We start from the raw sequence: 54,952 nt of genomic DNA, 5'->3' as shown, positions 1-54,952 counted from the left end.
GTCGATCGACGCGATGGCGAGGAGCGTGATGAGCGAGATCGCACACGTTCCCGCGGCGAGGCCGTCGATCCCGTCGGTGAGGTTGACCGCGTTCGAAGTGCCCGCGATGACGAGGAAGAGGAACGGGTAGTACGCCCAGCCGAGGTCGATGTTGACGTCGACGAGCGGGAAGTAGATCTCGGTGTCCATGTAGCCGATCTGCGTGGTCGCCCAGGCGACTCCGGCCGTGATGGCCACGAGGCCGAGCATCTTCCAGCGTCCGTTGAGCCCGAGCGACCGGCGCTTGCGTACCTTGAGGAAGTCGTCCGCGAAGCCGATCAGGCCGCAGCCGAGGGTGGCGAGGAGAATCGTCACGCCGGGGATCGTGTAGAGCGAGACGATCAGCGCCGGCACGAACGCGGCGACGAGGATCAAGAGCCCGCCCATCGTCGGTGTCCCCTGCTTGACGGCGTGCCGCGCCGGCCCCTCCTCGCGGATCTGCTGGCCGATCGACTGCCGTCGCAGCCACTCGATGAACTGGGGGCCCACCGCGACGGCGATCACCATCGCGACGAGCCCCGCGATCAGGACTCTCACCATGCCTGGGAGAGTTTCTCGATCAGGATGGGGATGCCTTCGAGACCGACCGCCCGCGACCCCTTGACGAGGATCGCGTCGCCGGGCTCGAGCAGCGGCGCGATCTCGTCGAACGCGGACGCGTCCGTGACAGTGACGCCGTCGCCTCCTGCGAGGTAGGCGGGCGCCTCGTCACCGACCGCCACGACGACCTCGATCCCGAGCTCGTCGAGCAGCGAGGCGATCTCGGCGTGGTAGCGGGCGCTCTCGTCCCCCAGCTCGGCCATCCGGCCGAGGATCGCCACACGCCGCCGGCCGTCCGCCCGTTCCGAGAGATCGAGCAGCGCGGCCCGCATCGAGGTGGGGTTGGCGTTGTAGGCGTCGTTGACGACGAGGCCGCCGCCCGGCAGTTCGCGCACCTCGCCGCGCCAGGCGGAGAGCCGGATACGACGGGCGCCCTCGTGGGCGCGCTCGAGCGGGAGGCCGAGCGCGTGGTAGCCGGTCAGCGCGGCGAGGACGTTCTCCGCCAGGTGCCGTTGCGTGAACGGCAGCGCGAGCCGCAGCTCTTCCCCGCCGACGCGGAAGCACCAGCTGTCGCCGTCCCGCTCGACCGAGCCTCGGTCGAACCGCCTGACGTCGACGTCTGCCCGGAGGAAGGGCTCGAGCAGCGGCTCCCCGGCGGGGACCACGGCGATCCCGCCGGTCGGCAGCGCGTCGATCGCCTCGGCGTTCGCGCGCGCCACGTCCTCGAGCGAGCCGACGAGCTCGAGATGCTCGGGGCCGATCGACGTGACGAGCGCGACCGTCGGCCGGGCGATCTCGCAGAGCTCGGCGATCTGTCCGAGCCCGCGCATCCCCATCTCCGTGACCAGCACGCGCGTGTCCTCCTCGAGGCGCAGCACGGTGAGCGGCAGGCCGAGCTCGTTGTTCTTGCTCGCCGCCGCGGCGACCGTGGGCGCCACCGCCGCGCAGAGCGCCCCCAGCACGTCCTTCGTCGTGGTCTTGCCCGTGGACCCCACCACCGCGACGACCTCGGCGCTCGAGCGGTCGCGGACGGGCCGCGCGAGGGCGGCGAGCGCAGCCTCCTGGTCGTGGGGGACGAGTGTCGCGGCACCGTGCTCCAGCGCCTCCGAGACGAACCGAACGCCGGTGTTGAGAGCGACGAAGAGATCGCCCGGACGTGCGTCGCGCGAGTCGTCGTGCACCCGGCGTATGACGCCGCCCGCCGGCCGGCCGCGGAGCTCTCCGAGGCGGAGCGCCTCGATCTCCTCCCAGGCGAGCGGGATCATCCGGCGCCTCGTCTCCGCCGCAGCGCCTCCCGGGCGACCTCGCGGTCGTCGAACGGGTGGACGACGCCGTCGACCTCCTGTCCCTGCTCGTGGCCTTTCCCCGCGATCACGACCACGTCCCCCGGGCCCGCAGCCGCGATCGCGCCCTCGATCGCCGAGCGCCGGTCGGGGTCGACCTCGACGTCCGTCCCGGCACCGGTGATGATTGCCTCGACGATCGCGAGCGGGTCCTCCGAGCGCGGGTTGTCGCTCGTCACGACCACGGCGTCGGCGAGGCGCCGCGCGACCTCACCCATCCGCGGGCGCTTGTCGCGGTCGCGGTCGCCGCCGGCACCGAACACGACGGTCAGGCGACCGTCGCCGAGCGGTCGCGCGGCCTCGAGCACGGTCTCCAGCGCACCCGGGGTGTGGGCGTAGTCGACGACGACCGCGAAGTCCTGGCCTTCGTCGACGCCCTCGAAGCGGCCCGGGACGCCCGACACCGTCCGGATCCCCTCGACGATGGCGTCCTCGTCGACCTCGAGCAGCAGCGCGGCGGCGACCGCGCCGAGGACGTTCTCGACGTTGAAGACGCCGAGCAGCGGCGTCACGATCGGGATTCCGGCCGCGCTGAAACGCGATCCGCGCGGGCCGAGGTCGAGCCCGTCCGCCCGCACCTCCGCCTCGGGCCGCAGGCCGTAGGTCACGAGGGGCGCCCGGTGGGTGGACGCGAGCTCCTCCGCGAGCCGCCGGCCGTACGGGTCGCCGACGTTGACGGCCGCGGGCGGCGGCGCGATACCCGTGAAGAGGCCTCGCTTGGCCAGGAAGTACCCCTCCATGTCGCCGTGGAGGTCGAGGTGGTCTTGCGACAGGTTGGTGAAGACAAGGGCGTCGAAGCGCACGCGGTCGAGGCGGCGATAGTGCGATCCGTGCGAGGACGCCTCGAGTGCCACGGCCTCGTCGCCCGCGTCGAGCATCTCGCGGAACAGCCGTTGGAGGTCGATCGCCTCCGGCGTGGTGTGAGGAGCCGGCCGCGGCGAGCCGCCGACGATCCATTCGACGGTGCCCACGAGCCCTGTCGCTCTTCCGTCCGCCTCGAGGATCGAGCGCAGGAGGTGGGTTGTCGTCGTCTTGCCGTTCGTGCCCGTGACGCCCCCGACCGCGAGCCGCTCCGTCGGCATGCCGAAGAACACGTCAGCCGCGACTGCCATCGACGCCCGCGTCGACTCGACGACGAGCTGCGTGACCGCCACGTCGACCGGCCGCTCCACGACGAGCGCGGACGCGCCGGCGGCCACGGCGTCGGCCGCGAGTTCGTGCCCGTCGACCCGCGCGCCCGGGACGCAGAAGAAGAGAGTGCCGTCGCGCACGCGACGCGTGTCGAAGGCGAGATCGAGGATCTCGACGGGTCGCCGCCCGATCACGTCACCCGGCGCGAGCGCGCCGATGAGCGCGTCGAGGTCCATCGAAGGCAGTCTAGGTATGCGGTCTCTCGGGTCGACCGGTGTAGCTTCAGCAGTCGACATAGAGGGTCGCCCCATACGAGCGGGCGACGTCCTCGGCACGATCCTTCGTTCGCCACTCGAGACCGCGAACCGGCGCCGAGTGGTCGTCGCGGAGCGCGACGAAGACGGCAGGATCGGCGGGGCGACAGTCCACGTCGGTCACGGTGCCGTACGGCGCGAGGTTCGCCACGGCGTGGCTCCGAATCGCGACCTCGAACCGCTCCGGGTCCACGTCGGCGCCCGCACTGCATCCGGCGAGGCAAACCGCCGCGATGGCTCCGAGAGCAGCGGCATGGGCGTACGAGCGCTGCGGCACGCGCCGTCAGGCTACGGGAGGGCGGCGGCGACGAGGCTCGACGAGCGCTTCGACTCCGGGGCGTCGGGCGGCACCTCGAGGTACTGGAGCGCAAAGCGCGCGAGGTCGCGGAAGATCGGCGCCGCGACGACGCCGCCCCAGATCTGTCCGTGCGGCTCGTCGACCATCACGAGGATCGCGAGCCGTGGGTTTCGCGCGGGTACGAGCCCGACGAACGAGGCGACGTACTTCGAGACGTAGCGCCCGTTCTCGGCCTTGTTCGCGGTCCCGGTCTTGCCGGCGACCGTGTACCCGGGGATCGCCGCCTCGGTGCCCGTTCCCTCGAGGACGACGTCGCGGAACATCGCGGTCATGCGGTCGGCGGTGTGCTCCGAGACGATCCGGCGGCCCTTTCCGTGCCTCACCTTCTTGCCGCCGATCTTCGCGACGACGTGCGCGGGCGGCATCACGCCTCCGTTCCCGATCGCCGCGTATGCGCTGACCATCTGGAGCGGCGTCACGGCGATGCCCTGCCCGATCGGCACGGTGCCGATCGTCGAGCCCGACCACCGGTCGTAGGGCAGCACCATGCCGGCGCTCTCGCCGGGGAGCTCGGAGCCGGTCGTCCGGCCGAAACCGAAACGCGAGACCCATCGGGCGAGCTCCGGGCCGCCGAGCTTGTCCTTGGCGATGGTGATCGTGCCGACGTTCGACGACTCGGCGAGGATCTGGCGCACGGTCATGCGCTCGGTTCCTCTGACGTGCGCCTCGCGGATCGTCCGGTCGGCGACCTTGATCGTCGGCGCAAGCACGAACGACGACTCGGGCGTCACGACGTTGTCCTCGAGCGCGCCCGCGATCGTGACGATCTTGAACGTCGACCCGGGCTCGTAGAGGTCGGTCACCGCGCGGTTGCGGCGCTCGTCGGGCGGCGCGGAGGTGAACCGGTTGGCGTCGAAGGTCGGTGCGTTCGCCATCGCCAGGATCCCCCCGGTCCTCGGATCCATCACGATCGCCGTCGCGCCCTTCGCGTTCCAGCGGGCGACGGCCGACGAGAGGAGCTGCTCGGCGGTCGCCTGGAGCTGATGGTCGATCGTGAGGACGACGTTCTTCCCCGGCCGTTCCTTCCGCGAGGTGACGACGTCGATCGCCTGGCCCGCGGGGTCGCGCACGACGATCTCATAGCCCGAGCGACCCGCCAGATTCTTGTCGAGCGAGCCCTCGAGCCCGTCGAGGCCACGGTTGTCGGTTCCGGCGAAGCCGAGCAGCTGCGACGCGACGCGTCCCTGCGGGTAGGTGCGGAGCTCCTCGGGGTAGAAGCCGATCCCGGCCACGCCCAGGCGCTCTAGCTCCTTCGCCTTCACGGGATCGGCCTTCCGCTCGATGAAGACGAACCGCTTCGTGGGGTCCTTGAGGCTCGGGTAGAGATCGTCTGGGTTCAGGCCCAGTGCCTGGGCGGCCTTCACGGCGGCCTTCTTCGGCGCGACGACGTTGCGGGGGTCCGCGTAGACGGTCGTCGCCTGCTCGCCGATCGCGAGCGGCTCGCCCGTCCGGTCGTAGATCGTCCCGCGCCCTGCGGGGATCTCGATGGTCTGGCGCTGTTGCTTCGAGGCCATCGCCGCGTACCCCGCGCCGTCGACGACCTGGATCCACGCGGCACGGCCGAGCGCGATCGCGAAGATGCCGGCGAAGGCGAGCACGAGCAGCCGGATCCGCGAGTTCGCGCGTCTGTCGGTCACGGATCGAGCCGGAGGAACGTCGTCTGGTTGGGGTCGTGCCTGACGAGGCCGAGCTTCGACGCAGCCTCGGTCTCGATACGCGCGTTCGCGGAGGCGCTCGACAGCTGTGCGCGCGCGGTGGCGATCTCCGCCTTCAGCTCCGCGCGGTCGCGCCGCAGGTCGTCGAGCTGCACGTTGAGTCGCAGGACGAGGACGTTGACGGCGACGACGCCCGCGAGCAGGACGGCGATGACGAGGATCCAGAAGACGCCGCCGGTGAACGTGCCGCGACCGACGCGGGCCCGCCGGAGAGCCGGTTGAGCGATCGTCGACATCAGGCTCTCACCGCCGCGCGCAGCCGGGCGGAGGCGGCGCGCGGGTTCGCATCGATCTCCCGCGCGCCCGGCCGCATCGGCTTGCGCGTCAGAAGCCGGAGCGTCGGCTCCTTCCCGCACACGCAGACCGGGAACTCCGGCGGGCACGTACACCCCTTCGCCTGGTCGGCGAAGAACCGCTTGACGATCCGGTCCTCGAGCGAGTGGAACGAGATCACCGCGAGCCGCCCGCCGGTACGGAGCATCGCGAGCGCCGCGGGCAGCGCGGCTTCGAGCTGCCCCAGCTCGTCGTTCACCGCGATGCGGAGCGCCTGGAAGACCCGCTTTGCCGGGTGACCCTCCCCGAAGCGCGCCGGGGTCGGGATCGCGAGCTTGATCACGTCGACGAGGTCGCCCGTCCGCGTGAACGGCCGCTCCGCTCGCCTCCGCACGATCGCGCGGGCGATCGGTGTGGCGAACCGCTCCTCGCCGTAGCGGCGGAAAACCGTCGCGAGCTCCTTCTCGTCCCACGTGTTGACGATCGCGGCCGCCGTCTGCTCGGACGACGGGTCCATCCGCATGTCGAGCGGCGCATCCGTCGCATACGAGAAGCCGCGCTCGGGCCGGTCGACCTGCATCGACGAGATGCCGAGGTCGAGCAGGATCGCGTCGGCCTTCACGTCGTTGGCCGCAAGCTGCGAGAGGACGACGGCGAAGTCCCCGCGGAGGAAGCGCACGTCGACGCCCGCGCCGGCCTTGAAGCGGTCGAAGTACGCCTTCGCGCCGGGGTCGCGGTCGACCGCGACGAGCTTCCCGCGGCCCTGGAGATCCTGCGCGAGCAGTCGGGCGTGGCCTCCGGCACCGAACGTCGCGTCGACGACGGTCTCCCCCGGCTGCACGGCGAGGAGCTCGCGCACCTCGGCGGCGAGAACCGGGACGTGATCAGCTTCCGTGCGCGGCAAGACGTTCGGCAGCATGTTCGGCGCTCCCTTCGACGGCATGCAGGTGACGCTCCCAGGCCTCCGGGCTCCAGAGCTGGAGGTGGTCGTAGTTCCCGGCGACGACGACCTCCCGCTCGAGGCCTGCGTGGCGCGTGAGGACGGCCGGGACGAGAACTCGACCCTGTGTGTCGAGATCCGCCTCGGCCGCCCCCGAGAAGAAGAACGTGCGCAGGTCTCTTGCCTCCCGCGAGAGCGGATCGAGCGCCGAGATCCGGTCCTCGACGCTCACCTTCCAGGTCTCCCGCGGATACACCGCGACGTTGCGGTCGAGCCCGCGCGTGAGCACGACACCGGCACCGAGCGCGTCGCGGAAGCGGCGCGGCAGCGTGAGCCGGCTCTTCTCGTCGATCGTGTGCTCGTAGGTGCCGATGAACATCGCCCGCGGGTGTGGCCGATCCCCTTCGTGATCTCCACGATTCCCCACTTTACGCCACATTACCCCACTGTCAAGTGCATCGCGGCCGACGACGGGTCGCGCGGACCACCGGCACCGGCAGCTCGGGCGCGCCGAATGACGATCAACCTCGAGGTCGGTCGCCCGGATGCGATCGGAGCCCGGTGCGGGACGGGCTCACGACCAACCCCCGAACGGGACGACCCCGACCTGCCCCAATCGGCTTCCGCAGCGCGCCTGCCGCGACCGTCAGGCGCCGAGGGCGACGGCGCGCGGCGCGACGCCCCGTCCGGTCAACGCGGCGGCGCCGCAACGGGCGGCGAAGGCGAGCGAGTCGTTTCCGTCGAGGCCTGCCGCGAGCGCGTACGTGAGCCCGGCCGCGAAGCTGTCTCCAGCCCCGTAGGCGTCGACGACCTCGCCCGGCGGGTCGGCTGCGGTGTAGGGCCCGCCGGGCCGCGCCCAGCCGCCGAGGCCGCCGGAGGTCGTGACGACCAGCCTCGGCGGCGGATCGAGCTCGCCGGGCCGGTAGCGCTCCGCCTCGTCCTCCCCGCTGCCGATCAGCGCGTCGAGCTCGACACCGCCTCGGCGAAGCACCTCGAGCTCCCGCGACGTTGCGGTCACGATTCGCGCGCGCCGCGCGTGTACGAGTGCGTCGACATCTCCCGCCACGAAGAAGACCGCGTCCATCGACGCCAACTCGTGCCAGGGAAGCGCGTCGTCGTGTCCTCTGGGTCGGAGCTTCGGGCCGACCGTGGTGATCGTACGCTCGTGACGGTCGTCCACCTGCGTGAACGCCCAGCGTTGCGCGCGCTCGTCCACCGAGGCGTGGACGATCACGCCGCGGGACTCGAGCTCCTCGCGCGAGCGCCGGCCCAGCTCGTCGTTCCCGAGCGCGGTGAAGAGGTGCGTCTCGTCGGCGAGCAGTGAGAGCTGCACCGCCGCGACGGCCCCGCCTCCCCCCGCCTCCTCCCAGTCCTCGAAGGAATGCGCTATCTCGCCGGCCGCCGGGACACGATCGACCCGCGCGAAACGGATCCACTCCACGTGCCCGACGACGGCGGCGCGCATGCCGCCAGTGTGCACCGTTGTTCGTTCGGCAGCGCAATCTCACGCGCGGCGCCGGTCACGCGTTTCACACCATGATGGCGAGGATGGCGTCGGTCCCCCCGTTCGAGACCTTCTATGCCGAGCACGCCGGCGACGTGCTGCGGCTCCTGCGGCGCCGGCTCGGTCGCGAGCGTGCCGACGACGCGTTCCAGGAGACCTTCCTGCGCGCTCTCCAGGCGTACGACCGGCTCGGCCACGCAGAGCACCTGCGGTCGTGGGTCCTGACGATCGCGACGCGCGTCGCCATCGACGCCCACCGCCGAGCCGGCGAGCGCACCGACGAGCTTCCCGACGTCCCGCACACCGACGGACGGCCGGCATACGAGGAGCTGGCCTTTCTCACAGACACCCTTCCGCCGAAGGAACGCGCCGCTGTCGTGCTGCGCTACGGCTACGACCTCGACTACGACCAGATCGCGGCCGCCCTCGATTCGACCGAGGAGGCAGCCCGCCAGGCCGCCTCGTCCGGCGTCCGGCGTCTGCGAAGGAGGATCACATGACTGTTCCCACCGAGCTCGACCTGCGCTTTCGCGAGACGGCCGCCCGTTCCGGCCTGCTCGACGCCGCCTACGACGTGATCGAAAGCGAGCTCGGGCCCCTGCTCGCCGCTGTGACCGACCACGGGCTAGCCCGCATCTCGTTCGATCCCGAGCCCGAACGTGAGCTGGAGGCCCTCGCCCGCCTCGCCGGGCCGCGGGTGCTTCGGACGCCCCGGGCGCTCGACGGGACGCGGCGAGAGCTCGACGACTACTTCGCGGGCCGGAGGACGAGCTTCGACCTCGAGCTCGACCTCCGCGGGCTCACGGAGTTCACGCTCCGCGTCCTCGGCGAGCTGGCGAAGGTGCCGTATGGTCAGACGGAGACCTACGCCGAGCTCGCGGCCCGTTCGGGCAATGCCCGTGCCTCGCGCGCGGTCGGCATGGTGATGAACCGGAACCCGATTCCGATCGTGCTTCCCTGCCACCGCATCGTCGGCTCGTCGGGATCGCTTGTCGGCTACGGCGGCGGCCTGGAGCGGAAGGAGCGGCTGCTACGCCTCGAGGGAGCGATGCTGTAGCCGCGGCCCGCCCGGCCCCTTGTCAGGAGAGGAGGCGATACCCCACCCCCCAGTCGTTGACGACGACGTCGCCGGCGCCTGCCGCCTCGAGCTTGCGACGGAGCCGCGACGCATGCGAGTCGACGGTCCGCGTTCGGATGCCGGCCGCACGGATCCCCCAGACGTCGCGCAGGAGCTCCGTCTTCGTGAAGACCCGCCTGGGGTCGCTCGCCAGCTTCGCCGCCAGCTCGAACTCGCGCCCGGAGAGACGCACGGGCCGGTCTCCGACCCGCACCTGACGGGCACGGTGGTCGACGACCAGCAGCCCCGCCTCGACGACCTCCGACTGCCCGAGCAGCGCGCGCCGGAGCAGCGCCCGCACGCGCGCGAGGAGCTCGAGGTAGACGTCGCGCGGCACGACGTCATCCGCGCCGCTCTCGAAGGCGCGGACGCGCGTGACCGGATCCGCGTCGGGCTCGGTCAGCACGATCACGGGGACATTGCGATTCCACGTGCGCCCCGGCTCGCCCGCGCGAAGGCGGCGGCAGAGATCCGTCTCGCCGGCGATCACGACGTCGGGTGAGAGGCGCTCGGCGAGATCGAGCGCCCGCGCCGTCCAGCCGGCCTCGAACACCGTGAAGCCGTCGTCTCGCAGCTGGCGCTCGAGGTACTCGCGCGTGCCGGGCTCGCGCTCGGCCAGGAGGACCGCGTTCGTGCTCATGGCCGACGACGCTAGAGGACCGCCGGGCGCGCGACCAGATGTCCTTTGTGGCGTCTCTGTGCCGATTCACCCACACGCGTCCGCGACGGCCACGTGCCGCAGGTCGGCCGTCACTGCAGCTTGACGACGAACGACACCTGGCCGAGCAGCTTGCCGTAGCGCGGGTCTCGTCGGGTGCCGAACGCGGGCCAGACGTACAGGCGGTACGGCCCGTTCGCGAGCGCATGTCGCTGCCCCTTGAACGTCCAGCGCTCTTTCAGCGCGAGGCTCGGGTGCCTGACCCACGTGGTCAGGAGCTTCAGGTTCCCGCGCCAGAGCTGGAGGTTGTAGAAGCTTGCCTTCGCGACCGGCGACCACTGGACGAGCGGAGCCTTGCCGACGACCGCCCCCTCGGCCGGCGCGTAGATGCCCACGGACGGCCTGAGCCCGATCGTCTTGGTCGCCTCGTTCCCGGCCTGGTCGAGAAGAATGACCTCGTACCAGTACCGGGTGCCGGCGCGGAGCTTCCTGTCGACGAGCTTGTGGGCGGCCTTGCCCTCGTAGACGACGCCGGGCTTCGTCCCCTTGAGCCCCGGTGCGCGGATCACCTTCGCCTGCACGACGTCCTTGCCCTGCGTCCACGACAGTGAGATCGACTCTCCACGGTGTACCCACGCGACGTTCGGACGCGCCGGCGGCGTCGCGTCGTAGCGAAGCTCGACGGTCGCCGGCTCGCTCAGGTGCCCCGCCGCGTCGCGGCACTGGCCGACGACCTTCGCGGGGCTCGCATCCGGCCCCTTGTAGCCGACGGTCGGCGAGCACTCCGTGACCCCGGATCCCTTGTCCGTGCCGGTGAACGCCACGTCGACCGGGTGGTTGTACCAACCGTTGGCGTCGGGCTTCCGCGCGGGGGTGCCCGTGACCGTCGGGGCCGTCGCGTCGTATTTGATCTTCAGCGACGTCGAGCCGGTGTTGCCCGCGTTGTCGGTGCACGAGCCGGAGACGCTGATGTCGCCGCCGTCGGGCCCGCTGTACGTCCCGGATGTGCACGAGGCGACGCCGGAGGCGCCGTCGTCGCCGGTGAAGCTGAACGAAACGGGGCTCGTGTACCAGCCGTTGGTGTCCGGGTCACGGGAGGCGGACGCCGTGACGCCCGGCGGGGACGAGTCTTTCCTCACGGTGACGGTCCTCCCGTACGACGTGCCGTCCGAGTAGTAGACCGTGCACGTGAAGCTCGCGCCGCTCGTGTCGTCGGAGACCGTGGAGGAGCCGCAGCCGGTCGCGCTGGTCGCGCCCGCGCTGCTGTACGACCACGAGACGGTCACGTTCGACCGGAACCAGCCGCCGCAGCCGCCGCCGTTGCAGCTCGCGCCCGGGGGATCGACCGCCGCCGCGGCGCCGGGCAGCACGGCGACCACCGCGCCGAGGACGACGACGAGGACGAGTAGGCGGGTCGCTCTCATGCGTGCCTCGCCGAGCTGCGCGCCGCGAGCCCGAGCAGAAGACTGCCGCCTGCGGCGGCTGCGAGCAGCAGCGCCGCCGCGACGAGTAGCTCACCGTTCAGCTCCGCGTCGCTCGGTCGTGCGCCGAGCACGGCCGCCGGCAGACCGAGCCGCACCGCGTCGCGGGGAACGCCCACCGGCCGGGAGACCGCCTGCTTCGCAGGAGCTACGCGAGGATGGGGCTTCGGTTTCGCCTTCGGACTCGTCTTCGGCTTGGGCTTCGGCTTCGCGGCTGCGCGGGAGATCGTCGTGGTCGTCGGTGCCGGTTTCGGCGCAGCCCGCGTGAGGACGGGCGCCGTGGCGACGCGCGGCGCCGTGCGCTGGACGACGTCGGGAGTCGGCGCCGCGACGCTTGGGGTGATGGATGTCCGCGGCGCGGCGACCGGCGCAGCGACGAGCGGAGCGTCCGGCACCGGGACTGCCGACTCTGCCGTCCGCTTCGTCGACGTCTTCGCCGTCTGCGAGCCACTGGAGCTCGTCGTCTTCGTGCTCGCCGGCCTCAGCGTCGACGGAGGGTCGTCCGGTCCGGGCATCGGCGTCCCGCCCGCGGCGAGCGCCGCCGGAGTGGTGACGAGCGCGATCGCGCATACCCCCACCGCGATCGATTGTCGCCTGTGCCGCAGAGAAGACGTCCGCCCGGACAACTGCTCCCTCCCTGTTGAACCCCACGGTACGTCGGCCGACGCACTCGTGTCAATCCGCGCTTGGGGAGCGGCCGCCGGACGTTCCGGCGGCCGCTCGCTTGCGATCTCAGCGCTTGCTGTGCTTCTTCTTCCCTCCTTGGATCGCGCGGCTCCAGGCGCCTCCGCGCTGGTCGTCCCACGAGCCCTGGCCGCCGACCTGCAGGGCATCCGAGCCCTTGCCCGTCTGCTCCTGCATCAGCCTCTGGCAGGTCTCGTTGAGGTTGAGCGCCACGGCGAGCGCCGTGACGTCGTTCGACTGATCGACCGAGCCGCCGCCGCCCGGGCTACCGACCCGGATCGGCTTGTTCTCGTTCGATGCACCGAACTGGAGCGCCGTCGCGCCTGCGTCGGCGTCCTGCTTGCTCCACGCGCCCTGACCGGCCACCTGCAGGTACGAGCCGTGGCCCGAACCGGCCTGTGACTGGTCGATCGACTGATCCGTCTTGTTGAGGTTCAGCGCCGCCGCCACCGCGGTGGTGCTGTTCGACTGCGAGACGTCACCGTCGTTGCCCGGGCTGAGCACGCGGATCGACTCGTTCGTGTTCGACGGCTTCAACTGGACGGCCGTCGCGTGTGCGTCGGCGTCCTGGTGGTTCGAGGCCTCCTGCCCTGCGATCTGCGTGTAGTCCGAGCCGTAGCCGGACTTGTCGTACCCGGACTTCTCGCCGGGGTACTCGCAGCGGACGCAGGAGGGCTCGTACGAGCCGCCCTGGCTCTGGTCGATCGACTGATCCGTCCAGTTGCCGTTCGCAGCGATCCCGACGGCGGTCGCCGAGTTCGACTGCGAGACGTCACCGTCGTTGCCCGGGCTCAGCACCCGGATCGACGACGCCGTGTTGGACGGCTTCACCTGAACCGCCGTCGCGTCGGCGTCCGCGGTCTGGCTGTTCGTCGCCTTCTGGCCGGCGATCTGCGTGGAGTCCGAGCCCTTGCCCGGATCCTTGTAACCGGTCTTCTCGCCCAGCATCGACGGCGCCGAAGCACCGCCCTGCGACTGGTCGATGGACTGATCCGTCTTGTTGCCGTTCAGCCCCGCCGCCACCGCGGTGGTGCTGTTCGACTGCGAGACGTCCCCCCCGTTGCCGGGTGAGAGCACGCGGATCGACGATGCCGTGTTCGACGGCTTCAGCTGGACCGCCGTCGCGTCTGCGTCGGCGTTCTGGTGATTCGAGGCCTCCTGGCCGGCGACCTGTGTTGCATCCGAGCCGTGACCGGACCCGCCCTGCGACTGGTCCGTCGTCTGGTCGGTCTTGTTCAGGTTCGCGGCGATGCCGATGGCGGTCGCCGAGTTGGACTGCGAGACGTCACCGTCGTTCCCCGGGCTCAGCACCCGGATCGACGACGCGCTGTTCGACGGCTTCACCTGGAACGCGGTCGCGTCCGCGTCCGCGGTCTGGTCGTTCGACGCCGCCTGCCCGGCGACCTGACTCTGGTCGGAGCCGTACCCGGCACCGCCCTGCGACTGGTCGACCGTCTGGTCCGTCTCGTTGCCGTTCAGGGCGGCCGCGCCGGCGGTCGCCGAGTTCGACTGGTTCACGTCGCCGCCGTTACCGGGGCTGAGAACGCGGATCGCCTGCGCGTCGTTCTTCGGTGCGATCTGCACCGCGGTCGCGTCCGCATTGGCGTCCTGCTCGTTCTTCGCCGCCTGACCGGCGATCTGGCTCTGGTCGGAGCCGTAACCGCCCAGCTGCGACTGGGTCGTGTCCTGGCTCGTCTTGTTGCCGTTGGCCGCGAGAGCGCCTGCCGTCGTCGAGTTCGACTGCGTGACGGCCCCGTCGTTCCCAGGGCTGAGCACGCGGATCGAGCCCGCGTTGTTCGACGCTCCCGACTGGTATGCGGTGCCCATCCCGTCGGCCGTCTGCCCGCTCGGGGCGGCCTGGCCGGCGGTCTGCGAGGCACTGCTTCCTCCGTCGGCGGCTGCCTGCCCCGCGCCGAACCACAGCGCGAGGACGAGCGCCCCGAGGAGTGTCGTCATCCGTTTCATCGAATGTCTGCTCCTTCCGTGGACTCGCGTGGAGCCGGCGCCCCACGCACTTCGTCGGGACGGAGGAGCGCTACCCGGGGTCGTCGGGCATGCGGCTGCGATGCCCGGAAGGCGTCGCCACACGTTCGAGTGCGACGCGCCTGGCCAGGTCGAGCACCGCGACCACGAAGGGAAGTGCGAGGAAGAGAGGAAGGCCGCCGCCCGAGGAGCCGCCGGCCCCCGCGGCAGCGGCGCTCGTCCCAGACGGCGCCTGTGCAGGGGTCGGGGTGGCCGGGGGAGGCATGCGCCATTGCGGGGCCGGCTTGTGTCGTGCCTTGCCCGACAGCTTCGCGGTGCGACCCGCGACGTCGGCCGCCGGGAGGGCGGACGACGCCGTGCCGTTCCACACGCCCGACGTGGGCGGCGAAGGCTCAGGAGCGGCGCTCCATCCCGGTCGGAACGCCGGCAGACGCGGCACGCGGCTCAAGAGCATCGACACGTCGCCGGGCCCGAGGGCCGGAGGCGTCACGAGGGTGAGCCCGTCCACGTCGCCGAGGGGCGGCGCGACCTCCGTCGTGACGAGTGCCGCGACCCCGGTCTCCGTGGACGGCTGCGGGAACGACGTAACAACCGGTGAGAGGACGGCAGGAAGCCCGGGGATCGCTGCAACGCCCGGTATCGCCGGCAGCGAGACAACCGGCACGGGCACGGGGAAAGGCAGGGTCGCGGGAGGATCGGACGTGGCGGGTGTCGAGGCACCGTGCGGCACCGAGACGCCGGCGCTCACCGCGAATGCGACGTTCGCCTGGCTGACCGGCCCGTCGTTGCCCGGGCTCGCGATCCGAATCGACACGTTGACGTTGCTGGGTTGATACTGGCCGACAGTCGCTCCCTGATACTGCTCCGTATTACCGCCGCAGTTCCAGATCCACGTCCAGTTTCTCGGCACAGAAGATCCATTGGATCCATCCGGCGATATCATCGATATCGCCGGCACGGAGACGCAGTCCCACTGCCATGACCACGTGTCCGGGTCCTCCTGCGCGGCGGTGGCCGGTGCAGTTGCCTGCCCCGATGTTGCCGCTGTCGCGGGGGTCGCTGCCGAGGGTGCCGCCGAGATTGCGCCCGTAGTAGCCGCTGGGGGAGTAGCTGTGGCGCCGGTGGACGCCACCGCTGCGATGTTCGTCTGGGTCACGGGCCCGTTGTCACCCGCGCTCTCGATCCGCACGCTCACGTTCACGTTCGTCGGGGCCGTCTGGACTGCCGCCGGCGACGACGGTGACGTCGGCCGGGTCGTGACGGTATCGGGCGTGGTATCGACCGAGCTCGCGATGGTATCGGCCCTAGAATCTGGCTCCACGACTGGGATCTGGGCCTCCTGCTGCGAGCTCACGGGCTCGCTCGACTGAACGGCCTGCGTCGCAGGGTCGCTCGCCGGGGCGTCCGTAGGAGCCGTCTCGGCCTCCGTCGCGTCCATGACACTCCCCAGCGCGGCGTCGACGGCTCCGGCTGCGTCGCCTCCTTCGGGGAGTGCGACCTCGACGCCTGTTCCCTGCAGTGCGGCGGCGACGACGTTCGAAGCGCCTGCTCCGTCGTCTGCCTGTGCGTTCGAGGGCAGGACCACGGCCGGCACGCTCGCAAACGCGGCGGCGACCACGCACGTGGCGACCCGCGGGCTGGCGATGGACCTCATGCATTCTCATCTATGCATTGCGCACAGTATTTTCATACATGTTTTTCTTCGATTGGCATGGACACGACCTCTGATCCGCGATATGTTCTGCTTCGGAAAGGGGCGATTCATCAGCGTGTCCGATCGGGGGAGCAGAGCCAGAGGTTCGAGGCGCGGATCGACCGCCGCACTCCTGACCGCATACCACCGGGGAGGCGATCGGGGCGCCCGGACGCGCGTCATCGAACAGAACCTGCCGCTCGTCCATGCGCTCGCCCGCCGCTTCGCCGGGCCCTCCGAGCCGTTCGACGATCTCGTCCAGGTCGGCGCCATCGGGCTGATCAAGGCCGTGGACGGGTTCCGTGAGGACCGCGGGACGGACCTCGGCGCGTACGCCGTGCCGACGATCGTCGGGGAGCTGCGCCACCACCTCCGTGCCCGCTCCATCCTCGCCTCGAGCACGAGCGGCGAGCGGCCGAGGCTCGTGTCGCTGACCGCGGAGGAGCCGGTCGACGTGCGGTCCGAGACCGAGGCGGAAGGCGAGGAGCGCGTGCTCGTTCGAACCGCGCTCCACGCTCTCGCCCCTCGCGAGCGCCGGATCGTCGCTCTCCGGTTCTACCGTGACTGGAGCCAGCAGAGGATCGCCGAGGAGGTTGGCATCTCGCAGGTGCAGGTCTCCCGTCTCCTGACGAGTTCGCTGGCAAAGATGCGGCGGGTGCTCGAGGCCGCGTGATGGGAAGACGCGCCGTTGTGCGCACCGGTCGCAGCCCGTACACTCGCCGGTGGGTGAGCGCTCAACCCGCTGCCTCAGACGTGGAAGAGGCGGGCCGCTCGAAGACGCCGTCGCCGAGTGGCCGCCTTCTGCTCCGCATGCCCCCTGACCTTCACGGCGAGCTCGCGCAGGCGGCCGAGCGCGAGGGCACGAGCTTGAACGGGTACATCATCAGCCGCCTGCAGGCGTCGCTGGGCCGACCGGCTGAACGGGGCCCGGCGTCCGAGGCGACAGGAGTACCGGCCCCATCCCTCCGGCGCTTGCTCATCGCCAACGTGATCATCGTCGGGCTCGCCTCCGTGGCGGCGATTCTGCTCCTGCTCGTCGCCTGGCTCGGGTAGATCCGCTCCGATGACGGGTACCGCGGCCCTCGTCGTCGGCGCATGGCTCATGGCATCTCCGCTCCCAGTCCCCCGCACGGAGGTCGCGGCGGCTCCGCTCCAGGGACGCATCGTCGTCGTCGGCGGCTTCCTCGCGAACGGCGGCAACTCGCGGCGCGTCGACGCCTACGACCCGCGCAGCGACTCCTGGTCGCGGCTCCCCGACCTCCCGAGATCGGTCGACCACGCCGCGGCCGCCTCCTGGCGCGGACGCGTCGTCGTCGTCGGCGGCTACGACGCCGGACGGCGGCCGCTGCGCGCGGCGTTCCTGTACGACGGTCGCCGGTGGCGCGCACTTCCACCGCCGCCCGAAGAACGGGCCGCGGCCGCTGCGGCAGCAACCGCCGACGGTCGCGTGTGGGTGCTCGGCGGGCGCACGCGCGACGGGCTCGCGACGCGGATGCTCTCGCTCGACCTCCGGACGCTCCGCTGGACCACCTTCCCCGGCCCACGCCCGCGCGAGCATCTGGCCGCGACGGCACTCGGCGGACGCGTCTATGCGATCGGCGGACGGCTCGCGGGATACGACACGAACCTCGGCACGGTCGAGGCGTACGACCCGCGCGCGAGGGCGTGGCGCCCGCTGGCCGATCTTCCCGATCCCCGCGGCGGCACCGGCGCGGCCGCGATCGCCGGACGCATCGTCTCGATCGGCGGCGAATCACCCAGCGGCACCGCGGCGAGCGTCTGGTCGCTGAGGCCCGGCGGGCGCTGGTCGCGCCTCCCCGACCTTCCCACCCCGCGCCATGGCGTCGGCGTGGTGGCGCTGGCCGGCCGCGTGTGGGCGGTCGCGGGCGGCCCCGAGCCGGGGCTGACGGTCAGCGGCGCGGTCGAGTCGCTGGCGATCCCATAGGTTCGCGGGGGTCAGTCCCCTTCGGGGACAGACCGCTAGAGGCGACCCGACCTGAAGACGCCCCAGAGCAACCAGACGCCGAACACGCCCGAGAGCACGAAGCCGACGACCGAGATCAGGTGCAACCCGAGGAGGTGCGGCCCCTTGCTCGCGAGGACGCCGATCAGCGACGAGCCCACGAGCCCGCCGAGGATCACGAGCGCGACCGCGATGCGGTTCACCGAGACGTCCATGTGGTGGGCCAGGTCGTCGATCCCCGGATTCGAGATCTTGACCTCGAGCTCGCCGTCGCGCAGCTCGTTGAGGATGTCGTGCACCTGCCGCGGCACTTCGAGCGCGATCTCCGCGAGGTCCTGCACCTCACCTCGCGCCTGGATCGCGACGCGACGCGGGGAGAAGCGCTCCGAGATCAGCTGCCGCGCGTACGGCCGGGCGACCTCGAAGACGTTGAAGTCCGGATACACCTCGGCGGCGACGGAGCCGAGCGTCGCGATCGCCTTGTCGAGGATCACGAACCGCGTCGGCAGCCGCAGGTTCATCGCGTAGATCAGCGAGAGGCCCTCGCGAATCGCCTCGATCGGGTCGATGTCGGAGAGCCGGGAGCCGTAGTAGCGGTAGTAGAGCTCCTCGAGCCGCGAGCGCAGCTCCTCCTCGCGATCGCGCGGGTACCGCACGCCGAGGTCGGCCAGACGGCGCGGGAGGGCGCCGACGTTCTCGGTCGCCGCATCGACGAAGAGGCGCGTCAGGCGCGCCATGTCCATGTCGGTCAGCCGTCCCGCCAGCCCGAAGTCGATCAGGCCGAGCCGTCCGTCCTCGAGCTGGAGGATGTTCGACGGGTGTGGATCGCCGTGGAAGAAGGCGTGGCGGAAGATCATCGTCATCCAGGCGTCCGTCAACGTGTGGGCGAGCGCACGTCGGTCCTCGTCGGGCCACGTGTCGAGCTCGAGATCCCGAATGTGCGTCCCCTCGAGGCGGTCGAGGGTCAGCAGCCGGCTCGTCGTGTAACGCCACCAGACGCGCGGGACGGCAACGCGCTCGTCGCCCGCGAAGTTGCGCCGGAAGGTCTCGGCATTGCGCGCTTCTTGCTGGTAGTCGAGCTCGAGACGGATCGACCGGCCGAACTCCTCCACGAGCTCGCCGGCGTCGATGAAGTCGAGCTGCCGTACACGCTCGCGCGCGACCCGGGCCGCGGAGGCCATCAGCCTCAGGTCGGACTCGATCTGGCGGGCGGCGTTGGGCCGTTGCACCTTGACGACGACGTGGACGTCGTTCGGAAGCGTCGCGCGGTGCACCTGGCCGATCGAGGCAGCCGCGATCGGCTGCTCCTCGAAGTCGAGGAAGGCCTGCTCGATCGTGAGCCCGAGCTCCGCGTGGACGACGCGTTCGACGTCCTGGATCGGAACCGGGGAGACGTCGTCCTGGAGCTTGCGCAGCTCGACGATGATGTCCGGCGGCACGACGTCGGGACGTGTGGAGAGGAGCTGGCCGAACTTGACGAATGTCGGCCCCAGCTCGTCGAGCATCTCGCGCAGGCGGCGACCGCGGTCCGCGTCCGGCTCCCCGTCCGAGGCACGGCGGCGGTCGAGCACGTACCCGAAGCCGTGGCGGGTGGCGACGCGACCGATCTCCGTGACGCGCGAGAGGGTCCGTTGGGCCCCGTCGTCCGCCATGACCTCAGTCTCGCAAACTCAGGCGACGCGATCGCGCTCGAGCAGGCGCAGCCGGTGCTCGAGCTGGGCGACCCGGAGGGCGAGGTCCTCGAGCTCCTCCCGTCGGGCGAGGCCCGCCCGCGCGAGCCCTCGCTCGAGCGCCTCGTCCCGGCGCTCGCCGAGACGCTCGAATTCGGCCCGCCACGAGGCGACGGTGTCGCGCACGGCGTCCCGCATCGCGTTGCGCTCGACGCCGACCCTGCGCGCCAGCTCGTCGGCGAGCTCCTCCATCGCCTCGACGCTCATGGTCGCCCAGCCGATTCCCGCAAGCAGGAGCTCGGAGACCGGCCTGGGGTCGTGGGAGCCGTTCGCGGCCATAGCCGCCATTCTAAGGACGCCGTCGCGGCGGCGAAGTCGCCGCCTCCAGGGATCTGCCCTCGCCGCAGGCGAGGGATTCAGCCGCGAGAGTCAGCTCCTGCCCAATCCTGCCTGGCGAGCGAGCTCAGCGAGGGCGGCCGTGGGGGCGTCCGCTGCGGCGCTGGCGGCGACGCTCGCGCTTTGCCGCTGCCGCCGGGGAGGTCGGCGCTTCGGGCGCCGCGACCGGCGTCACTGAAGGTGCCGACGCGGCCGCGACGACGGGCTCAGCCACGACGGGCTGCGGCTCCTGGACCGTGTCCTCGAGCAACGCGGCTCCCACTGAGCCCTCAACCGCGCCGTAGTCGTCCCGGCGTCGTGCGAACTCCGGTTCCTTCTCCTTGAAGACCGCGACCGCCGGCGCGCCGATGAAGATCGACGAGTAAGCGCCGGACCCGATCCCGACCAGGAGCGCGAAGGCGAAGTCCTTGAGCGTGTCGCCGCCGAACAGGAGCAGCGAGACGATCGGCAGGAGCGTGATGAACGTCGTCGCGAGCGACCGCGGGATCGTCTCCCAGAGCGACACGTTGCCGATCACGCGGAACGAGGCGCGCTTCATCAGCGGGATGTTCTCGCGGATGCGGTCGAAGATGATGATCGTGTCGTACATCGAGTACCCGAGCACCGTGAGCACGGCGGCGACCGTGGCGGTCGTCACCTCCCGACCCAGGAGGGCGTAGATCCCGATCGTGATGATGATGTCGTGCCCGAGCGCGATCAGGACCGGGACAGCGAACTTCCACTGGAAACGCGCCGTGATGTAGAGCACGATCAGGAGGAGCGAGACGATGATCGCGAGAATCGCGCCGCGCGCGATCTGGCGGCCGAAGCTCGCGGAGACGTTCTTCAACCCGAACGACTCCGCGTTCACCGCCCTCGTGAGGCTCGACTGGAACGCCTGCGCCTCGGTGGTCGACAGCGTCTCCGTGCGCACGGAGAAGTCGCGGTAGGCATCTCCGGCCGCGCCCGAGGACGCTCCGCGACCCTGGATCTGCGCGGCGGACTGGCCGATCTTCGCGGCCTCCGAGCGCACCGTCTCGAGCGAGACCGGCTGCGGGGTGGCGAAGGTCACTTGTGTCCCACCGCGGAAGTCGATCCCGAGGTTGAGCCCCTTGAACGCGATCGCACCGAGTGAGACGAGCAGCACGACCCCGGAGATGGCGAACCACGTGTTCCGCCGGCCGATGTAGTCGAGCTTCAGCCAGCGGGGGATGCCGCCGCCGGAGGCGCCCATCAGCCTCGGGCTCTCGAGCATCTTGAGGCCCGCGAGCACGGCGAGGAACGCGCGGGTCGCGAGGACGGCCGTCAGCATCGACATCGCCGTACCGATGAGCAGCATCAGCGCGAACCCGCGCACGCTCGCCGTGGCGACGGCGAAGAGGACGAGCGCGGTGATCGCCGTGACGACGTTCGCGTCGACGATCGTCGCGAAGCCCTTCGTGTACCCGGTATGGATCGCCGCGCGCACGGAGCGCCCGGCGCGTACTTCTTCCTTGATGCGTTCGAAGATGACGATGTTCGCGTCGGCGGCCACCCCCAGCGTCAGGACGAGGCCCGCGATGCCCGGGAGCGTCAGCGTCACGTTGAAGATCAGGATCGCCGCGTAGAGGAACGCCGCATAGACGGTCAGCCCGACGACCGCGACGAGACCCAGGAAGCGGTACACGAGGAGCAGGAAGATCGCGACCGCGAGCAGGCCGACGATCGCCGCCTTCTTCGCCTCCTGGAGCGAGTCCTTGCCGAGCGTCGCGGAGATCGCCGTCTGGTCGAGCGTCCGGAACTCCACCGGGAGCGCGCCCGTCTGCAGCACCAGAGCGAGGTTCTTGGCCTCTCCGACGCTCTGGAGGCCCGAGATCTGCGCGCCGTTCGAGCCCGTGATGCCGCCCGGGTACTCCTGGAAGTCGATCGTCGGCCACGACCTGATCTCGCGGTCGAGCACGATCGCGAAGTGCTGGAGGAACGGGCTGTGATCGCCCTGGCCGCCGCCGACCGTGTTGTAGAGGAGCTTGCCGCGCTGGGCGATGTCGCGCGTGATCTCCTCGAACTTCTTCCCGCCGCGGTCGGTGAAGTCCATCAGCACGATCGGCTCGCCGGTGCGCGTGTCGAAGTCCTGCCGCGTCCCCGAGAGCTTCAGGTCCTCACCGGTCATCTCCGGGATCTCCGGCGGCGTGTAGCGCATGAGGTACCAGGACGTCGCGGTGGGGTTCGTCTGCGCCACACCCGGACAGACGACCGCGCCGGAACCGCAGCGGACGACGACCGTCTCGGGCGGCACGGCGAAGAGCTTGTGCCCGGCCGGGATCTTGCCGCCCCATTTCGCGAGCGCCGCCCGCTTCGTCTGCACGGGACCGCGGACGAGCTGCTTCCCCTTCGTCCGGAAGACGTAGTACGTGTCGGGCGTGCCCCTCGAGGCCAGCGCCTGCTGACCGGCGAGCAGGTCGTAGAGCTTCGGCGTCGCGATGGGCTGCCGCGTGCGCGCGTCGATCGACGGCGAGACGAGGTCGCGCTCGAGGTCGAACAGCTCGAGCTGGGCGGTCTTCCCGATGATCCCTGCCGCGGCGGCCGGGTCCTTCACGCCCGGCAGCTGGATCGAGATCTGGTCGGAGCCCTGGGTCCTGATCTCCGGCTCGGCGACGCCGAGCTTGTCGACGCGCGAGCGCATGATCGAGACCGACCGGTCGAGGTCCTCCTTCGTCAGCTTGCGGTCTTGCGGCGGCACCGCCTGCAGCGTCACCTCGAGGCCGCCCTGGAGGTCAAGCCCGAGCGTCGGACGCTGCTCGAGTGGTGATCCGGGAACGGCGAGCAGCGCCACGCCGACGAGGGCCGCCGCGACGAACGCGACGACGAGGACCGCTGCACGACGGGTCACCGGTGGTCTCCCGAGGGCATCCGGTGCCTCACGCGCGGCGAAAACCGAGCAGGCCCGGGACGCAGGGGGCGTTCATACCCAAAGGTATGGACGCGAAGAAGGACGACGGAATGCGAAGTGTTTGCAGCCGCCCGGGGAGGTGCTGTATGCCCTTGGGAGACCACCGGCCGATCAGGTTAGCGGCGCTCGAGCGCCGCGGTGTCCTCCGGGACGTCCGAGTTCACGATTTCCTCGGAGTCGACAACACCATCTTCACGAACCTCGGCCTCGTCGACGTCTTCCTCGGGTTCCTCGTGCTCCACGTCCTCTTCCTCGGGCTTGACGACGCCGCCGACGGCGCGCCGCGCGATCCGCACCTGGATGCCCTCGGCGATCTCGACGATCAGGTCGTCCTCGTCGTCGATCTCGGTGACGATGCCGTAGATGCCGCCGACCGTCAGGATCTCGTCGCCCGGCTCCACCGAGGCGAGGAGCTGCTGCTGCTCCTGCTGCTTGCGCCGCTGCGGACGGATCAGGAATGCCCACAGCAAGACGAACATCGCGGCGAGCAGAATCAGGGTTGCCAAGTTTCCTCCTCCGGGCCGGCGGCGAGCGAAGCGTGCGCGTCCGCGCGATAGGCGTCGAACGCACCGCGGCTGATCGCGTCACGCGCGCCGGCGGTCAGTCGCAGTGTGAACCACAGATTATGCAGGGTGAGCAGCCGCAGGCCCGAGATCTCCTGCTGGTTGAGCAGATGCCGCACGAACGCCCGTGAGAAGCCGCCCCCGCACGCGGGGCAACCGCAACCCTCCTCGAGCGGCCGCGGATCCCGCGCAAAGCGCGCATTGCGGAGGTTGAGCCGGCCCCGCGCGGTCAAGGCCGAGCCGGTGCGCGCGGTCCGCGTCGGCAGCACGCAGTCGAACATGTCGACCCCTCGTGCGATCACCTCGAGGATCCCCTCGGCGTCGCCCAGGCCCATGAAATAGCGTGGACGGTCGTCCGGGAACGCCGGCGCGGCCCAACCGACCGTGTCGAGCATCTCCTCGCGGTTCTCCCCCACGGCGAGCCCGCCGAGCGCGAAGCCGTCGAACGGGAGCGACGCGATGCCCTCGATCGACCTGCGCCGCAGATCGGGGTCGGTGCCTCCCTGGGCGATCCCGAAACGAAGCTGGCCCTCGGCACGGGGCGCGTCGACCTGGCGCTCCGCCCAGAGCTGCGTGCGGCGCACGGCCTCTTCGTGCTCGTGACGCGAGACGTTCGCCGGCGGGCAGATGTCCAGGCACATGGCGATGTCCGAGCCGAGCCGCCGCTGGATCTCGGCGACCCCCTCGGGCGTGAGCCGCTCGAGGCTGCCGTCGTACACGGAGCGGAACGTGACGCCGTCGTCGTCGACCGCGGCGAGCGTGTCGCGGAGCGAGAACACCTGGAAGCCACCCGAGTCGGTGAGGATCGGGCCCGACCACCCCGTGAACGCGTGCAGGCCCCCGAGTGCCTCGATCACGTCCTCGCCGGGCCGGAAGTGGAGGTGGTACGTGTTCCCGAGGACGACGTCGGCCCCAAGCGCGGCGACCTCCTCCGGCAGCAGCGTCTTGACCGTCCCTTTCGTGCCGACGGGCATGAACGCCGGCGTCCGGATCTCGCCGTGCGCCGTGCGGACGATCCCGGCGCGTGCCGCGCCGTCGGTCGCCTCGACGACGAAGCTCACGGGCCGATTATCTCTGCGTCCAGTCCGTGGGCCCGCGCGAGACGCCGGTCGGTCGTCAGGAGCGGCGCGGCGAGCGCCTCGGCGAGGGAGACGAAGATCGCGTCTCCCATCGACAGTCGATCGCGCAGGCTCCACGCCCGGTCGACGAGATCCAGGTGCGGATACCGCTCGAGGTCGAGCTGTACGAGGTCGCCCACCGCACGATCGGCCGCGTGCAAGGACACGTGCCCCGCTTTGACGAGTCTGCGGAGCGCTCCGATCACCTCGACATCGAGGAGATGCGGCGCGGCTAGCGGTTCGGAATCACCGATCCGTTCTGCCACCCAGGTCGCACGCTCACCGCCGCCGGCGAGCAGGTCGACGACCGCGGACGAGTCGATGACGATCACGTCTCGTCGCGAATCGCGCGTACCGCGTCGGCGGGCTCGTCGACGAGATCGGGCCTCGGTAGTGACGCGAGCCGAGCCAGCATCTCGGAGCGAGTCGGACGCGCCGCGTCGCGCTCGACAAGGCGCAACAGGTAATCCGACAGCGTCATGTCTGCGTGAGCCGCGCGCACCTTGAGCTCACGATGCAGCGCGGGTGGCACGTTCCGAATCTGGATGTTTCCCATGCTGAGTGCATGTTAGCATGCACTGCGCATGTCCATGGCTGACATGGCCGATCAGAGCAGGAGCATCGCGTCGCCGAACGAGTAGAAGCGGTACCGCTCGCGGATTGCGAGCGCGTAGAGCTCCCGGGTTCGCTCGACCCCGGCGAAGGCCATCACGAGCGCGAGCAGCGTCGTCCGCGGCAGGTGGAAGTTCGTCAGGAGCGCGTCCACGCGCCGGAACTCGAACCCCGGCGTGATGAAGAGCTCGGCGCGACCCTCGAGCGGCGCGCCGCGCACGAGCGTCTCCAGCACGCGGGTGGTCGTCGTCCCTACCGCGAGGACGGTCCCCGCCGCCTCGATCCGTCTCCAGGCGGCCGGCTCGACGCGATAGCGCTCACCGTGGATCACGTGCTCCTCCACCGTCTCGGCCGTCAGCGGACGAAACGTGTCGAGCCCGACGTGAAGCGTGATCCTCTCGTGGTCGAGCCGGGCCAGGAGCTCCGGCGTGAAGTGGAGGCCCGCAGTCGGCGCCGCGGCCGAGCCCGGCTCGTCCGCGTAGACGGTCTGGTACCGCTCGGGGTCGGGCGGCGGCTCGTGGATGTAGGGCGGCAGCGGGAGCTGCCCGTGGGGCTCCCCTGCCACGCGGACACGCCACCGCCCGTCGCCGAGCGCTTCCAGCAGCTCGACGGACGGGTCAGGTGACTCTCTGTCGCTCGCCCGTAACCGTTCGCCGGTGCGGAGGCGGCGCGAGGGTCGGGCGAGCGCTTCCCACTCCCCGCTCCCGAGCGACTCGACCAGCAGCACCTCCACCTCTCCCCCGGTCCGGCGTCGGAGGCGCAGCCGTGCGGGGACGACTCGCGTGTCGTTGACGACGGTCAGGTGGCCGCGCACCTCGTCCGGGAGCTCGGCGAACGTCCGATGGCGGGTTTCGCCTGTCCGTCGGTCGTGGACGAGGAGCCGCGAGCCGTCCCGCCGCTCGGCGGGTCGCTGGGCGACGAGCTCGGCCGGGAGGTCATAGTCGAGCTCGGATGACCTCATCCTGCCGCGAGAGTATCCTGCGCCAATGGACGAACAGGTGCTGGAAAGAGCGCGGCGGCGTGTGGCCGAGGCTCGGACGGACGGCATCGGCCAGGCCAAGCTCGATGCGGCGCTCGAACGGGCGCGCGCCGAGGTGATGCGGCTGGCGCAGGTCGCCGACGAGCTCGAGAGCTCGCTGCCGAAGCAGGTGGGAATCGCGGTCCGTGACGGGATCGCACGGGAAGTCGTCCCGGTCAGCCGCAGCCTCGCGGAGATCCGGGGCGGGGTGAACCAGGCGTTACGGCGGCTCGAGCGGCTCGAGGAGGAGCTGCTCGCGGAGCGGAACGCGCGAATCGACGACCTCGCGATCCTCGTCGAGCTCGTGTCGGCGGGCTGGAGCGGTGTCGACCAGCGGCTCCGCCGGCTGGAGCAGGGGATCGAGGGTGCGGTCGTGCCCCTGCCGAGCGGTCGCGACGCGCAACGGCCGTCCGACCAGGCGGCGGTCGCCTAGGGCCCTCAGGTCACCGCGAGGATCACGGCGCACGCGGCCGCCCAGGCCGCCACCGTGACGAGCAGCGGCAGGTCCTCGACGAGGAGCGTCTCGGGCTCCTCGCCGAGGCCCCGTCGGTGCAACAGCAGCAGGTAGCGGAAGAGGCCGTGCACGACGAGCGGGAGCGTCGCGATCAGCCAGCGCGTGTCGTGGGCCGCGAGCGTGTATCCCGCGTACGCGGCGATGGTGGCCGCGGCCACGATCCCCAGCAGCTGGTCGACGAGCGCCGGGGTGTACCCGTCGAGGGTCGCTCTCGCCCGCACGCCCTCGAGCCCGAGCTCCGCCCGCCGCTTGGCGAGCGCGAGAAACAGCGCGAGGAGGAACGTGCAGAGCAGCAGCCACTGGGAGATGCGGACGTCGACCGCGATTGCCCCTGCCGCGGCGCGAAGCACGAACAGCCCGGCGATCGCGAGCACGTCGACGAGCTCGAGCGCCTTCAACCGGAGCGAGTAGGCCGCCTGGAGCGCCACGAACGCGACCAGGCACGCGAGCGACGCCGGGCCGAGCGCGGCCGTGAGGGCAAGCGCGAAGACCGCGAGGGTCGCCGCGAGCGCCAGCGCCGCCCGGGGGGCCAGCTCGCCGCGCGCGACCGGCCGGGAGCGCTTGACCGGATGCAAGCGGTCGGACTCGACGTCGCGGACGTCGTTGACGAGGTACGCAGCGCTCGAGGCGGCGCAGTACGCGACGAAGGCCGTCACCGCCTCGGCCCACCGGACCGCATCCCCGAGCTTCGCGGCGAAGAGGATCCCCGCGAAGAGGAGGAGGTTCTTGGTCCACTGGCGCGGCCGCAGCGCGACGAACGCGGCGACGAGCGGCGCGCGCCGCCCGGGGAGGTCGACGACCGTCGCCGGGGCCGTGGCCGGATCCGCCATCGGCCCGACTCTACGGCGTGGCCGCGTCCCCTCGCGCGGGAGAGCGGCCTAGGACCAGGTGCGCATCGGCAGGACGAGCCGGAAGCGGCTCCCGCCGCCGTCCGGCGCCTCGAGCTCGATCCGCCCGCCGAGCGCGCCGGCGAGCTCCTTCGCAATCGGAAGTCCGAGGCCCGTGCCCTGCATGTCCGACGAGACGAACGGGCTGAAGATGCGCTGCGCGTCCTCGGGCGAGATGCCTGGGCCCGTGTCCGTGACATCGACGCGGATCGTGCCGTTGGCGGCTCCGAGCGTGACGCCGATCCTGCCGCCGTCGGGCGTCCAGCGGAATGCGTTCTTGAGGAGGTTCGTGATCACCTGGAGGACCCGGTCTCCGTCCGTGATGATGGTCGGCGCCCGGTCGGCGCCTTGCAGCGCGTAGTCGATCTCGCGCCGCCGCGCCTCGTCGCCGAACGCGCCGTAGGCGTGCTCGACGAGGCGGCCCATGTCGACCTCCTCGGTCTGAACGGTGAAGCGGTGGGCGCGGAGCTTCGCGAGGTCGAGCACGTCGCCGACGAGCCGTTCGAGACGGGTCGCCTCGTGTGCGACCACCTCGAGCGACGCGGACACGAGCGCGGGGTCGTCGACGAGCCCGTCGCGAAGCGCGTCGACGTGGCCCTTGATCGCCGTGAGTGGCGTGCGCAACTCATGCGAGACCGACATCAGGAACTGACGCTCGCGCTCCTCGGTCGCCGCAAGACGTGCGGCCATCTGGTTGAACCGCTCCGAGAGGTGCGAGATCTCGTCGCCGCCGCGGCCGACGGGCACCTGGACGGCGTAGTTCCCCGAGGCGATCTCGTCCGACGCCTTCGCGAGCGCCTCGACGGGGCCGCTGATCCGCCGGGAGAGCCACGCGCCGAGGAGCCAGGCGAGCAGGCCGCCGATCGCAAACGCGGCGGCGAGCCTCGTGACGAGGGGCAGCCACTGGTCGCGAACGACGTCCTGTGACTTCGCGACGATGATCGCGCCGATCGCCGGGCCGCCCGGCTCGAGCCGGACCGGCTGAGCGGCCGCGAGGTACGTGCGGTTCTGCCCCGGGGGCCGGAACCGGAACTCGAGGGACCGCCCCGAGGCGAGCACCTCGGCGGGCACGGAGGACTCCGGCAGCCGGTCGAGGCCCGTCTCCTGCCCCGGGAACGCCGGCGCGCCCACGTAGAAGAGCTGGTCGCCGGTCGCGAGCTCGAGCGCGTCGGGCGCGAAGTCGGGTGCCGCTGCGTTCTCGTCCGTGGCGCGCAGCGCGGCGTCGCCGTACAGGCGGGCGATGCCCCTCGCCTCCCGGCCCAGCTCCTCGTACGACCGGCTGCGCGTGTAGCCGGAGAAGAGCTGCACGGCGATGAGCGCCGCCACCACGCCCGCAAGGACGATCCCGAGCAGGAAGAGGGCCGGCAGCCGGAGACGCAGCGAGCCGGGCATCATCGAGAAGGGTACGCCGCGGCTCGGAGGCTGGAGCCGGAGCGGCGGAGCGGGCACGACGGCCTGTCGAGGCTACGCGGTCGGCGCGGCGGTGCGCTCGGAGGCGACCTTGTAGCCGACGCCCCAGACGGTGACGATCGGCGACGCGTCGCCGAGCTTGCGGCGTATCTGACGGACGTGGACGTCCACCGTGCGGGTGTCGCCGGCGAACGTGTAGCCCCACACGCGCTCGAGGAGCTGATCTCGGGTGAGCACGATGCCGCGGTGGTCGAGAAGCTCCCAGAGGAGATCGAACTCCTTCGGCGCGAGCTGGATCTCGGTGTCTCCGACGAGCACCTCGCGGCGGCCGGAGTTGATGAGGAGGTCGCCGTGGCGAATCTCGTCGCCCTCGTCGATGCGCCTGTCGGAGGTCGCGCGGCGGAGCACGCTCTTCACCCGCGCGACCAGCTCTCGCGGGTTGAACGGCTTCGTCAGGTAGTCGTCGGCGCCGACCTCGAGGCCGATGATCTTGTCCACGTCCTCGTCCCTGGCGGTGAGCATGATGATCGGCACGTCGGAGCTCTTGCGGATGCGCCGGCAGATCTCGATGCCGTCCATGTCCGGCAGGTTGAGGTCGAGCACGATCAACGACGGCATCTCGGCGGCGACGGCGTTGAGCGCTCCGGCGCCCGTCCCGACCGCGCGGACCCCGTACCCGGCGTTCTTCAGGTAGAGCGAGACGAACGAGGCGATCGACTGCTCGTCCTCGACGACGAGCACGGTCTGCGGCTGGCTCACGGCACGAGGCCCTTCGTGCTGACGGGCGCCCCGATCACGAGGGGCGGCCCGAAAGGAACGGCGACGGCGGCGGGAATCGTGGCCGGTGGATCGTCGCCCACCGCGTAGGTGCCGGTCGCGCCGGTCGCGTCGGGCTTGCCGTTGAGCGCGGCGCTTCCCTGCCCGCGCGCCGAGATCGAGAAGCCGTCACCCCGCACGGTGATCTTGTAGCGGCCGCCCGGGACGTAGAAGTTGATGTCCTTGCCGCGCGTGCCGACCGTGCGCCCGCGCGGAACACCGTTGATCCGCGGGCTCCACTGGTCGAGCGGCGAGAGGTCGACGATCTGGACGTCGCCGCGGTCGAGGCGCCCGATCACGATGCCCTTGCCCTTGAGCACGACGGTTCCGCGCCCGTCCTCGATCGAGAGCGAGCCGGCCGGCTCCGTCGCAGCCAAGGCTGCCGGAACGGCGATCGCGAGCACGGCAAGGAGGAGCGGCAGAAGGCGCATGCGTGCCAGCAGTATCGGCACGGCGCGTGGGTTGGGGGTGAGACGGGCGTAAGGAAAGTGTAAGCCGAGACCGCGTCGCGGCCTGCGGCCGTCCTTCGCGGGGCCGCGTAGAGTCGTCCGACCGTGGACATCACCTTCGAGCTCGCCCTCCTCGTCGTCGGGGCGCTCCTCCTCGCCGCGGCGGCGCTCTCGGGCTGGCTGCGAGGGACGGTGCTCTCGATCTCGGTGCTGTCCGTCGGGGCGGGAATCGTCCTGGCGCAGCTCGACGTCGTCGAGGTCGACCCGGCCGCGAAGAGTGTCCTCTACGTGGTCGAGCTCGCGCTCGTCCTGACCCTGTTCGCCGACGGCCTCGTCGTCGAGAACGAGCTGCTTCGTAACCACTGGACGCCGACCGCTCTCGCCCTTGTCGTGGCGATGCCGGTGACGATGGTGCTCCTGGCGCTCGCAGGGCGGGCGCTCTTCCCCGCGCTCTCCTGGGAGGAGGCCTTCCTCCTCGGCGCGGTTCTCTCGCCCACGGACCCGGTCGTGACGTCCTCGGTCGTGACGGACGAGCGCCTGCCGCCGACCGTGCGCCACACGCTGAACCTCGAATCCGGGCTCAACGACGGCCTGGCGCTCCCCTTCGTCCTGTTCTTCCTCGCGCTGGCGACCGGAGCCGACAGCGCGGGCGGCGAGGCGGCGCGCCTCGCCGGCGAGGCGCTCGCAGGCGCCGCCGTCGGAGTCGTCCTCGCGATCGGCGGCGCCTGGCTCCTCCGGCGACTGCCCCGCGGGGTCGAGCACCGATACCTCGGGATCTACGCGCTCGCGCTCGCCTTCCTCGCGTTCGGCATCGCCGAGGAGACGGGCTGGGCGAACGGGCTCGTCGCCGTCTTCGTCGCCGGGATCGCGCTCGCCGTCGTGCGGCATTCCGTGCCGGCCGAGGTGCTCGAGTTCAACGAGAGCCTGAGCGCGCTCTTCCAGGTGATCACCTTCACCGTCTTCGGAGCGCTGATCGTCTCGGTGGGCTGGAGCGGGTCGACTCTGCGCCTCGCGCTCTTCGTGGCCTTCGCGCTCCTCGTGGCGCGGCCCGCGGCGGTCCTCCTCGCGTTCCTGCCGGTGCGGGAGGCGCTGCCGAACAGGCTCTTCATGGCGTGGTTCGGGCCGAAGGGCGTCGCGTCGATGCTGTTCGCGCTCCTCGTCCTCGGGTCGACCGACGTCAATCGCACGCTCGTGTTCGAGGTCGCCTCGTTTACGATCCTCGCCTCGATCGTCGCCCACGGGCTGACGGACACCGTGGGCGCGAACGTCCTCGCGCGGTGGCTCGGCCGCGAGGAGGCCGCCCGGGTCTACTCGTAGGAGTAGAACCCGCGGCCCGTCTTGCGGCCGAGCAGGCCGGCGTTTCGCATCGCGACCAGCCGCGGCGGCGGCGCCATCCGCGGCTCGCGCAGCTTCTCGTAGAGCGCCTCGGACGCGTGGACGTGCACGTCGATCCCGACGAGGTCGACGAGCGTGCACGGCCCCATCGGCCATCCGGCGCCGTTCGTCATCGCGGCGTCGAGCGACTCGGGAGTCACGCGCGCCTCGTCGAGCACCCGCACGCAGTCGTTGAGCAGTGGGATGAGCACGCGGTTGACGACGAAGCCTGGCGTGTCGTGGCACGAGACTGGGACCTTGCCGAGCCGCTCGACGACCTCGAGGGCCGTTTCCACGGCCTCGTCGGAGGAGAGCTCTGCGCGCACCACCTCGACGAGCGGCATCAGCGGTGCCGGGTTGAAGAAGTGCATCCCGACCACCCGCTCCGGGGACCGCGTGGCAGCGGCGATCTCGGTCACCGAGAGCGCCGACGTGTTCGTCGCGAGCACCGCGTCCGCGCGGCAGATCGCCTCGAGCTCCGAGAACAGCGCGCGCTTGGGCTCGAGCTCCTCGACGACCGCCTCGATCACGAGGTCGCAGTCGCCGAGCGTGCCGAGGTCGGTCGTCGTGCTCAGGCGGGCGAGCGCCGCATCGCGCTCCTCCGGGCTGCGCTGCCCCTTCTCGACCTTCCGCGTCAGAAAGTGCCCGATACGCTCGGTCGCGGCGCGGGCGAGGTCGTCCGCGACCTCCCGTCCCACGACGTCGAACCCGGCCTCGATCGCGACCTGCGCGATCCCCGAGCCCATCGCGCCCAGCCCTACGACGCCGATGCGCTGTGTCACCGCCACGCGCGGGAATCTATCCGCAGGGTGGCGGCAGACGCCTAAGGTCAGCCGTTGTAGTGCCGGCGCCGGTCGACGTCGTCGACCCGCGAGTCGCGCCCCCCGATGAGAGCAAGCGGCCCGACGACGAGCATGAAGATGACCAGTGCGATTTCCATGGCCTCATTGTCGCTGAGCAGGTACTATTAGGTCAAGTCGAGGTTTTCATGACTACGATCACTCAACCTGATCAATGGCTGGGCGTCGAGGTGCGCCACTTCGCCGCGCTCGACGCAGTCGCGCGCGAAGGCTCGTTCGGCCGTGCGGCCGACCGGCTCGGCTACACGCAGTCCGCCGTGAGCCAGCAGATCGCGACGCTAGAGAAGCTCGTCGGCGAGACGCTGGTCGAGCGTCCGGGAGGCCCGCGGGCTGTGTCGCTCACCGAGGCCGGCAAGCTGCTGCTGCGGCATGCGGAGGCGATCGTCGCGCGGCTCGACGCGGCCAAGGCGGACATCGCAGCGCTCCGCGCCGGCGAGACCGGCACGCTCCGGGTCGGTACCTACCAGTCGATCGGCGCGCGCGTGCTGCCCGGCGTCATGCAGCGATTCCTGCGGGACTGGCCCGGGATCGAGCTCGGGCTCTCGGAGCCGGGGACCGACCCCGAGCTCTACGGCGCGATCGAGTCGGGCGAGCTCGATCTGGCGTTCTGCAGCCCCCCGCTCCCCGACGGCCCGTTCGAGGCGCTCGAGGTCATGAGCGACCCCTACGTCCTCGTCGTCCCCGGAGACAGCCCGCTCGCGGAGCGGAAGTCGGCGTCGCTGGACGATCTCGGCGACCACGTGTTGATCGGGTCGAACACCTGCGCGAGCGGCCTCGTCGTCGAGGACGAGCTTCACGACCGGGGCTACGAGGTCGACTACGGCTTCCGCTCCGATGACAACGGCACGCTCCAGGGCCTCGTGGCCGCCGGGTTCGGCGTCGCCCTGATGCCGCTGCTGGCCGTTGCGCCGGGGGACGACCGCGTCAAGGCGATCCGGCTCGTGCCCAAGGTCCCGCGGCGCGTCGTCGCGGTCGTCTGGCACCGCGACCGGCATCGCTCCCCCGCGGCGCGGGCCTTCGTCGAGATCGCCCGCGACGTCGCCGCCGACGTCGAGCGCGAGCTCGTCGAGCCCTAGCTTCTAGAGCCGTTCGACGACGGCTGCGATCGCCTGGCCCTGCCCGATGCACATCGACGCGACGCCGTAGCGCGCATCGCGTCGCTCGAGCTCGGCGAGCAGAGTCGCGGTGATCCGGGCGCCGGTGGCGCCGAGTGGGTGCCCGAGCGAGATGCCGCTGCCGTTCGGATTGACGTCGCCCGCCTCCCACCGCTCGTGGAGCCCCGTGTCCTTCAGGAACTGGAGCACGACCGACGCGAACGCCTCGTTCACCTCGATCACGGCGATGTCGTCCCAGGTCAGGCCGGCCTTGGCGAGCGCTCGCTCGCTCGCAGGCGGGTTCCCGTGGAGCATGCGGTACGGATCGACCCCGGCGAGGCCGAACGAGACGAACCGACCGCGCGGCTCGAGACCGAGCCGTGACGCGGCCGCCTCGCTCGTGACGAGCATCGCGGCGGCTCCGTCGACGATCGCGCTCGAGTTCCCCGCGGTGATCTTGCCGCCCTCCTTGAAGGCCGGCTGGAGCGAGGCGAGCTTCTCGAGCGACGTGTCGCGCCGTGGGTTCTCGTCGACGCCGACGAGCACCGCGGCGCCGCCTGCTCCGACCTCGACCGGCACGATCTCGCGCTCGAAGCGGCCCTCGTCGATCGCGGCGATCGCCCGCCGGTGGGACTCGTACGAGTACTCGTCCAGCGCCTCGCGCGAGATGTCCCATTCGTCGGCGATCACCTCTGCGGAGATGCCCTGCGGCACGACCTCCCACCGCTCGTAGAGCTTCGGCGAGAAGCCCTCGAAGCCGTTCGCGGTCAGGTTCGAGCCCATCGGGACGCGAGACATGGACTCGACCCCGGACGCGACGACGACGTCCAGGTGGCCCGCCTGGATCGCCGCGGCAGCGTTGAACGCGGCCTGCATCGAGGAGCCGCACTGGCGGTCGACGGACGTGCCGCACACCGTCTCGGGCCATCCCGCGACGAGCGACGACATCCGCGCGACGTTCAGCGCCTGCTCCCCCACCTGGCTGACGCAGCCCATCTGGACGTCCTCGATTTCTCCGGGATCGACGTCGAGCCGCCCGACGAGGCCGTTCAGGATCTGCGCGGCGAGCTCCTCCGCGCGCACGCCCGCGAGCGCGCCGTTCCGCCTGCCGATGGGCGTCCGCACCGCGTCGACGATGAGCGCGTCGGTCATGGTCGTGAACGTAGCACCGCGCGCCGGGCGTAGAGTGGACGCATGGCCGTCACGGCGACCGAGCGCAAGCTGCTCATCGGCGGCGAATGGGTCGAGACCGGCGATTGGCTCGAGGTCGCCTCGCCCTACGACGGGGCTCTCGTCGCGCGGGTCCCGAAGGCCGGCGCCGACGAGGCACGGGCCGCGATCGACGCCGCAGAGGCGGCGATGCGCGCTCCCCTCCCCGCCCACAAGCGCGCCGAGATCCTCGTGCGGGTGGCGGGTGCGCTCGGCAAGCGGGCCGACGAGGCCGCGCGCCAGATCGCGGCCGAGGCGGGCAAGCCGCTGAAGGCCGCCCGGGTCGAGGTGGCGCGGGCGATGTCGACCTACACGATGGCGGCCGTCGAGGCAAGGAAGCTCGCCGGCGAGATGGTCCCGATGGACGCGTCGCAGGCGGGTGAGGGAAAGCTGGCGTTCACGATGCGGCTCCCGGTCGGCGTCGTCGGCGCGATCAGCCCGTTCAACTTCCCGCTCAACCTCGTCGCGCACAAGATCGCGCCCGCGCTCGCGGCCGGTTGCGCGGTCGTCCTCAAGCCCGCCTCGCAGACGCCGCTCTCGGCGCTCTTCCTGGCTGAGCTCGAGCACGACGCGGGGCTGCCTGCCGGCTGGCTGAACGTCCTCGTCGGCCCGTCCTCCGAGATCGGCGACGTCATCGTCGAGGACCCCCGCGTCGCGCTCGTCACGTTCACCGGCTCGGGCGCGGTCGGGTGGAAGCTGCGCGAGCGCGCGCCGCGAAAGCGCGTCAACCTCGAGCTCGGAAACGCGACGCCCGTCATCGTCGAGCCGGACGCCGACGTCGACGACGCCGCGGGCCGCTGCGCGGCGAACGCCTTCTCGTTCGCGGGCCAGAGCTGCATCTCGGTACAGCGGATCTTCGTCCAGGAGGACGTCTACGACGCCTTCCGCTCCGCGTTCGTACCTCGCGTCGAGGCGCTCAAGGTGGGCGATCCGTCGGACGAGGAGACCGACGTGGGCCCGCTGATCAGCCGCGAGGACCGCGATCGCGTGCTCGAGTGGATCGAGGAAGCCCGGGCGGGCGGTGCGACGATCCTCACCGGCGGAGAGCTCGTGGGCGACCTGCTCGCGCCGACCATCGTCGAGCGGCCCCCCGCCGACTCGCGGCTCGCGTGCGACGAGGCCTTCGGGCCCGTCTGCACGCTCCAGCCGTACGGGGCGCTCGAGGAGGCGATCGAGCTCGCCAACGCGACGCGCTACGGCCTCCAAGCGGGCATCTTCACGACGAACGTACGGGCGGCTCTCTCGGCCGCCCGCAGCCTCGAGTTCGGCGGCGTGACCGTCAACGAGGCGCCGACCTTCCGCGCCGACCAGATGCCCTACGGCGGCGTCAAGGAGTCGGGCAACACCCGCGAAGGGCCGGCCTGGGCGGTGCGGGAGATGACCGAGGAGCGGCTGGTCGTCCTCCAGCTCTAGTGCCTGCCGCCGGGGAGGCTAACCTCCGCCCCGTGCCCCTCTTCAACCGCCAGCCACCCGCTCCCGCGGCCGGTGACCTCCGGCGCGAGCGGCGGGCACTCTTGCTTCTACGGGAAGACCGCCTGCGCGATCTCGGCGGATTGACGCTCGAGATGTACCGCCGGGACCATTTCAACGAGGCGCTCGTCGTCGAGCGGTGCGCCGAGCTCGTCGCGATCGAGGCGCGCGTCTCGGAGATCGACGCGCACCTGAAGGGCGCCGGCCTGCGCCGTCGGCAGCGCGCGATCTGCGTCTGCGGAGCACCGATGCTCATCGGCGCGCGCTTCTGCCCGAGCTGCGGCCGCGCATTCGACGTCGAAGCCGTCGCCGCCGAGGACACCTCGGCGTGAGCGCCGAGGCCTCGGCCTGCCCCCGCTGTCGAGCACCGATCGCCGCAGGGCAGGAGTACTGCCTGGAATGCGGCCTTCGTCAACCCGGACGGAGACGGCTCGGAGCGCTCCCGCACGAGACGCGGGGCTTGCGGCTTCGGATCGCCGGCCTCGCGGCTGTGGCCTGCGCGGGCGCAGCGGTTGCGGTCGCCGTCGCGGCGGACGACACCGGCCCGGAGCGCATCCTCACGGCGACCGGCGGAAGCGTGACGGCGCGCACGCCCGAGGTCGAGCCCCGCAGCCGACTCGTCGTCTGGCCCCGCGCACGAGAGGGATGGACGATCGTGCTCGCCTCGATCCCGAAGACGAAGGGCCGCGACGAGGCCGTCGCCGTCGCGCAGCAGGCACGGACGCACGGCCTGACCCGCGTGGGAGTCCTCGACTCCTCCCGGTTCGCGAGCCTGCGGCCCGGGTACTGGATGACGTTCTCCGGCCGCTACCAGAGCGAGGCGGACGCAACGGGCTCGCTGCGGCGCGCCCGGGCGGCGGTAAAGGGTGCACGCGTGCAGCGGATCGAGCCCTGAGGCGGGCTCGCCGCAGGCCCGGCGCGAGCGCGTCGCGTACGCAATCTTGACAACGATCGTGACGAGTTTGTAACAGCGGGCGGAACAGGGTAGACTCGCCCTCGGACAGGCTCCGGCCGCCCCTCGAAGGCGAGCGGCCAGGCGAACGACGGACGGGAGACGGATCCGTATGGAAGCCAACCTCGCGCAGCTTCAGTCGTGCATGTACCAGTACTCGCGTGCGATCTATCGCTCGATCAAGGATCTGATCGATCCCTACGTGGACGACCCGACGCGCCTCGAATACCGGCGTGCCGTGCTGTGCGAGTGCGAGGAGACGATGTCTCGCCTTGCTCACGATCCGCACTACTTCGCGCGTCCCGACCGATCGCTCTTCCAGGACATCCGGCGGTACTTCCCGATCACCGCGCAGGCACACGTTGCCTGGGCGGTGAAGGAAGGCGTCACCGCGGCAGTCGGCTTCATCGAGACCCAGCTCGAGGCCGGCCTGCTCGACGGAGGAATCAGCCGCTGCAAGGCCACGACCCGCAAGGGCAAGGCGTGCCAGAGGACGCCGCTCCCCGGGCGCGACTACTGCCCGTCGCACCAGCATCTCGAGCGCACGACGCTTGCGGCCGCCGCCCGGGCCGCGTAGGCACCTCGTTCGCTCACCCGTTCCAGAGTGCCTCTGAACCGCCTCCAGAGGCACATTTCGCATCCCGCGAACTGTGCCCCGCGGTAGGCTCATTTCCATGTCGCACGACGCCGACAAGCTCATCCGGCAGCTCTCGCTCGTTGCCTTCCTGATGGCGGAGCGGCGTCCGCTCACCGCACGGGACGTCAAGGGGAACGTCGAGGGCTACTCCGAGATGTCGGACGAGGCCTTTGCGCGCCGGTTCTACTCCGACCGCGCAGAGCTGACGGCGCTCGGCGTGCCGCTCAGCTCACAGCGGGACGAATTCACGGGCGAAGAGCTCTACACCCTCCGCTCCGAGAACTACTTCCTCGACCAGCTCGACCTCGACGAGGACGAGCTCGCCGCCCTCCAGACCGCCCTCTACACGCTCGAGGGCAAGTTCGCGTACGCCGAGCCGCTGCGGCTCGCGCTCCAGAACCTCGCCCTCGGCCGACCGGGCTTCCGGCACGCGCCGACCGCGACCGCCGAGCGCGTGCGCGTCACGGCGCCGGACTACTCGCCCGAGCTCGCGGCGCGCCTCTCGAAGCTCGAGGCCGCGATCTCGAAGCAGCGCACCATTCAGTTCCGCTACTGGTCGCCCGCCCGCGACCGGGAGACGGAGCGGAAGGTCAACCCGTACGCGCTGCGGCTCGACGAGGGTGTCTGGTACGTCGTCGGCCACGACCTCGACCGCGACGCGACGAGGACCTTCCGCGTTGCGAGGATCCGCTCGGACATCCGTTTCGCGACGCGCCGCGAGCGCGACTTCCGGCTCCCGGCGGAGTTCGACGTGGAGGCCTACCGCATCGCACGGCCGTGGCAGATCGGGCCGCGGGCCGGCGTTGCGCGGATCGGGGTGCAGGGCGACACCGCCTGGTGGGTCCACCGCACGCTCGCCGACGCGGGAGCCGTCGTCGACGGCGTCTTCGAGACCTCCTACTCGACGCTGGGGCCGCTCGTGTCGTGGATCCTGCGCCAGAACGGGCGCGCCGTTCCGCTCGAGCCACCCGCGCTGCGGGATGAGGTGCGCGACGCGCTGCGTCGGCTCCGGGAGCGGCATACGGGCGCCGCGCCCGAGCACGCGCGTGAGCGGCGCGCCGAGCCCAGGCCGGTCGTCGAGCGGCCGACCGCAGGCCCGGTCGCACCGGAGCGGTTCGGTGTGCTGCAGGCGCTGCTCGCGCACCTGCTCTCGGCGTGCGGGGAGGAACGGAGCACCGACCTCGACGCGGACGAGCTCGCCGAGCGGTTCTCGCTCCCGCGCGAGGAGCTCCAGGAAACGCTCTCGCTGCTCAACCTCGTCAACTTCGGCGGAGGGTGCTACACGGTGTATGCCGAGGTCGACGACGACGCGAATCGCGTCCACGTCGACAAGGAGCTGTACGGCGACGTCTTTCGCAAGGCGCCGAAGCTCACACCGCTCGAAGCGCGAGCGATCCGGCTCGCGATCGAGTACATCGGCCCGACGATCGCCGCCGAGGCCGACACGCCGCTCGATCGCGTGCGGAAGAAGCTCGAGGAGACCTTCGGCCAGTTCGAGCTCGCACCGACAGCCGCGACGCGCGCGGCGAACGACGAGGAGGCGCTGGTGCGCACGCTCTCGGACGGGGCGGACAAGCGGCGCCTCGTCGAGCTCGACTACCTGAAGGAGGGCGAGGAGGAACCGGTCACGCGTCTCGTCGAGCCGTACACGATCGAGCGCGAGCTGCCGTACTGGCGCGTGCACACGTGGGACCGGACGGTCGACGGCCCGCGCACCTACCGCCTCGACCGGATGCGGTCCGCACGGCTCACACGCGAGCGCTTCGAGCCGCGCGACGGTTTCGACCCCAACTACCTCTCGGAGCCCGCGATCGCACGGCTCTGGCACGCACAGCCGATCGCTCGCTGGAAGCTCGAGCGCGGCGCCCGTGCCCTGACCGACAAGTCGGCGGTCGCAGACGTGACGTTCAAGACCGAGGAGTGGCTCCTCTCCGAGGTGCTCGCCGACCGGGGCGAGACCGTCGTGCTCGAGCCGGCCGGGCTTCGACGCGCCGTCGCGGCGCGCGCCCAGGCGCTGCAGTCCGAGCTTGGGCTCAGCACTCGCCGGAAGCGGACGGCAGAGACAGCCTGAAGCACGTTCCCGGCCGGGTGCCGGAAACGAGCTCGAGCGCCCCGCCGTGCGCCCCGGCGATCTCGCGGCCGAGCCAGAGCCCGAGCCCCGACGACTCGACACCGCTCGCGCCGCGGGCGAAGGGGTCGATTCCGGCAGCAATTCCCGCTCCGTCGTCGACGACGTCGACGACGACCCGGCCGTTGCGCTCGCTCACCGCGATCTCGACGCGCGTCCCGTGCCGCAGCCCGTTGGCGATCAGGTTCGCGAGCACCTGGCGCAGACGTGTCGGATCACCGTGCACGAAGGCTGCGCCGGCGACCGAGACCCGGACGCGCTCGCCCCCGAACGTCGATGCGAGCGCACCGAGGTCGACGCGCTCCCGGCGAAGCGAGACGAGCTCGCTGTCGCCCAGGATCCGCTCGACGTCGCGCGCAGCCGCAAGGGCGAGAAGGAACAGTCGCCTCCGCTCGGCCGGAGGGACCGTCGGCGCCGCCGCGGCGAGCGCGGAGAGCGCCGCAACGGGGCTCCGCAGCTCGTGGGCGACGACCTGCAGGCGCTCGCGGTGGATCCGCGGGTTCGTGGGCCGTGGCTTCAGCCTCGCCCCCCTTCCAGCCGCGACCGGTCGGCGACCGGCGCGAGCGCACGTCGCGCGGCTGCCCGCACGGCGGGCTCCGGGTCGTCGACGTAGCGCGCGGCGACCTCCGCCTCGCCCTCCCCCCCGACGTTCCCGATCGCCACGAGCGCGTTCCGCCGGAGCCAGCGAGGAGCGTTTCTCGGCACGTAGAGCCGCTCGAGCTCCGCCACGAGGTCGTCCCCTTCTCGCTCCAGCCAGTCGACGAGGGAGACGACCGGCTGTGAGCCCTCCGGCAACGGGTCGCCGCCGCGTCGCTTCTCGACGCCGCGGTTCCACGGGCACACCTCCTGGCAGATGTCGCAGCCGTAGACGCGATCCTCGAGCGCGTCCATGACGTCCTCCGGCATCTCCCCCGCGGTTTGCGTCCAGTAGGAGAGGCATCGGGTGGCGTCGAGGACGCCGGGCTCGTCCAACGCCCCGGTCGGGCAAGCGTCGATGCAGAGCGTGCAGCTCCCGCAACCCGCGTCGAGCGGCGGCGTCGAATCGAGCTCGACGTCGGTCACCAGGGCTCCGAGCACGACCCACGATCCGTGCGTCCGCGTGATGAGCATCGTGTTCTTGCCGATGAAGCCGACGCCGGACCGCTCGGCTCCCGCCCGGTCGACGTGCTGGTTCGCGTCGACGAGCACGCGGTAGGACCCACCGAGCCGCCGTCCGAGGGCGTCCAGCCGCTCGCGCAGGTCGGCGTAGTGGTCGCTCCACGCGTAGCGCGGCAGGCGACCTTCGCCGGCGGCCGGCTCGGGCGAGCCGACGTAGTAGCACAGTGCCGCGGAGACGACCGTGCGGGCGCCGTCGAGCAGCGTCTCCGGGTGACAGGAGACCTCGGGCTGCGCCATCGTGAAGCGCATCGTCCCGAAGAGGCCCCGGGCTCGCCGCTCGCCGATGTGACGCTCGGTCTCGGTGTACGGCGCGGCGGGCGCCGCGCCGACGACGTCGAGGCCGAGCTCGTCGGCAAGCCGGCGCAGGTCATCGGTCGTCATGCGAGGATCGTGCCATGCTCGCTGCACGGATCCACGAAGACGGAGGGCCCGAGGTGCTCCGGGTCGAGGAGGTCCCCGACCCGGTCGCCGCCCGCGGCCAGGTGCTCGTGAGGCTTCGTGCGGCGTCGCTCAACCACCTCGACATCTGGGTGCGCAAGGGCCTGCCCTCCGTGCCGAAGCCCAGGATCCTCGGTGCCGACGGCGCCGGGGTCGTCGAGGCGCTCGGCGAAGGCGTGGACGGGCTCGAGCCGGGACAACGGGTTGTCTTGAACCCCGGGATGGAGCACGGGGACGCGATCACGGTGATCGGCGAGCACACCGACGGGACGCATGCCGAGCTGATCGCGGTCGACGACGCACAGGTCTTTCCACTCGACGACTCCCTCACCTTCGAGGTCGCCGCGGCCTTCCCGCTCGTCTACGAGACTGCCTACCGAATGCTCGTGACACGCGCGGCCGTGCAGGCGGGCGAATGGGCGCTGATCTGGGGCATCGGCGGCGGCGTCGCGACGGCCGCTTTCGAGATCTGCCGTGCTCTCGGAGTGCGCACCATCGTCACGTCGGGCGACGACGACAAGCTCGCCCGCGCGGTCGAGTGGGGTGCCGACGTCGGGGTCAACCATGCGAAGGGCGACGTCGTCGGTGCCGTGCGCGAGACGACGGGGAAGGGGGTCGACGTCGTCGTCGAGTCGGTCGGAGAGGCGACGTGGGCCCGGTCGCTCGCGGCGGTGCGGCCGACCGGCCGTGTCGTCGTCTGCGGCGCCACGAGCGGACCGAACCCGCCGGCGCAGCTCCACCGCTTCTGGTGGAAGCAGCTGACGGTGCTCGGCTCGAGCATGGGGACGCGCGAGGACTTCCTCGGCGCGTACGACCTCGTCCGCACGGGCCGCGTGGGCGTGCACGTCGATCGGGTCTACCCGCTGTCGGAGATCCGCGCCGCGCACGAGCGGCTCGAGGCGGGCGAGCAGCTGGGGAAGATCGTCCTGGTCATGCCGGACGAGGGATCGTGATCCTCGGGGACTGGCCCCGCAGGGGCCTGTCCCCCGCGAGGCGAGGCGTCACGGGGATGCGCCCCTAGCGGGGACCGACCCCTGGGCCTGAGCTACGGTACGGCCATGATCACGAAGGACGACGTCGTCGAGGCGCTCCACGACGTTGAGGACCCGGAGCTCGGGATGGACATCGTCGAGCTCGGCCTCTACTACGACGCGGAGATCGAGGGCGAGCGGGTGAAGGTCATCCATTCGCTCACGTCGATGGGTTGCCCCGCCGGGCCGATGATCCAGGAGAACATCCACGACGCGGTGGCGGCGCTGCCGGGCGTCGAGCAGGTCGAGGTCGAGCTGACCTTCGACCCCCCGTGGACGCCGGACCGCATGTCGGACGACGCGAAGTTCATCCTCGGGTTCGGGTAGACACCTCGACGGGTGTCCAGCCGAAGGAGGCGCGGCTTCAGCCGCGCCTCTGCATTTCTCCTCTGACGGGTGATTTGGTAAGACGTAGCGATGAGCCGGCTCCGCGGAGCCCTCACCGCAGCTCTTCTAGTGGCTTGCGCGCTCACCGCCACCGCGACCGCCACGGCTACCGCCGGCTGCCCGGCCACGGTCTCGGACGGCTTCGGCCCGTTCGGTCGCGGCTCGCCCCCTGTGCGGGCGTCCATCGGGAAGGGACATGTGCTGACGGGCGTGATCCTCTCGTCGCTCGACTGCCGGCCGATCCCCGGCGCCCGGATCGAGCTCTGGCAGTCGAACAGGAAGGGCGGCTACGTCCGGGCGCTGAGCGCGACGGTCCTGGCCGACCGGAACGGGCGCTTCCGGTTCGAGGGCCCGTATCCGGCGTCGTACGAGGGTCGCCCGGCCCACATCCACCTGAGGATCGTGGCCCGGGGCTACGAGCCACTCCTCTCACGCTACGAGCCCCACGGGGCCCGCCGAGGGACCGTGCGCCTCGTGTTGTTGCCGCAAGCGGTGTAACGGATCAGCCGAGGAGCCGCACCTCTTCCCTGCGCTCGCGCGCGAAGAAGTGGATGCCGTCGTCGAAGCGCACCCAGTTGCAGCGCATGCACATGATCAGCGAGTGCGTCCTCGCGGAGTCGGCCATGAAGCGGACGCCCCGGAGCAGGTCGCCGTTCGTGACCCCTGTCGCGACGACGATCACGTCGCCCGGAGCGAGGTCCTCCTCCGTGAAGACGTGCGAGATGTCCTCGACTCCGATCTCCCGTGCCGCGTCGATCTGCGTCCGCGTCGTCGGCCAGAGCTGCGCCTGCATGCCGCCGCCGAGGCAGCGCAGAGCGGCGGCGGTGAGCACGGCCTGACGTGTCCCGCCGATCCCGATCGCGAGGTGGTCGTTCGTCCCGCGGATCGCGGCGGAGATCGACGCGGTGACCGTGCCGTCACCGATCAGCTTGATGCGGGTCCCCGCGCTCCGGAGCTCCTCGATCAGGTCGTGATGGCGCGGCCGGTCGAGCACGAGCGCGGTGATGTCGAGCGGCTGGCGCCCGAAGCTCTCGGCGACCTTCTGGACGTTCTCCGCAACCGGTCGGTCGAGGTCGATCACGTCGCGCGCTCGTGGGCCCACGGCGATCGAGCGCATGTACATGTCCGGCAGGCGCCGCAGCGCGCCCTCGGGCGCGACGGCGAGCATCGCCATCGCTCCGACGCCGCCGCGTGCGACGACGGCTCGTCCCTCGATCGGGTCGAGTGCGAGGTCGACGCGCTGGCCGCCCGCTCCGACCGTGCCACCGGGCAGCAGCGTCTCGCCGGTGCGCGCGCCGATGACGACCTCGCCCTCGATGGGCAACTCGTCGAGCGCCGACTTCATCCCGCTTGCCGCGGCGTCCTCCGCCGCCTCCTCGTCCGCCCGTCCGAGCCAGCGAGCCCCGGCGAGCGCCGCCCACTCGGTCGCCCGGGCGTACCGGGTGCAGAGGCAGTCGGCCACGTGCCGACTCTAGTGGCAACTCACACGCGCGCGAGCTGGTCGGCGGTCGAGAGGACGAGGTCGAGGACTTCGCCCATCGCCTGGTCGAGCGTCGAGTTCATGATCACCGGCACGTCGCACCGCTCCGCCCGCTCGATCAGCGCGCCCTGGATCATGCGGATCTCGGGCATGCCGTCGATGTACTTCTCGAGGGGCCTCAGACCCTCTGTCGCGTGATCGCGGACCCAGAAGTGGCTTCGGTGCAGATCCTCGTCCTCGATCGCGACCAGGCACTGGACGACAATCGCGTTGCCCCGCTCGATGTCCACCATCCCGGGCACCAGGTGGACGCCCTCGAGCACCATCGACCAGCCCTCGGCGAGCGAGCGGTCGATCGCCGCCTCGACGCCGACGAGGACGTTCCGCGTCTGGTCGAGGAAGCCAAGCAACCGCGCGTCGCCGGCCTCGTCCTCTTCCGCCTTCGTGAGCGCGAGCCCCGCCTCGAAGCTCGAATAGTGCACCGACGGCATGAACGCCGGAGAGAAGAAGGCCCGCATCGTCTGCCGGATGAAGTCGGTCGACGTCACACGCGTGATCCCGAGCCTGTGTGCGGCCTCCGTCGCGATCGTGGACTTCCCGGTGCCGGTCGCGCCGCCGACGAGCAGGATGATCGGCACGTCGAGCTGGCGGAGCGCGTGGAGGCGCCGGAGCCGCCGCATCGTGCGCCCGCCCTCGGCCTCGCCGAGCACCTCGGCCGCGAGGTCGGCGAGCCGGTCGAGGTCGACCCGGTCGGTGCCGCGCTCGGTCATGTCCGCGTCGACGCGGCGCGCGAGCTCGTACGCGCGAGTGACGGTGAGACCGGTGGCCGCGAGCGCGCGCGACATCAGGCCCTTCGACCAGGGCGGGCCCTCGTCGCCGCCGAGCGGAAGAGGCGCGAGGTACCGGCGCTCGCTCACTGGACGGCCTCGGAGGCGAAGGACAGAGTCTCCGACGCCAGCCTGTCGAGCTCGAGATCGAGGGACGGCTCGCCCGGTAGCGGGACGACGTCGTTCGAGGCGATGACGATCCGCACGCCGCGCCGCGCGGCTTCCTCGGCGACGACGTCGACCGCGGCAGCCTTCAGCTCGACCAGGAAGACATCGGCGTCCGCACCCGCCAGGTCGTCCCGCAACCGGCCCCGGTCGGAGAGGTTGCCCGAGACGGACGTCACCCGCGCGCCGTGGGCCTGCTCGAGGTGCGCCGCGAGCCGATCGTGGTGCGTCGCCGGCGCGGTGCAGAAGAACGCGACACGCTCGCCGGATACGGGCTCGAGCGGGCGCGGCCGGAGCACCGTGCGGACGACCTGCGCCCACGGCCGCAGGTTGCCGCGGAGCGCGCGTACGAGCTCCTCGTGCGGCGCCTCGTTCTCGGCCATCGTCACGACGACGAGGTCGGAGATCCGGGCACGGTAGGCGTTCAGGTAGCCGGCCGCGATCTCGACGGGCTGGGCGGCGGATACGACGAGCAGGCGGCGGGTGGCCGCCACGGGCGGGAGCGCCGCGCCGCTGCCGTCGAGCAGGACGAGCTCGGCGCCGAGACCTGCCGCGATCGACACACCCTCGACGACGTTCGACACGGCGACCGCTCCCGCCAGGCCCCCGCCGCAGCGGCGACAGCCGACCGTGGTCACACCGGCGACGACGGCCGTCTCGAGGTGGTCGGACGCGGCGTGGCGCCCGTCCCGCGACATGTCCAGCAGCGCCTCGACGGTCGGCCTGACGAAGATGACCTCGGGCTCTGGCGGGCCCCCTCTGCCCATCGCGACGACGACGACGCGGCGCGTCAGCGCCAGCCGCTGGGCGACGTGGCCCGTCACAGCCGTCTTGCCGACGCGCTTTCCCGTGCCGATCACGGCGAGCGTCGGGACGTCGACCGCCGTCGCGTCGGGCGGGTCGAAGCGGAAGTCCGGCCCCTCGTAGGGCACACCGAGCGCCAACGTCCTGCTCGCGAGCGCCATGCGTTCGGGCGGCCCCAGCACCGGCTCGTCCGAGAGATCGAGGACGACGTCCGGAAGATGCCGCTCGATCGCGGCCTCGAGCGACGGCTCCAGCGGAACGCCGTAGCCGGGATCGTCGCCGCGCAGCTTCTCGACCCCGCCGACGAGCACGGCCGCGACGACGAGGTCGTCGATCTCCTCGAGTGCGTCCCTGACGACGGGTGGGTAGTGCTCGCCGTCCACGATGGCGACCACGCGTCTCATCCTCGCGTCGTCACCTCCCGCTCGATCCGGCCCGTGTACTTCTCGTACTCGAACGTCTCGGTGGAGAACTGGATGATCCGCTCCTCGCCGTGGAAGGGGTGTCTCCTCGAGATCGAGACGTGGTTGCCGTGCACCTCGACGACGTTGTAACAGGGCCTGGTGTTCCCCCGGAGGCGCAGAGACGAAACGGTGCCCGTGGTCACGACGAATAGGTGTTCGAGGCGCCATGCGTAGGGCACGTGCTTGTGCCCGGAGAGAACGAGGTGCACGCCCGCCCGGAGCAGGCACTCGATCGCGTCACCCGCGTCGTATACGACGTTCCGCTCGCGCCCCGTTCCGGGGACGGGCAGCAGGTGGTGGTGGAGGACGAAGATCTTCAGCTTGGCCGGCTCGGCCGAGAACTGCTCCTCGATCCACGCGTAGCGGCCCCGCCCGATCTGCCCGTGGTCGAGGTCCGGCTCGGTCGAGTCGACCGCGACGACGGTCACGCCGTCCTTGCGCAGGACGGACGACCGGCTCCCGAAGAGATCCTCGAAATGGACGTAGCCGACGTTCCGGGCGTCGTGGTTTCCAGGGACCACGACGAACGAGTCGCAGTCGATCTGGTCGAGGTACTGGCGCGCGAGCTGGTACTCGTGCTTGAACCCGAACGTCGTCAGGTCGCCGGAGCAGATCACGATGTCTGGCCTGAGCTCGTTGACCTCCGAGATCGCTCGCTCGAGCAGCGCGGCCTCGAAGTACGGGCCGCCACAGTGCAGGTCGGACAGGTGGGCGATCCGGAACGGGCGTTCGCCGACGGCCATCGGACGCAGTGTACGGCCGCCGTACGGGAACCGACAGTCCGGCGAGTGGACCGGCGGTTGCGACCGCGAAGGCGGGCGCCTTCAGGCATCTGCCCGCCTCCGTCCGGAATCAGCGGCGCGATTCCGCTTCCGCGGAATCGCGCTCCGCGAGCGAGAACGGGGGCCGTCCGAGCCCCTCGCTACTCTCGAAGCGGTGCCCGAGTCGCCCAGGGAAACCGCCGAGTTCCAGGCATATCGCGGCGCCGAGCCGCCGCGCTTCGTCAACGGCGCCGAGCGCGAGTGCGCGAGGATTCTCGACTGGTACGGAATTCCCTGGGAGTACGAACCGCGGTCGTTCGTGCTCGAGCGCGACGCCGAGGGACGCGTCACGCGAGCGTTCACGCCGGACTTCTACCTCCCGGAGCAGAACCTCTACATCGAGGTCACGGTGATGAAGCAGTCGCTCGTCACCCGCAAGAACCGAAAACTCCGTGAAGTGCGGCGCCTCTACCCGGACGTCAGGGTGAAGCTGTTCTACCGGCGGGACATCGAGCGCCTCGCGCAGCGGTACCGGCTGCGGATCGCATCGTGAGCCGGCGGAGCGCCGCCGAGCGCCTGCGTGCGGATGGGCAGCCGATCGGCGAGGTCTACCTCGAGCGCGAGGAGATCGCCGCGCGGGTGGCCGAGCTCGGCCGGGAGATCGCCGCCGCCTATACGGGACGCATGCCTCTCCTCGTCGCGCCGCTCAAGTCGAGCACCGTGTTCCTCGCCGACCTCTCGCGCGCCCTGGACCTCGACCACCAGATCGACGTGATCGAGCTCGCGCCGTACTCGAGCGGCGGGCCGGGCGGCGGAGTGCGACTTCTCAAGGATCTCGACTGCCCGCTCGAGGGCCGCGACGTCCTGCTCGTCGAGGACGTGGTCGACACCGGGCTGACGCTCGCGTTCCTCACTCGCTGCTTCGCGGAACGTCGGCCCGCGAGCCTCGCGGCCGTGACCCTCCTCGACCGGCCGTATCGCCGCCTCGTCGAAGACATCTCTCTGCGGCACATCGGTTTCACGGTCCCCGACGAGCTCTTCGCAGGCTACGGCCTCGGGCTCGACGAGCGCTGGCGGGCGTTGCCGGACCTCCATGTCGTCGCGGTCGACGAGCTTCCGGCCGCGATCGACGCTGCGTGACCGGCGTCCGAGCGCTTACAGGTAGCCGAGCGGGTCGACGGCCGAGCCGTTCACGCGAACCTCGAAGTGCACGTGCGGCCCGGTGGAGTTGCCCGTGTTGCCCGAATAGGACACGACCTGGCCCGCAGTCACCGACTGGCCGACGCCGACTCCGAGCGACGAGTTGTGCGCGTAGGCGGTCGAGAGGCCGTTGCCGTGGTCGACCACCACGAGGTTGCCGTAACCGCCCATCCAACCGGCGTAGATGACGGTCCCCGCCCCCGCCGCACGCACGGGCGTGCCCTCGGCGACGGCGATGTCGATGCCCTCGTGCATCCGCCCCCAGCGGAGGCCGAAGCCGCTCGTCACGGGTCCGGAGACGGGCCAGCCGAGCACACCGCTGCCGGACGGCACGACGACCGGCACAGAGGACGACTGCTGCTGGGCCTGGCGGATGCGCTCCGCGAGCACGGCGCTCTGCTCCTCGAGGGCGTCGATCTCCGCGAGCGTCGACGCGCGATCGTCGCGGATCGAGGCAAGCGTCGCCGACTTGTCTCTCCTCGCCGCGACGAGGGCATCACGGCTCGCGACGAGCCGGGACACGACATCCTGCTGCTCGCTGGTCGCAGACGCCACCGCTGCTTCGACGTGCGCCGCCTCGACGCGAGCTGCTTTCGTGCGCCGTCTGGCGTCGGCGACGCCGTCGCGGCTCGCCTTGACCCGCGCCGCAATCCGCTCGTCCTGGCGGCCGATCCGGTTCAGAAGGTCGAGGTTGTCGATCAGGTCGGCGAAGCTCGCCGTCCCGAGCACGAACGCCAGCGCGTCCGGGCCGTCGGTCATGTAGAGCTCGCGAACTCGCTGCTCGAGCCGGATCAGAGCCAATCGGTACTCGCCGCGCAGCCGCCCGAGCCGCTCGGTCTGACGGGCGATCGTGCCGTCGAGCGCTGCAAGGCGCGCGCGGGCCCCGGCGAGCTGTCCCCGCAGAACCGAGAGTCGCGCCTGCTGCGCCCGAACGCCTGCCTCGAGCTCGCGCACCTGTCCTGCAACCGCGCTCAGCTGCTCGGTGAGCACGCCCGCTTTCTGGTCGGCGGCCGCGGCACGGCCGCGCAACGTGTCGATGCGGCCGTCGATCCGCGCCTTGTCGGTGCCCGGATCGCCCGCCGCCGTCCCGGCGACGAGCAGCAGGCAAAGGATCAACACCCCTGCGGCGGCCGGGCCGAGCCCGGCTCGACGACCCATCAGGCGCTCTTCGCGCTCTCGGTCCGAGTCCCTCCCCGCGGCATCGCACGGACGCGATCCAGCTCTCGGAGCGCCTCTGCCGCGTCGCGCCGCAGAACGCCGACGACGGCGCGGTAGTCCTCGTCGGAGATGCGGCCGGCGCGGTGGTCGGCCTCGAGCTCCTTGAGCGCGGCGAGGGCGCGGTCGCGCGCCTCCTCGGCCTCGAGCCGCTCGCGCTCCGCCGCATCGAGCTCGTGGAGGGCGTCCGAGTCGGGCGTCGGTTCGCGAAGGAAGGGGAGCGCGACCACGACGACGACGGCGACGGCCAGCGCCGCGCCGAGCACGAGCCACAGGCTCACGTCGTGGCGGTGCGCTCCCGGCGCTCACCCACAGTCGCGTACCGCGTGGCGAGGCGCCGCTCCTCGCGCGCGTCGGGCCAGAGCGTGATCACGGAGCCGAGCACGAAGACGAGACCGGCGAGCCAGATGAGGTTGACGAGCGGCTTGACGAAGATGCGGAAGAACACGGTGCCGTCGTCGTTCACCTGCTCGGCGATGACGAAGAGGTCTTCTCCGGTCAACTTGTCGGAGCGGATCCCGACCTCGTTTGAGACCTGTTGCTCCACGCTGTAGGCGTTCTTGCCGGCCTTGATCGTGCCGAGCGAGTCGCCCCCGCGCCTGACGTTCAGGACGGCGCGTATCTCCGTCGCGTTGGCCGCGTCCTTCTCCGTCAGATTGCGGTACGTGAGCGTGTAGCCCCCGACCGCGAGCGACTCTCCGCGGGCGAGCTTCCCTTCCACGACCGAGTCGTACGCGCTCGAGCCCGCGACGCCGATCGCGAGCAGGACGACCGACGCGTGGACGACGTACCCGCCGTAGCGGCGACGATTGCGCCCGACGAGACGGCTGAACGCGGTCGGGACGCTCTCACCCGTCAGTGCTCGGCGGGCAGCGGTGCCGCGGGAGAACTCGAGCGCGATCGTCGCGAGGACGAACGCGGAGAACGTGTACGCGATCAGTCCGGGGATCGAGGAGCCGGCCCCGAACGCGATCAGCGCGACGCCGGTCGCGGCCGCGACGGCCGCCGGCCACGCGAAGACCCGCGCCAGCCCTCGCAACGAGGCGCGCCGCCAGGCGACGAGCGGCCCGATCCCCATCAGCAGTAGGAGCGGCAGGCCGAAGATCCGCAGGAAGAAGTCGTAGTAGGGACGGCCGACGACGACCGCTTCGCCGCGCACCGCCTCGGAGACGATCGGCCACGCCGTCCCCCAGAGGATCGTCAGGCAGAGCGCGACGAGGAGCAGGTTGTTGTAGAGAAACGTCGCCTCGCGCGAGACGAGCGACTCGAGGCGGGCCGTCGTGCGGAGTTGCGGGAGCCGCAGCCAGATCATCGTCACGGAAAAGACGACGGCGACCACGATGAAGGCCAGGAACCACGGGCCGATCGCGCTCTGCGTGAAGGAATGGATCGAGCTGACGACGCCGGAGCGGGTCAGGAAGGTGCCGAAGAGCGAGAGGCAGAACGCGAGGCTCACGAGCGTCACGTTCCACACCCGCAACATCCCGCGCTTCTCCTGGATCATCACCGAGTGCAGGTATGCCGTCGCCGCGAGCCACGGCATGAGCGCCGCGTTCTCGACGGGGTCCCACGCGTAGTAGCCGCCCCAGCCGACCTCCTGGTAGGCCCAGTGCGCGCCGAGGAGCTGGCCGACACCGAGCGCGGTCCAGGCCACGATCGTCCACCGCCGCGTCGCGACGATCCAGCGCTCGTCCATCCGCCCGGAGAGCAGCGCCCCCATCGCGAAGGCGAACGGAACCGCGAGGCCGACGTACCCGAGGTAGAGCAGCACCGGGTGCGCCACCATGTACGGGTTCTGGAGACTCGGGTTGAGCCCGTTCCCGTCCGCGGGCGCAGGGATCGTGTCGAAGGGGCTCGAGACTCCGACGAGAAGCCAGCTGAACCCGACGGCGATCCCCCCGAGGACGGGCGTCACCCAGACGACGAGATCACGGGCGCGCTTGCGCGCGAACCACACGGCGAGCGCCGAGTAGCCGGTGAGGACGAGCAGCCAGAGCAGAAGCGACCCCTCCTGCCCGCCCCAGAAGGCGGACAGCTTGTACGCGAACGGCAATGCGCGGCTCGAGTGGCCCGCGACGTACGCGAGCGAGAAGTCGTCGCGGAGGAAACCGGCCACCAGAACGGCGGCGGCGACGAGCGTCGAGAAGAACGACGCGATCAGCGCGTTCCGAGCCGAGAGCGCCAGCCGTCGCCGGCCGAGCGCCGCGGCCGCCGCGCCCGCGACGAGCGCGTAGGCGGAGAGCCCGAGGGTGATGACGAGGGCGGCGCGTCCCAGCTCGGCCATCGACCGCTACGTCTTCGCGGCCTGGTACTTCGACGGGCACTTCGTGATCATCGAGCCCGGCTTCGTCACGAAGGTGCCGTCGGCGCGCTGCGTCCCGGTCACGACGACGTCGCGGCCCACACGGAAGAGGTCGGGCACGGAGCCCTTGTAGACCACCGTGACGCGCTGCTTGTTCGCGCCCTTGATGTCCTCGAGCACGAACTTGAGGCCGGCGCCGTGCGCGTCGCCGGTCGGCGTGCCGACCACCCGACCCGCGAGGGAGACCTCGCCGGTCTTCGCCGCGAGCTCGCTCGGCGACACCGACGGCGTCCCTCCGCCCGCGAGCGACGTGTAGAGCAGGAAGACCGCGAGCACCGCCGCGACGGACAGCGCGACCACGAGCCTGGCAGGCGACGAGGACCGTGCCATGACCGACAGTCTAGAGACAAGCCGTCCGGCGCTCGGAGGGTGCCCGACCCCCGCGGCGCTCGGCATGGAAACGCGCCTCTGCCGGACCACGCTTCAGGGGTCAGGCACCTTCGGTGCCGACCCCGAGGGGTCTAAGCCTCGGCGGCGTCGCGCTGCCGCCTCGGCACCTCGTACCCGTGGTCGAGGCAGAGCGCTCCCGGCGCGTCCTCGGTCAGCGCGTCGCAGTACCCCTTGCCGTACGCGGCCCGCATGAAGGCTGACACCACTTCGAGGTTCCACTCGGCGATGTCGGCGGCCTCGCGCCAGAGGTCCGTGAGGCGAAGGTCGATGTCGAGCTCGAGGAGGTCGATGCGTGTGGGCTGGGCCATGTCGCGAGGGTACGGGACCGGTCGGACGACATCCCCGGTTTGCAGGGGGTTAGAGTCGCCGGATGGGCCGAGTCAGGGTCGGGTCGGCGCGCATACCCGATCGCGACGCTCCCGAGCGGGCGGTGGAAGTGCTGCTCGAGCGCGGCTACGACGCCTGCGAGATCGACTTCGAGTCCGGCTTCTGGATGGGCTACCCCTGGGCGGAGCGGCTCGGCGAGCTCGCCCGTGAGCACGACCTCGCGCTCTCGGTGCACGCGCCGCTCTTCGGGTGGGTCGGCCATCTCGAGGCGACCGGCCGCAAGTGGTCGTCGGCGCTCGGCGCGCTCGACCGGAGCGCCGGGATCGCCGCCGCGTGCGGCGCCGAGGTCGTCGTGTTCCACCCGGGATTCCTCCTCGGCCGTAGCCGTGAAGACGCGATCGACGCGGTCGTCGAGCAGCTCGCCCTCGTGCGCGAGCGACTGGAGGGGAAGGACCGGGCCGTGCCGTTCGGGATCGAGGTCATGGGGCGCGTCCGCGACCTCGGCTCGCTCGACGACTGCGTCGAGATCAGCCGTCGCGCCGGCTGGGTGCGTCCGGTCGTCGACTTCGCGCACATGCACGCGACGAGCGACGGCGCGTTCGTCGAGCCCGAGCCGTTCCGCGAGGCGCTCGAGCTCGTGGACGGCGTGCTGCCGAGCGGCGCTCCGTTCCACCTCCACTTCTCGGACATCGCGTTCGCGAACCGCAACGAGACGAAGCATCTGCCCTACGGCGAGGGCACGCTCCGCGCCGACCCGCTCCGCGTTGCGCTCGACGGCTTCGATCGGCCTGCCACGGTGATCTCGGAATCGCCGGACGAGCGCTCGAGCCAGGCGATCCGGGCGGCGCTCGTCGGGTGAAACGATCAGATGATGGGTGCGGCGCTCTCGGGCTCGAGAAGCCTCGCCAGCCGCTCCTCGATCGCCGCCGCCTCGTCGTCGCGGCCCCGGTCGCGAAGGAAGCGAGCATAGGCGGCGAGCGGCTCGGGCTCGGAGTTCCGGTAGTCGGTCGCCGCGAGCGAGTCGATCGCGTCGCGGAGCAGGAGCTCCGCCTCGTCGTCGCGCCCCTGGGCGGCCCGGACGAGCCCGAGCACCATGCGGACGTTCGCCCGCGACATCGTGTCCTGCATCCCGACCGTCTCGACGGCAGAGAGCGCCCACCGCTCGGCCTCCTCGACGTGGCCCTTCGCCAGGACGAGCTCCGCGAGCGTCCGCTGCGCCTCGATCACCTTCGCGCGTTCCTGGAGCGCGAGGAGCGAGCGAACCGCCTCCCGGACGATCTGTTCGGCGCGGTCCGGATCGCCGCCCTGCCAGACGGCGAGGCCTTCGAGTTGCTGCGTCCGGCCGGCGTCGGAGGCCGCGCCGATCTCGTCGAAGAGGTCCCGCGCTGCGTGGAACTCGCGCTCCGCGTCGGCGAAGCGGCTTCGTCGGAGGTGGATCGAGCCACGGATCCGGGCCACCCAGGCGGTCGCCGAGAGGCTCCCGCTCGACTCCGCGAGCGCCGCCGCCGCGTCGAGCACCGCGTCGGCCCGCGAGAGCTCGAGTCGCGCGACGTGGGCCGCTGCGAGCTCGCCCAGCGCGAGGCTCTCGAGATCGGGGCGGTTCGCCTCGCGGGCGATCTCGAGCGCCTCGCCGGTGTACCGCTCGACGCCTTCCAGATCGCCCTCCCACCAGCCGATGCTCGAGAGGAGCGTCAGGGCGTCGGAGCGCGCGTCACCCGGGGCGCCGGCGAGGAGACCGAGCGCCTCGAGACCGAGCGTCCGCCCCTGCTCGACGTCGGCGTGGCGATTGAGGACGATCTCCGCGAGCTGGGTGAGCGCCAGCCCTTCGATCGTGCGCTCGCCGGCGGCCTGGGCGAGCGTGCGCACCTCCGCCATCTCGTCCTCCGCCGCGGGGAGCTCCCAGAGCCGCCATGCCGCGCGGGCGGCGTGAAACCGGCGCTCGAGGCTCGGCTCGAGCTCGATCGAGCGGAGCAGCAGCCGACGGGCCGTTCGGTTCGCCTCGCGGGCGAGCGCTCGGCAGCCGGCCCGCTCGAGCACGTCAGCGGCCTCCGCCCTCAGGTCGGCGGGAACCTGCCCGTCGAGCTCGGCGAGCAGCGCCGCCGCGCGATCGAGGTGGAAGGCC

60 protein-coding genes and 1 pseudogene (1 of these 61 cut by a window edge) are annotated in these 54,952 nt (G+C 71.3%); 21 read left to right on the top strand and 40 right to left on the bottom strand.

What is annotated here, in order from left to right:
* The 9 genes from mraY to VNM44_RS02500 form a co-directional block, all read right to left on the bottom strand.
* Positions 1–579, bottom strand: partial view of a phospho-N-acetylmuramoyl-pentapeptide-transferase gene (gene mraY, locus VNM44_RS02540; RefSeq protein WP_325622259.1) — the 5' portion only. The gene continues 438 nt to the left of window position 1, outside the view; the window shows 579 of its 1,017 coding nt (coding positions 1–579); its start codon is at positions 577–579; the stop codon falls past the left edge of the window.
* The gene (locus tag VNM44_RS02535; RefSeq protein ID WP_325622257.1) at positions 573–1,844 is read right to left on the bottom strand and encodes a UDP-N-acetylmuramoyl-tripeptide--D-alanyl-D-alanine ligase; all 1,272 of its coding nucleotides are present in this window, start codon (positions 1,842–1,844) and stop codon (positions 573–575) included. The genes mraY and VNM44_RS02535 overlap by 7 nt, the downstream gene beginning before the upstream one ends.
* A complete protein-coding gene (locus VNM44_RS02530) occupies positions 1,841–3,289 on the bottom strand; it encodes a UDP-N-acetylmuramoyl-L-alanyl-D-glutamate--2,6-diaminopimelate ligase (RefSeq protein ID WP_325622255.1) in 1,449 nt (482 codons plus the stop codon). Before VNM44_RS02530 ends, VNM44_RS02535 begins: the two co-directional genes overlap by 4 nt.
* Before the next feature lie 46 nt (positions 3,290–3,335).
* Positions 3,336–3,644, bottom strand: a complete 309-nt coding sequence (locus VNM44_RS02525) for a hypothetical protein (protein WP_325622253.1) — start codon at positions 3,642–3,644, stop codon at positions 3,336–3,338.
* A gap of 11 nt (positions 3,645–3,655) precedes the next feature.
* Positions 3,656–5,362, bottom strand: coding sequence for a penicillin-binding protein 2 (locus VNM44_RS02520; RefSeq protein ID WP_325622251.1), 1,707 nt, complete (start codon positions 5,360–5,362; stop codon positions 3,656–3,658).
* Positions 5,359–5,676, bottom strand: a complete 318-nt coding sequence (locus tag VNM44_RS02515; RefSeq protein WP_325622249.1) for a cell division protein FtsL — start codon at positions 5,674–5,676, stop codon at positions 5,359–5,361. Before VNM44_RS02515 ends, VNM44_RS02520 begins: the two co-directional genes overlap by 4 nt.
* Complete coding sequence (gene rsmH, locus VNM44_RS02510) at positions 5,676–6,656, bottom strand: 16S rRNA (cytosine(1402)-N(4))-methyltransferase RsmH (protein ID WP_325622247.1); 981 nt, start codon at positions 6,654–6,656, stop codon at positions 5,676–5,678. The genes VNM44_RS02515 and rsmH overlap by 1 nt, the downstream gene beginning before the upstream one ends.
* The gene (gene mraZ / locus VNM44_RS02505) at positions 6,598–7,032 is read right to left on the bottom strand and encodes a division/cell wall cluster transcriptional repressor MraZ (RefSeq protein WP_325622245.1); all 435 of its coding nucleotides are present in this window, start codon (positions 7,030–7,032) and stop codon (positions 6,598–6,600) included. Before mraZ ends, rsmH begins: the two co-directional genes overlap by 59 nt.
* Positions 7,033–7,299: 267 nt before the next feature.
* Entirely contained in the window at positions 7,300–8,118 is an 819-nt protein-coding gene (locus tag VNM44_RS02500; protein WP_325622243.1) for a PfkB family carbohydrate kinase, read from the bottom strand.
* 83 nt (positions 8,119–8,201) lie between these two features.
* Between VNM44_RS02500 and VNM44_RS02495 the strand changes: the two genes are divergently transcribed.
* Together VNM44_RS02495 and VNM44_RS02490 are read left to right on the top strand one after the other, a co-directional pair.
* Positions 8,202–8,657: a sigma-70 family RNA polymerase sigma factor gene (locus VNM44_RS02495; RefSeq protein WP_325622241.1), complete on the top strand. Its 456-nt coding sequence runs from the start codon at positions 8,202–8,204 to the stop codon at positions 8,655–8,657.
* Complete coding sequence (locus VNM44_RS02490; RefSeq protein WP_325622239.1) at positions 8,654–9,214, top strand: methylated-DNA--[protein]-cysteine S-methyltransferase; 561 nt, start codon at positions 8,654–8,656, stop codon at positions 9,212–9,214. The genes VNM44_RS02495 and VNM44_RS02490 overlap by 4 nt, the downstream gene beginning before the upstream one ends.
* Before the next feature lie 22 nt (positions 9,215–9,236).
* Here VNM44_RS02490 and VNM44_RS02485 read toward each other — a convergent pair whose 3' ends face one another.
* The 5 genes from VNM44_RS02485 to VNM44_RS02465 form a co-directional block, all read right to left on the bottom strand.
* Entirely contained in the window at positions 9,237–9,914 is a 678-nt protein-coding gene (locus tag VNM44_RS02485; RefSeq protein ID WP_325622237.1) for a response regulator transcription factor, read from the bottom strand.
* 110 nt (positions 9,915–10,024) lie between these two features.
* The gene (locus VNM44_RS02480) at positions 10,025–11,356 is read right to left on the bottom strand and encodes a hypothetical protein (protein WP_325622235.1); all 1,332 of its coding nucleotides are present in this window, start codon (positions 11,354–11,356) and stop codon (positions 10,025–10,027) included.
* A complete protein-coding gene (locus VNM44_RS02475) occupies positions 11,353–11,991 on the bottom strand; it encodes a hypothetical protein (RefSeq protein ID WP_325622233.1) in 639 nt (212 codons plus the stop codon). The genes VNM44_RS02480 and VNM44_RS02475 overlap by 4 nt, the downstream gene beginning before the upstream one ends.
* Before the next feature lie 154 nt (positions 11,992–12,145).
* On the bottom strand, positions 12,146–14,053 hold the full coding sequence (locus VNM44_RS02470; protein WP_325622231.1) for a hypothetical protein: 1,908 nt from the start codon (positions 14,051–14,053) through the stop codon (positions 12,146–12,148).
* A gap of 79 nt (positions 14,054–14,132) precedes the next feature.
* Positions 14,133–14,750, bottom strand: coding sequence for a hypothetical protein (locus VNM44_RS02465; RefSeq protein ID WP_325622229.1), 618 nt, complete (start codon positions 14,748–14,750; stop codon positions 14,133–14,135).
* Between the two features lie 31 nt (positions 14,751–14,781).
* Here VNM44_RS02465 and VNM44_RS02460 point away from each other — a divergent pair, with 31 nt between their 5' ends.
* The 5 genes from VNM44_RS02460 (at position 14,782) to VNM44_RS02440 (ending at position 17,718) form a co-directional block, all read left to right on the top strand.
* Entirely contained in the window at positions 14,782–14,913 is a 132-nt protein-coding gene (locus VNM44_RS02460) for a hypothetical protein (RefSeq protein WP_325622227.1), read from the top strand.
* Between the two features lie 288 nt (positions 14,914–15,201).
* Positions 15,202–15,450 carry a hypothetical protein gene (locus VNM44_RS02455; RefSeq protein WP_325622225.1) on the top strand — a complete coding sequence of 83 codons (249 nt, stop codon included), beginning with the start codon at positions 15,202–15,204 and terminating at the stop codon, positions 15,448–15,450.
* A 399-nt stretch (positions 15,451–15,849) separates the two neighbouring features.
* Positions 15,850–16,446: a sigma-70 family RNA polymerase sigma factor gene (locus tag VNM44_RS02450; protein WP_325622223.1), complete on the top strand. Its 597-nt coding sequence runs from the start codon at positions 15,850–15,852 to the stop codon at positions 16,444–16,446.
* Positions 16,447–16,499: 53 nt separating this feature from the next.
* A complete protein-coding gene (locus tag VNM44_RS02445; protein WP_325622221.1) occupies positions 16,500–16,826 on the top strand; it encodes a toxin-antitoxin system HicB family antitoxin in 327 nt (108 codons plus the stop codon).
* 10 nt (positions 16,827–16,836) lie between these two features.
* On the top strand, positions 16,837–17,718 hold the full coding sequence (locus VNM44_RS02440) for a Kelch repeat-containing protein (RefSeq protein WP_325622219.1): 882 nt from the start codon (positions 16,837–16,839) through the stop codon (positions 17,716–17,718).
* Positions 17,719–17,753: 35 nt separating this feature from the next.
* On the opposite strand, the gene VNM44_RS02435 is transcribed toward VNM44_RS02440, so the two are convergent.
* The 8 genes from VNM44_RS02435 to queA form a co-directional block, all read right to left on the bottom strand.
* On the bottom strand, positions 17,754–19,388 hold the full coding sequence (locus VNM44_RS02435) for an ABC1 kinase family protein (RefSeq protein ID WP_325622217.1): 1,635 nt from the start codon (positions 19,386–19,388) through the stop codon (positions 17,754–17,756).
* An 18-nt stretch (positions 19,389–19,406) separates the two neighbouring features.
* Positions 19,407–19,745: a hypothetical protein gene (locus tag VNM44_RS02430; RefSeq protein ID WP_325622215.1), complete on the bottom strand. Its 339-nt coding sequence runs from the start codon at positions 19,743–19,745 to the stop codon at positions 19,407–19,409.
* Positions 19,746–19,869: 124 nt separating this feature from the next.
* Positions 19,870–22,650 carry a protein translocase subunit SecD gene (gene secD / locus VNM44_RS02425; protein ID WP_325622213.1) on the bottom strand — a complete coding sequence of 927 codons (2,781 nt, stop codon included), beginning with the start codon at positions 22,648–22,650 and terminating at the stop codon, positions 19,870–19,872.
* Between the two features lie 176 nt (positions 22,651–22,826).
* Positions 22,827–23,216 carry a preprotein translocase subunit YajC gene (gene yajC, locus VNM44_RS02420; protein WP_325622211.1) on the bottom strand — a complete coding sequence of 130 codons (390 nt, stop codon included), beginning with the start codon at positions 23,214–23,216 and terminating at the stop codon, positions 22,827–22,829.
* A complete protein-coding gene (gene tgt, locus VNM44_RS02415) occupies positions 23,204–24,334 on the bottom strand; it encodes a tRNA guanosine(34) transglycosylase Tgt (protein WP_325622209.1) in 1,131 nt (376 codons plus the stop codon). The genes yajC and tgt overlap by 13 nt, the downstream gene beginning before the upstream one ends.
* Positions 24,331–24,723 carry a type II toxin-antitoxin system VapC family toxin gene (locus VNM44_RS02410; protein WP_325622207.1) on the bottom strand — a complete coding sequence of 131 codons (393 nt, stop codon included), beginning with the start codon at positions 24,721–24,723 and terminating at the stop codon, positions 24,331–24,333. The genes tgt and VNM44_RS02410 overlap by 4 nt, the downstream gene beginning before the upstream one ends.
* Positions 24,720–24,923, bottom strand: a complete 204-nt coding sequence (locus VNM44_RS02405; RefSeq protein WP_325622205.1) for a hypothetical protein — start codon at positions 24,921–24,923, stop codon at positions 24,720–24,722. The genes VNM44_RS02410 and VNM44_RS02405 overlap by 4 nt, the downstream gene beginning before the upstream one ends.
* A 75-nt stretch (positions 24,924–24,998) precedes the next feature.
* Entirely contained in the window at positions 24,999–25,964 is a 966-nt protein-coding gene (gene queA, locus VNM44_RS02400) for a tRNA preQ1(34) S-adenosylmethionine ribosyltransferase-isomerase QueA (protein ID WP_325622201.1), read from the bottom strand.
* 25 nt (positions 25,965–25,989) lie between these two features.
* Between queA and VNM44_RS02395 the strand changes: the two genes are divergently transcribed.
* On the top strand, positions 25,990–26,454 hold the full coding sequence (locus VNM44_RS02395) for a hypothetical protein (protein ID WP_325622199.1): 465 nt from the start codon (positions 25,990–25,992) through the stop codon (positions 26,452–26,454).
* 5 nt (positions 26,455–26,459) lie between these two features.
* On the opposite strand, the gene VNM44_RS02390 is transcribed toward VNM44_RS02395, so the two are convergent.
* The 4 genes from VNM44_RS02390 to VNM44_RS02375 form a co-directional block, all read right to left on the bottom strand.
* A complete protein-coding gene (locus tag VNM44_RS02390) occupies positions 26,460–27,365 on the bottom strand; it encodes a UbiA family prenyltransferase (RefSeq protein WP_325622197.1) in 906 nt (301 codons plus the stop codon).
* Between the two features lie 48 nt (positions 27,366–27,413).
* Positions 27,414–28,814 (bottom strand): HAMP domain-containing sensor histidine kinase, encoded by a 1,401-nt coding sequence (locus VNM44_RS02385; protein WP_325622195.1) that lies wholly within the window; start codon positions 28,812–28,814, stop codon positions 27,414–27,416.
* 72 nt (positions 28,815–28,886) lie between these two features.
* The gene (locus tag VNM44_RS02380; RefSeq protein WP_325622194.1) at positions 28,887–29,591 is read right to left on the bottom strand and encodes a response regulator transcription factor; all 705 of its coding nucleotides are present in this window, start codon (positions 29,589–29,591) and stop codon (positions 28,887–28,889) included.
* Entirely contained in the window at positions 29,588–30,079 is a 492-nt protein-coding gene (locus VNM44_RS02375; RefSeq protein ID WP_325622192.1) for a hypothetical protein, read from the bottom strand. The genes VNM44_RS02380 and VNM44_RS02375 overlap by 4 nt, the downstream gene beginning before the upstream one ends.
* Before the next feature lie 123 nt (positions 30,080–30,202).
* On the opposite strand from VNM44_RS02375, the gene VNM44_RS02370 reads away from it, so the two are divergent.
* A complete protein-coding gene (locus VNM44_RS02370) occupies positions 30,203–31,414 on the top strand; it encodes a cation:proton antiporter (protein ID WP_325622188.1) in 1,212 nt (403 codons plus the stop codon).
* Here the strand turns inward: VNM44_RS02370 and VNM44_RS02365 are convergent.
* A complete protein-coding gene (locus VNM44_RS02365; protein ID WP_325622186.1) occupies positions 31,405–32,259 on the bottom strand; it encodes a 3-hydroxyacyl-CoA dehydrogenase family protein in 855 nt (284 codons plus the stop codon). The two genes, VNM44_RS02370 and VNM44_RS02365, sit on opposite strands and share 10 nt — an antisense overlap.
* Before the next feature lie 200 nt (positions 32,260–32,459).
* Here VNM44_RS02365 and VNM44_RS02360 point away from each other — a divergent pair, with 200 nt between their 5' ends.
* A complete protein-coding gene (locus VNM44_RS02360; RefSeq protein ID WP_325622184.1) occupies positions 32,460–33,407 on the top strand; it encodes a LysR family transcriptional regulator in 948 nt (315 codons plus the stop codon).
* A gap of 3 nt (positions 33,408–33,410) precedes the next feature.
* Here VNM44_RS02360 and VNM44_RS02355 read toward each other — a convergent pair whose 3' ends face one another.
* A complete protein-coding gene (locus VNM44_RS02355) occupies positions 33,411–34,577 on the bottom strand; it encodes a thiolase family protein (protein ID WP_325622182.1) in 1,167 nt (388 codons plus the stop codon).
* A 42-nt stretch (positions 34,578–34,619) separates the two neighbouring features.
* Between VNM44_RS02355 and VNM44_RS02350 the strand changes: the two genes are divergently transcribed.
* The 5 genes from VNM44_RS02350 (at position 34,620) to VNM44_RS02330 (ending at position 39,764) form a co-directional block, all read left to right on the top strand.
* Entirely contained in the window at positions 34,620–36,047 is a 1,428-nt protein-coding gene (locus tag VNM44_RS02350; protein WP_325622180.1) for an aldehyde dehydrogenase family protein, read from the top strand.
* A 32-nt stretch (positions 36,048–36,079) separates the two neighbouring features.
* Positions 36,080–36,436 (top strand): hypothetical protein, encoded by a 357-nt coding sequence (locus VNM44_RS02345; RefSeq protein WP_325622178.1) that lies wholly within the window; start codon positions 36,080–36,082, stop codon positions 36,434–36,436.
* Positions 36,437–36,564: 128 nt separating this feature from the next.
* Positions 36,565–36,999 (top strand): hypothetical protein, encoded by a 435-nt coding sequence (locus tag VNM44_RS02340; protein WP_325622176.1) that lies wholly within the window; start codon positions 36,565–36,567, stop codon positions 36,997–36,999.
* Positions 37,000–37,168: 169 nt separating this feature from the next.
* Entirely contained in the window at positions 37,169–37,633 is a 465-nt protein-coding gene (locus VNM44_RS02335; RefSeq protein ID WP_325622174.1) for a hypothetical protein, read from the top strand.
* Between the two features lie 97 nt (positions 37,634–37,730).
* Positions 37,731–39,764 carry a WYL domain-containing protein gene (locus VNM44_RS02330; protein WP_325622169.1) on the top strand — a complete coding sequence of 678 codons (2,034 nt, stop codon included), beginning with the start codon at positions 37,731–37,733 and terminating at the stop codon, positions 39,762–39,764.
* Here the strand turns inward: VNM44_RS02330 and VNM44_RS02325 are convergent.
* Entirely contained in the window at positions 39,727–40,047 is a 321-nt protein-coding gene (locus VNM44_RS02325; protein WP_325622168.1) for a HAMP domain-containing sensor histidine kinase, read from the bottom strand. The genes VNM44_RS02330 and VNM44_RS02325 overlap by 38 nt on opposite strands.
* 290 nt (positions 40,048–40,337) lie before the next feature.
* Positions 40,338–41,360, bottom strand: coding sequence for a tRNA epoxyqueuosine(34) reductase QueG (gene queG / locus VNM44_RS02320; protein ID WP_325622166.1), 1,023 nt, complete (start codon positions 41,358–41,360; stop codon positions 40,338–40,340).
* Positions 41,361–41,374: 14 nt separating this feature from the next.
* Between queG and VNM44_RS02315 the strand changes: the two genes are divergently transcribed.
* The 3 genes from VNM44_RS02315 to VNM44_RS02305 all read left to right on the top strand — a co-directional run bounded on the left by VNM44_RS02315 (position 41,375) and on the right by VNM44_RS02305 (position 43,333).
* Complete coding sequence (locus tag VNM44_RS02315) at positions 41,375–42,370, top strand: zinc-binding dehydrogenase (RefSeq protein WP_325622164.1); 996 nt, start codon at positions 41,375–41,377, stop codon at positions 42,368–42,370.
* 105 nt (positions 42,371–42,475) lie between these two features.
* On the top strand, positions 42,476–42,775 hold the full coding sequence (locus VNM44_RS02310; RefSeq protein ID WP_325622162.1) for a metal-sulfur cluster assembly factor: 300 nt from the start codon (positions 42,476–42,478) through the stop codon (positions 42,773–42,775).
* Positions 42,776–42,865: 90 nt separating this feature from the next.
* Complete coding sequence (locus VNM44_RS02305) at positions 42,866–43,333, top strand: hypothetical protein (RefSeq protein WP_325622160.1); 468 nt, start codon at positions 42,866–42,868, stop codon at positions 43,331–43,333.
* A gap of 4 nt (positions 43,334–43,337) precedes the next feature.
* On the opposite strand, the gene VNM44_RS02300 is transcribed toward VNM44_RS02305, so the two are convergent.
* Genes VNM44_RS02300 through VNM44_RS02285 form a run of 4 tightly spaced genes read right to left on the bottom strand, consistent with a single transcriptional unit; the run spans position 43,338 to position 47,318 of the window.
* Positions 43,338–44,297: a fructose-bisphosphatase class II family protein gene (locus VNM44_RS02300; RefSeq protein ID WP_325622158.1), complete on the bottom strand. Its 960-nt coding sequence runs from the start codon at positions 44,295–44,297 to the stop codon at positions 43,338–43,340.
* A 20-nt stretch (positions 44,298–44,317) separates the two neighbouring features.
* Entirely contained in the window at positions 44,318–45,232 is a 915-nt protein-coding gene (locus tag VNM44_RS02295; protein WP_325622156.1) for a hypothetical protein, read from the bottom strand.
* Positions 45,229–46,506, bottom strand: a complete 1,278-nt coding sequence (locus tag VNM44_RS02290) for a 2,3-diphosphoglycerate synthetase (protein ID WP_325622154.1) — start codon at positions 46,504–46,506, stop codon at positions 45,229–45,231. Before VNM44_RS02290 ends, VNM44_RS02295 begins: the two co-directional genes overlap by 4 nt.
* 5 nt (positions 46,507–46,511) lie before the next feature.
* Positions 46,512–47,318 carry a metallophosphoesterase gene (locus VNM44_RS02285; protein WP_325622152.1) on the bottom strand — a complete coding sequence of 269 codons (807 nt, stop codon included), beginning with the start codon at positions 47,316–47,318 and terminating at the stop codon, positions 46,512–46,514.
* Between the two features lie 193 nt (positions 47,319–47,511).
* Here VNM44_RS02285 and VNM44_RS02280 point away from each other — a divergent pair, with 193 nt between their 5' ends.
* The gene (locus tag VNM44_RS02280) at positions 47,512–47,889 is read left to right on the top strand and encodes a hypothetical protein (protein ID WP_325622150.1); all 378 of its coding nucleotides are present in this window, start codon (positions 47,512–47,514) and stop codon (positions 47,887–47,889) included.
* On the top strand, positions 47,886–48,476 hold the full coding sequence (locus VNM44_RS02275; protein WP_325622148.1) for a phosphoribosyltransferase: 591 nt from the start codon (positions 47,886–47,888) through the stop codon (positions 48,474–48,476). The genes VNM44_RS02280 and VNM44_RS02275 overlap by 4 nt, the downstream gene beginning before the upstream one ends.
* A 15-nt stretch (positions 48,477–48,491) precedes the next feature.
* On the opposite strand, the gene VNM44_RS02270 is transcribed toward VNM44_RS02275, so the two are convergent.
* From VNM44_RS02270 to VNM44_RS02250, 5 genes are all read right to left on the bottom strand, one after another.
* The gene (locus VNM44_RS02270) at positions 48,492–49,694 is read right to left on the bottom strand and encodes a murein hydrolase activator EnvC family protein (protein ID WP_325622146.1); all 1,203 of its coding nucleotides are present in this window, start codon (positions 49,692–49,694) and stop codon (positions 48,492–48,494) included.
* Positions 49,694–50,032: a hypothetical protein gene (locus VNM44_RS02265; protein ID WP_325622144.1), complete on the bottom strand. Its 339-nt coding sequence runs from the start codon at positions 50,030–50,032 to the stop codon at positions 49,694–49,696. The genes VNM44_RS02270 and VNM44_RS02265 overlap by 1 nt, the downstream gene beginning before the upstream one ends.
* Positions 50,029–52,035 carry a heme lyase CcmF/NrfE family subunit gene (locus VNM44_RS02260; RefSeq protein ID WP_325622142.1) on the bottom strand — a complete coding sequence of 669 codons (2,007 nt, stop codon included), beginning with the start codon at positions 52,033–52,035 and terminating at the stop codon, positions 50,029–50,031. The genes VNM44_RS02265 and VNM44_RS02260 overlap by 4 nt, the downstream gene beginning before the upstream one ends.
* Before the next feature lie 6 nt (positions 52,036–52,041).
* Complete coding sequence (locus VNM44_RS02255; protein WP_325622140.1) at positions 52,042–52,443, bottom strand: cytochrome c maturation protein CcmE; 402 nt, start codon at positions 52,441–52,443, stop codon at positions 52,042–52,044.
* 131 nt (positions 52,444–52,574) lie between these two features.
* Positions 52,575–52,811: a hypothetical protein gene (locus tag VNM44_RS02250; protein ID WP_325622138.1), complete on the bottom strand. Its 237-nt coding sequence runs from the start codon at positions 52,809–52,811 to the stop codon at positions 52,575–52,577.
* Positions 52,812–52,873: 62 nt separating this feature from the next.
* On the opposite strand from VNM44_RS02250, the gene VNM44_RS02245 reads away from it, so the two are divergent.
* Positions 52,874–53,689, top strand: coding sequence for a TIM barrel protein (locus tag VNM44_RS02245; RefSeq protein ID WP_325622137.1), 816 nt, complete (start codon positions 52,874–52,876; stop codon positions 53,687–53,689).
* Between the two features lie 5 nt (positions 53,690–53,694).
* Here VNM44_RS02245 and VNM44_RS02240 read toward each other — a convergent pair.
* Positions 53,695–54,952: pseudogene (locus VNM44_RS02240) on the bottom strand (hypothetical protein); the annotation flags it as partial.

Origin of the sequence: Gaiella sp. (assembly GCF_035558935.1) — a bacterium.
Classification (GTDB): Bacteria; Actinomycetota; Thermoleophilia; order Gaiellales; family Gaiellaceae; genus Gaiella.
The sequence above is the reverse complement of the archived record's forward strand: the minus strand, read 5'-3'. Positions and strand labels throughout refer to the sequence as shown.

Excerpts from the sequence above, each read along its gene's own strand:
- VNM44_RS02535 (WP_325622257.1), bottom strand. The coding sequence starts at position 1,844 with ATGATCCCGCTCGCCTGGGAGGAGATCGAGGCGCTCCGCCTCGGAGAG.
- VNM44_RS02530 (WP_325622255.1), bottom strand. The coding sequence starts at position 3,289 with ATGGACCTCGACGCGCTCATCGGCGCGCTCGCGCCGGGTGACGTGATC.
- VNM44_RS02515 (WP_325622249.1), bottom strand. The coding sequence starts at position 5,676 with ATGTCGACGATCGCTCAACCGGCTCTCCGGCGGGCCCGCGTCGGTCGC.
- rsmH (WP_325622247.1), bottom strand. The coding sequence starts at position 6,656 with ATGCCGTCGAAGGGAGCGCCGAACATGCTGCCGAACGTCTTGCCGCGC.
- mraZ (WP_325622245.1), bottom strand. The coding sequence starts at position 7,032 with ATGTTCATCGGCACCTACGAGCACACGATCGACGAGAAGAGCCGGCTC.
- VNM44_RS02500 (WP_325622243.1), bottom strand. The coding sequence starts at position 8,118 with ATGCGCGCCGCCGTCGTCGGGCACGTGGAGTGGATCCGTTTCGCGCGG.
- VNM44_RS02495 (WP_325622241.1), top strand. The coding sequence starts at position 8,202 with ATGGCGTCGGTCCCCCCGTTCGAGACCTTCTATGCCGAGCACGCCGGC.
- VNM44_RS02490 (WP_325622239.1), top strand. The coding sequence starts at position 8,654 with ATGACTGTTCCCACCGAGCTCGACCTGCGCTTTCGCGAGACGGCCGCC.
- VNM44_RS02485 (WP_325622237.1), bottom strand. The coding sequence starts at position 9,914 with ATGAGCACGAACGCGGTCCTCCTGGCCGAGCGCGAGCCCGGCACGCGC.
- VNM44_RS02480 (WP_325622235.1), bottom strand. The coding sequence starts at position 11,356 with ATGAGAGCGACCCGCCTACTCGTCCTCGTCGTCGTCCTCGGCGCGGTG.
- VNM44_RS02470 (WP_325622231.1), bottom strand. The coding sequence starts at position 14,053 with ATGACGACACTCCTCGGGGCGCTCGTCCTCGCGCTGTGGTTCGGCGCG.
- VNM44_RS02440 (WP_325622219.1), top strand. The coding sequence starts at position 16,837 with ATGACGGGTACCGCGGCCCTCGTCGTCGGCGCATGGCTCATGGCATCT.
- VNM44_RS02435 (WP_325622217.1), bottom strand. The coding sequence starts at position 19,388 with ATGGCGGACGACGGGGCCCAACGGACCCTCTCGCGCGTCACGGAGATC.
- VNM44_RS02430 (WP_325622215.1), bottom strand. The coding sequence starts at position 19,745 with ATGGCCGCGAACGGCTCCCACGACCCCAGGCCGGTCTCCGAGCTCCTG.
- queA (WP_325622201.1), bottom strand. The coding sequence starts at position 25,964 with ATGAGGTCATCCGAGCTCGACTATGACCTCCCGGCCGAGCTCGTCGCC.
- VNM44_RS02395 (WP_325622199.1), top strand. The coding sequence starts at position 25,990 with ATGGACGAACAGGTGCTGGAAAGAGCGCGGCGGCGTGTGGCCGAGGCT.
- VNM44_RS02390 (WP_325622197.1), bottom strand. The coding sequence starts at position 27,365 with ATGGCGGATCCGGCCACGGCCCCGGCGACGGTCGTCGACCTCCCCGGG.
- VNM44_RS02385 (WP_325622195.1), bottom strand. The coding sequence starts at position 28,814 with ATGCCCGGCTCGCTGCGTCTCCGGCTGCCGGCCCTCTTCCTGCTCGGG.
- VNM44_RS02375 (WP_325622192.1), bottom strand. The coding sequence starts at position 30,079 with ATGCGCCTTCTGCCGCTCCTCCTTGCCGTGCTCGCGATCGCCGTTCCG.
- VNM44_RS02360 (WP_325622184.1), top strand. The coding sequence starts at position 32,460 with ATGACTACGATCACTCAACCTGATCAATGGCTGGGCGTCGAGGTGCGC.
- VNM44_RS02355 (WP_325622182.1), bottom strand. The coding sequence starts at position 34,577 with ATGACCGACGCGCTCATCGTCGACGCGGTGCGGACGCCCATCGGCAGG.
- VNM44_RS02350 (WP_325622180.1), top strand. The coding sequence starts at position 34,620 with ATGGCCGTCACGGCGACCGAGCGCAAGCTGCTCATCGGCGGCGAATGG.
- VNM44_RS02335 (WP_325622174.1), top strand. The coding sequence starts at position 37,169 with ATGGAAGCCAACCTCGCGCAGCTTCAGTCGTGCATGTACCAGTACTCG.
- VNM44_RS02330 (WP_325622169.1), top strand. The coding sequence starts at position 37,731 with ATGTCGCACGACGCCGACAAGCTCATCCGGCAGCTCTCGCTCGTTGCC.
- queG (WP_325622166.1), bottom strand. The coding sequence starts at position 41,360 with ATGACGACCGATGACCTGCGCCGGCTTGCCGACGAGCTCGGCCTCGAC.
- VNM44_RS02315 (WP_325622164.1), top strand. The coding sequence starts at position 41,375 with ATGCTCGCTGCACGGATCCACGAAGACGGAGGGCCCGAGGTGCTCCGG.
- VNM44_RS02310 (WP_325622162.1), top strand. The coding sequence starts at position 42,476 with ATGATCACGAAGGACGACGTCGTCGAGGCGCTCCACGACGTTGAGGAC.
- VNM44_RS02305 (WP_325622160.1), top strand. The coding sequence starts at position 42,866 with ATGAGCCGGCTCCGCGGAGCCCTCACCGCAGCTCTTCTAGTGGCTTGC.
- VNM44_RS02285 (WP_325622152.1), bottom strand. The coding sequence starts at position 47,318 with ATGGCCGTCGGCGAACGCCCGTTCCGGATCGCCCACCTGTCCGACCTG.
- VNM44_RS02270 (WP_325622146.1), bottom strand. The coding sequence starts at position 49,694 with ATGGGTCGTCGAGCCGGGCTCGGCCCGGCCGCCGCAGGGGTGTTGATC.
- VNM44_RS02260 (WP_325622142.1), bottom strand. The coding sequence starts at position 52,035 with ATGGCCGAGCTGGGACGCGCCGCCCTCGTCATCACCCTCGGGCTCTCC.
- VNM44_RS02255 (WP_325622140.1), bottom strand. The coding sequence starts at position 52,443 with ATGGCACGGTCCTCGTCGCCTGCCAGGCTCGTGGTCGCGCTGTCCGTC.
- VNM44_RS02250 (WP_325622138.1), bottom strand. The coding sequence starts at position 52,811 with ATGGCCCAGCCCACACGCATCGACCTCCTCGAGCTCGACATCGACCTT.
- VNM44_RS02245 (WP_325622137.1), top strand. The coding sequence starts at position 52,874 with ATGGGCCGAGTCAGGGTCGGGTCGGCGCGCATACCCGATCGCGACGCT.